Origin of the sequence: Vibrio sp. 10N.286.49.C3, from assembly GCF_041469545.1 — a bacterium.
Lineage (GTDB): Bacteria > Pseudomonadota > Gammaproteobacteria > Enterobacterales > Vibrionaceae > Vibrio > Vibrio tasmaniensis_A.
The window spans coordinates 1-43,804 of record NZ_JBFRKT010000011.1 but is presented as its reverse complement, the minus strand read 5'-3'; the positions used below and the strand labels follow the sequence as shown (position 1 = coordinate 43,804).

At 42.3% G+C, this 43,804-nt stretch carries 45 protein-coding genes and 1 tRNA gene; 17 read left to right on the top strand and 29 right to left on the bottom strand.

From position 1 onward, the window contains the following. Positions 1-69: 69 nt before the first annotated feature. Positions 70-594 (bottom strand): ribosome biogenesis factor YjgA, encoded by a 525-nt coding sequence (yjgA, locus tag AB4180_RS07060; RefSeq protein ID WP_017097545.1) that lies wholly within the window; start codon positions 592-594, stop codon positions 70-72. A 118-nt stretch (positions 595-712) separates the two neighbouring features. On the opposite strand from yjgA, the gene pmbA reads away from it, so the two are divergent. Then, the gene (gene pmbA / locus AB4180_RS07055; protein ID WP_017058910.1) at positions 713-2,056 is read left to right on the top strand and encodes a metalloprotease PmbA; all 1,344 of its coding nucleotides are present in this window, start codon (positions 713-715) and stop codon (positions 2,054-2,056) included. Between the two features lie 97 nt (positions 2,057-2,153). On the opposite strand, the gene mgtE is transcribed toward pmbA, so the two are convergent. The 12 genes from mgtE to AB4180_RS06995 all read right to left on the bottom strand — a co-directional run bounded on the left by mgtE (position 2,154) and on the right by AB4180_RS06995 (position 11,424). Beyond that, positions 2,154-3,509, bottom strand: a complete 1,356-nt coding sequence (gene mgtE, locus AB4180_RS07050) for a magnesium transporter (protein ID WP_012604872.1) — start codon at positions 3,507-3,509, stop codon at positions 2,154-2,156. Positions 3,510-3,657: 148 nt separating this feature from the next. Further along, entirely contained in the window at positions 3,658-3,933 is a 276-nt protein-coding gene (locus AB4180_RS07045; RefSeq protein WP_009847745.1) for an HPr family phosphocarrier protein, read from the bottom strand. Positions 3,934-3,935: 2 nt separating this feature from the next. Beyond that, positions 3,936-4,805 carry an RNase adapter RapZ gene (gene rapZ / locus AB4180_RS07040; protein ID WP_009847744.1) on the bottom strand — a complete coding sequence of 290 codons (870 nt, stop codon included), beginning with the start codon at positions 4,803-4,805 and terminating at the stop codon, positions 3,936-3,938. 4 nt (positions 4,806-4,809) lie between these two features. After that, on the bottom strand, positions 4,810-5,268 hold the full coding sequence (ptsN, locus tag AB4180_RS07035; protein ID WP_009847743.1) for a PTS IIA-like nitrogen regulatory protein PtsN: 459 nt from the start codon (positions 5,266-5,268) through the stop codon (positions 4,810-4,812). Between the two features lies 1 nt (position 5,269). Beyond that, a complete protein-coding gene (gene hpf, locus AB4180_RS07030) occupies positions 5,270-5,557 on the bottom strand; it encodes a ribosome hibernation promoting factor (protein ID WP_009847742.1) in 288 nt (95 codons plus the stop codon). A 60-nt stretch (positions 5,558-5,617) separates the two neighbouring features. Next, complete coding sequence (locus tag AB4180_RS07025; protein ID WP_102249065.1) at positions 5,618-7,078, bottom strand: RNA polymerase factor sigma-54; 1,461 nt, start codon at positions 7,076-7,078, stop codon at positions 5,618-5,620. Between the two features lie 54 nt (positions 7,079-7,132). Further along, the gene (gene lptB, locus AB4180_RS07020; RefSeq protein WP_009847740.1) at positions 7,133-7,858 is read right to left on the bottom strand and encodes an LPS export ABC transporter ATP-binding protein; all 726 of its coding nucleotides are present in this window, start codon (positions 7,856-7,858) and stop codon (positions 7,133-7,135) included. Between the two features lie 2 nt (positions 7,859-7,860). After that, the gene (gene lptA / locus AB4180_RS07015; RefSeq protein WP_009847739.1) at positions 7,861-8,355 is read right to left on the bottom strand and encodes a lipopolysaccharide transport periplasmic protein LptA; all 495 of its coding nucleotides are present in this window, start codon (positions 8,353-8,355) and stop codon (positions 7,861-7,863) included. After that, the gene (gene lptC / locus AB4180_RS07010; RefSeq protein WP_009847738.1) at positions 8,336-8,899 is read right to left on the bottom strand and encodes an LPS export ABC transporter periplasmic protein LptC; all 564 of its coding nucleotides are present in this window, start codon (positions 8,897-8,899) and stop codon (positions 8,336-8,338) included. The genes lptA and lptC overlap by 20 nt, the downstream gene beginning before the upstream one ends. Continuing rightward, positions 8,896-9,453 carry a 3-deoxy-manno-octulosonate-8-phosphatase KdsC gene (kdsC, locus tag AB4180_RS07005; RefSeq protein WP_009847737.1) on the bottom strand — a complete coding sequence of 186 codons (558 nt, stop codon included), beginning with the start codon at positions 9,451-9,453 and terminating at the stop codon, positions 8,896-8,898. Before kdsC ends, lptC begins: the two co-directional genes overlap by 4 nt. Next, the gene (gene kdsD, locus AB4180_RS07000; protein WP_009847736.1) at positions 9,453-10,424 is read right to left on the bottom strand and encodes an arabinose-5-phosphate isomerase KdsD; all 972 of its coding nucleotides are present in this window, start codon (positions 10,422-10,424) and stop codon (positions 9,453-9,455) included. Before kdsD ends, kdsC begins: the two co-directional genes overlap by 1 nt. 34 nt (positions 10,425-10,458) lie before the next feature. Then, on the bottom strand, positions 10,459-11,424 hold the full coding sequence (locus AB4180_RS06995; protein ID WP_009847735.1) for a calcium/sodium antiporter: 966 nt from the start codon (positions 11,422-11,424) through the stop codon (positions 10,459-10,461). Positions 11,425-11,687: 263 nt separating this feature from the next. Between AB4180_RS06995 and mlaF the strand changes: the two genes are divergently transcribed. The 8 genes from mlaF (at position 11,688) to AB4180_RS06955 (ending at position 17,165) form a co-directional block, all read left to right on the top strand. Then, complete coding sequence (gene mlaF / locus AB4180_RS06990) at positions 11,688-12,494, top strand: phospholipid ABC transporter ATP-binding protein MlaF (RefSeq protein ID WP_009847734.1); 807 nt, start codon at positions 11,688-11,690, stop codon at positions 12,492-12,494. Continuing rightward, on the top strand, positions 12,484-13,263 hold the full coding sequence (mlaE, locus tag AB4180_RS06985) for a lipid asymmetry maintenance ABC transporter permease subunit MlaE (protein ID WP_029223888.1): 780 nt from the start codon (positions 12,484-12,486) through the stop codon (positions 13,261-13,263). The genes mlaF and mlaE overlap by 11 nt, the downstream gene beginning before the upstream one ends. A 2-nt stretch (positions 13,264-13,265) precedes the next feature. Further along, positions 13,266-13,757, top strand: coding sequence for an outer membrane lipid asymmetry maintenance protein MlaD (mlaD, locus tag AB4180_RS06980; RefSeq protein WP_102249064.1), 492 nt, complete (start codon positions 13,266-13,268; stop codon positions 13,755-13,757). A gap of 4 nt (positions 13,758-13,761) precedes the next feature. Then, positions 13,762-14,439 carry a phospholipid-binding protein MlaC gene (locus tag AB4180_RS06975; protein WP_029223887.1) on the top strand — a complete coding sequence of 226 codons (678 nt, stop codon included), beginning with the start codon at positions 13,762-13,764 and terminating at the stop codon, positions 14,437-14,439. Further along, complete coding sequence (locus AB4180_RS06970) at positions 14,439-14,747, top strand: lipid asymmetry maintenance protein MlaB (RefSeq protein ID WP_004735315.1); 309 nt, start codon at positions 14,439-14,441, stop codon at positions 14,745-14,747. The genes AB4180_RS06975 and AB4180_RS06970 overlap by 1 nt, the downstream gene beginning before the upstream one ends. 13 nt (positions 14,748-14,760) lie before the next feature. Further along, the gene (ibaG, locus tag AB4180_RS06965) at positions 14,761-15,015 is read left to right on the top strand and encodes a BolA family iron metabolism protein IbaG (protein WP_004738686.1); all 255 of its coding nucleotides are present in this window, start codon (positions 14,761-14,763) and stop codon (positions 15,013-15,015) included. An 8-nt stretch (positions 15,016-15,023) separates the two neighbouring features. Then, positions 15,024-16,289, top strand: coding sequence for a UDP-N-acetylglucosamine 1-carboxyvinyltransferase (gene murA / locus AB4180_RS06960; RefSeq protein WP_029223886.1), 1,266 nt, complete (start codon positions 15,024-15,026; stop codon positions 16,287-16,289). 150 nt (positions 16,290-16,439) lie between these two features. After that, positions 16,440-17,165 (top strand): 1-acylglycerol-3-phosphate O-acyltransferase, encoded by a 726-nt coding sequence (locus tag AB4180_RS06955; protein ID WP_004735318.1) that lies wholly within the window; start codon positions 16,440-16,442, stop codon positions 17,163-17,165. 125 nt (positions 17,166-17,290) lie between these two features. Here the strand turns inward: AB4180_RS06955 and AB4180_RS06950 are convergent, their stop codons facing one another. The 5 genes from AB4180_RS06950 to arcA form a co-directional block, all read right to left on the bottom strand. Beyond that, the gene (locus tag AB4180_RS06950) at positions 17,291-17,680 is read right to left on the bottom strand and encodes a RidA family protein (protein ID WP_009847729.1); all 390 of its coding nucleotides are present in this window, start codon (positions 17,678-17,680) and stop codon (positions 17,291-17,293) included. Between the two features lie 135 nt (positions 17,681-17,815). After that, positions 17,816-18,277, bottom strand: coding sequence for an aspartate carbamoyltransferase regulatory subunit (gene pyrI, locus AB4180_RS06945; RefSeq protein WP_004735320.1), 462 nt, complete (start codon positions 18,275-18,277; stop codon positions 17,816-17,818). A 12-nt stretch (positions 18,278-18,289) separates the two neighbouring features. Beyond that, positions 18,290-19,219 carry an aspartate carbamoyltransferase gene (pyrB, locus tag AB4180_RS06940; RefSeq protein WP_009847728.1) on the bottom strand — a complete coding sequence of 310 codons (930 nt, stop codon included), beginning with the start codon at positions 19,217-19,219 and terminating at the stop codon, positions 18,290-18,292. A gap of 286 nt (positions 19,220-19,505) precedes the next feature. Continuing rightward, the gene (locus tag AB4180_RS06935; protein ID WP_017103687.1) at positions 19,506-20,510 is read right to left on the bottom strand and encodes an ornithine carbamoyltransferase; all 1,005 of its coding nucleotides are present in this window, start codon (positions 20,508-20,510) and stop codon (positions 19,506-19,508) included. Positions 20,511-20,665: 155 nt separating this feature from the next. Continuing rightward, entirely contained in the window at positions 20,666-21,886 is a 1,221-nt protein-coding gene (gene arcA, locus AB4180_RS06930) for an arginine deiminase (protein WP_009847726.1), read from the bottom strand. Between the two features lie 577 nt (positions 21,887-22,463). Here arcA and rraB point away from each other — a divergent pair. Both rraB and AB4180_RS06920 read left to right on the top strand, forming a co-directional pair. Then, positions 22,464-22,880: a ribonuclease E inhibitor RraB gene (gene rraB / locus AB4180_RS06925; RefSeq protein WP_004735324.1), complete on the top strand. Its 417-nt coding sequence runs from the start codon at positions 22,464-22,466 to the stop codon at positions 22,878-22,880. Between the two features lie 124 nt (positions 22,881-23,004). Then, positions 23,005-23,802, top strand: a complete 798-nt coding sequence (locus AB4180_RS06920; protein ID WP_102249063.1) for a glycosyl hydrolase 2 galactose-binding domain-containing protein — start codon at positions 23,005-23,007, stop codon at positions 23,800-23,802. 94 nt (positions 23,803-23,896) lie between these two features. On the opposite strand, the gene AB4180_RS06915 is transcribed toward AB4180_RS06920, so the two are convergent. The 5 genes from AB4180_RS06915 to pepA all read right to left on the bottom strand — a co-directional run bounded on the left by AB4180_RS06915 (position 23,897) and on the right by pepA (position 30,553). Beyond that, a complete protein-coding gene (locus AB4180_RS06915; RefSeq protein ID WP_102249062.1) occupies positions 23,897-24,802 on the bottom strand; it encodes a bifunctional helix-turn-helix transcriptional regulator/GNAT family N-acetyltransferase in 906 nt (301 codons plus the stop codon). A 79-nt stretch (positions 24,803-24,881) separates the two neighbouring features. Beyond that, entirely contained in the window at positions 24,882-25,286 is a 405-nt protein-coding gene (locus AB4180_RS06910) for a DUF2061 domain-containing protein (protein ID WP_017103683.1), read from the bottom strand. A 220-nt stretch (positions 25,287-25,506) separates the two neighbouring features. After that, positions 25,507-28,380, bottom strand: a complete 2,874-nt coding sequence (locus AB4180_RS06905) for a valine--tRNA ligase (protein WP_004735333.1) — start codon at positions 28,378-28,380, stop codon at positions 25,507-25,509. A gap of 103 nt (positions 28,381-28,483) precedes the next feature. Then, entirely contained in the window at positions 28,484-28,933 is a 450-nt protein-coding gene (locus AB4180_RS06900; protein WP_102249061.1) for a DNA polymerase III subunit chi, read from the bottom strand. Positions 28,934-29,032: 99 nt separating this feature from the next. After that, complete coding sequence (pepA, locus tag AB4180_RS06895; RefSeq protein ID WP_017097529.1) at positions 29,033-30,553, bottom strand: leucyl aminopeptidase; 1,521 nt, start codon at positions 30,551-30,553, stop codon at positions 29,033-29,035. Between the two features lie 191 nt (positions 30,554-30,744). Here pepA and lptF point away from each other — a divergent pair, with 191 nt between their 5' ends. After that, positions 30,745-31,845: an LPS export ABC transporter permease LptF gene (lptF, locus tag AB4180_RS06890; RefSeq protein ID WP_009847716.1), complete on the top strand. Its 1,101-nt coding sequence runs from the start codon at positions 30,745-30,747 to the stop codon at positions 31,843-31,845. Between the two features lie 3 nt (positions 31,846-31,848). After that, positions 31,849-32,919 carry an LPS export ABC transporter permease LptG gene (gene lptG / locus AB4180_RS06885; protein ID WP_017103680.1) on the top strand — a complete coding sequence of 357 codons (1,071 nt, stop codon included), beginning with the start codon at positions 31,849-31,851 and terminating at the stop codon, positions 32,917-32,919. A 61-nt stretch (positions 32,920-32,980) separates the two neighbouring features. Here the strand turns inward: lptG and AB4180_RS06880 are convergent, their stop codons facing one another. Next, positions 32,981-33,457 carry an RDD family protein gene (locus AB4180_RS06880; RefSeq protein ID WP_102249060.1) on the bottom strand — a complete coding sequence of 159 codons (477 nt, stop codon included), beginning with the start codon at positions 33,455-33,457 and terminating at the stop codon, positions 32,981-32,983. Positions 33,458-33,792: 335 nt separating this feature from the next. On the opposite strand from AB4180_RS06880, the gene AB4180_RS06875 reads away from it, so the two are divergent. Further along, positions 33,793-33,877, top strand: a tRNA-Leu gene (locus AB4180_RS06875). A 53-nt stretch (positions 33,878-33,930) separates the two neighbouring features. Here AB4180_RS06875 and AB4180_RS06870 read toward each other — a convergent pair. From AB4180_RS06870 to AB4180_RS06860, 3 genes are all read right to left on the bottom strand, one after another. Further along, on the bottom strand, positions 33,931-34,299 hold the full coding sequence (locus AB4180_RS06870; protein ID WP_102249059.1) for a hypothetical protein: 369 nt from the start codon (positions 34,297-34,299) through the stop codon (positions 33,931-33,933). Then, on the bottom strand, positions 34,292-35,134 hold the full coding sequence (locus tag AB4180_RS06865; RefSeq protein WP_102249058.1) for a plasmid recombination protein: 843 nt from the start codon (positions 35,132-35,134) through the stop codon (positions 34,292-34,294). The genes AB4180_RS06870 and AB4180_RS06865 overlap by 8 nt, the downstream gene beginning before the upstream one ends. A gap of 193 nt (positions 35,135-35,327) precedes the next feature. Further along, complete coding sequence (locus AB4180_RS06860; RefSeq protein WP_102249057.1) at positions 35,328-36,188, bottom strand: DNA adenine methylase; 861 nt, start codon at positions 36,186-36,188, stop codon at positions 35,328-35,330. A 175-nt stretch (positions 36,189-36,363) separates the two neighbouring features. Between AB4180_RS06860 and AB4180_RS06855 the strand changes: the two genes are divergently transcribed. Next, positions 36,364-37,914 carry a hypothetical protein gene (locus AB4180_RS06855; protein WP_102249056.1) on the top strand — a complete coding sequence of 517 codons (1,551 nt, stop codon included), beginning with the start codon at positions 36,364-36,366 and terminating at the stop codon, positions 37,912-37,914. Between the two features lie 12 nt (positions 37,915-37,926). Here the strand turns inward: AB4180_RS06855 and AB4180_RS06850 are convergent, their stop codons facing one another. Further along, positions 37,927-39,732 (bottom strand): replication endonuclease, encoded by a 1,806-nt coding sequence (locus AB4180_RS06850; RefSeq protein ID WP_102249055.1) that lies wholly within the window; start codon positions 39,730-39,732, stop codon positions 37,927-37,929. Between the two features lie 315 nt (positions 39,733-40,047). Continuing rightward, a complete protein-coding gene (locus AB4180_RS06845; protein ID WP_102249054.1) occupies positions 40,048-41,268 on the bottom strand; it encodes a site-specific integrase in 1,221 nt (406 codons plus the stop codon). A gap of 380 nt (positions 41,269-41,648) precedes the next feature. Between AB4180_RS06845 and AB4180_RS06840 the strand changes: the two genes are divergently transcribed. Next, entirely contained in the window at positions 41,649-42,056 is a 408-nt protein-coding gene (locus tag AB4180_RS06840; RefSeq protein WP_029223884.1) for a VOC family protein, read from the top strand. 81 nt (positions 42,057-42,137) lie between these two features. Beyond that, positions 42,138-43,391 (top strand): HD-GYP domain-containing protein, encoded by a 1,254-nt coding sequence (locus tag AB4180_RS06835; protein WP_102249053.1) that lies wholly within the window; start codon positions 42,138-42,140, stop codon positions 43,389-43,391. The last annotated feature ends 413 nt before the right edge of the window (positions 43,392-43,804 follow it).

Genomic DNA, 43,804 nt, shown 5'->3' with positions numbered 1-43,804 from the left:
GCTTATCCGAACGGCATTATAGCATGCGCTAGGTCTTTTATTATCTTTCTGATTAAAGGGCGGCGAAGATTAGTCGCCTAGCTTTAGCTCTTTTAAGATTTGGAATATTTCACGAGAAGACTTAGCCGGTTTATTTGCCGCTTTCTCTTTGTTAGCTTGACGAGCGAGCTGACGAAGACGTTGACGGTCAGCTTCCGGGTACATTTCCATAACGTCTGAAATGGCCGCATCGCCTTCTGCAACAACACGATCACGCAGTTGTTCTAGTTTGTGCAGTTCAACTGTTGCTTGAGAGTGTTTGTTGCGAATCTTATCTAAAGCCGCTTGAATTGGCTCTGGATCGACACTGCGCATTACTTTACCAATGTATTGAAGTTGACGGCGCTTCGCTTCATTTTTAAAGCGTTGTGCATCTTTAATCGCTTGTGCCAAATCTTCAGACAGCGGAAATTTGTCTAATACAGAAGGCTTTAATTCAACAAGCTCTTCTCCCAGCTTTTGCAGGGCGTCCATGTCCGTTTTCATTTCTGTCTTACTTACCCAGATGATTTCTTCTTCTGGTTCCCATGGGGCTTTTTGGTTTTTGCGAGCCATCTTTTCTGCCTATGTCACTATCTCAAACGAATATATTGCCTATTTTAGCAAGAATCTTGGGGAGAAAGCGAAATTCTTGTTATCCTACGTAATATTGACCTAAAAAATTAGAATAGATATGGATGTAAAACAGCAAGTCGCCCAACAACGAGTTGAGCTAGAAGCCGCAGTAGCTAAAGCGTTGGATATGGCATCAGTGAGTGCAGACGCCGCTGAGGTTGCTATTACTAAGTCAACGGGTTTAAGTGTTTCAACACGTATGTGTGAAGTGGAAAACGTTGAATTTAATAGTGATGGTGCTCTAGGTATTACTGTTTACCGCGGTCAGAAAAAAGGCAGCGCATCTACATCTGATCTGAGTGAGAAGGCAATTGCTCAAACAGTCGCGGCTGCGCTTGATATCGCTCAGTACACTTCTGAAGACCCGTTTGCTGGTCCTGCAGCAAAAGAATACATGGTAAAAGAAATTCCAGACTTGGATCTTTTCCACCCTGATGAACCAAACCCTGACTATGCCGCTGAGATTGCGATTGCAGCTGAGAAGCAAGCGCTAGCTTATAGCGATAAGATCAAGCAAAGTGATGGTGCAAGCTACGACAGCCATTATGGCGTTAAAGTTTATGGTAACAGCCATGGCTTACTAGCTAGCTACGCATCAAGCCGCCATAGCACGAGCTGCTGTGTGATTGGACAAGGCGCTAACGGTGAGATGGAGCGAGACTACAGCTATACCGTTGCACGTCACCGTGATGAGCTATGGACGCCTGAGCGCGTAGGTCAAGAAGCAGCAGAAAAGACAATTAGCCGTTTGGATGCGAAAAAGCTACCAACAGGCCAATACCCAATAATGTTTGCTAACGATGTCGCGACTGGCTTGATTGGCCACCTTGTGATGGCGATCAGTGGTGGTAACCTATACCGTAAGTCTTCGTTCTTATTGGATCACCTAGGTCAGAAAATTTTACCTGACTGGTTTAACATTTCTGAGCGCCCTCATATCTTACGTGGTTTGGCTTCAAGCCCATTCGATAGCGAAGGTGTGTTCACTCAAGATCGTGAAATCATCACTGATGGTGTGTTAGCAACTTACCTGCTAACTAGCTATGCCGCACGTAAAATGGATATGACACCAACAGGTCATGCTGGTGGTATTCATAACTGGTTTGTTAAATCAACGGGTCAAAACTTTGAGCAGATGCTAAAAGAGCTAGGCACCGGCTTCCTTGTGACTGAAGTAATGGGTCAAGGCGTTAATACCGTGACCGGTGATTATTCACGTGGCGCAGCAGGTTTCTGGGTTGAGAATGGAGAAATCCAATACCCAGTATCTGAAGTGACGATCGCGGGTAACCTAAAAGACATGTTCACTCAGATTGTTGCGGTTGGTAACGATGTTGAAACACGTTCACAAATTCAAACGGGTTCTATCTTGCTTGAGTCGATGAAAGTCGCGGGTGAGTAATTAAGTTAGCGCCAATATTATGAATTAAAAAAGGGAGCCGATGGCTCCCTTTTTGTTTTCTGTATTTCGCCAAAAATTCGCTAGCTACTCATGATAACTAGATCAGTATGGTTGCTAAGCCTAAGAACACCGATAGGCCAATAACATCGGTTACTGTGGTCAGAGCCATACCGCCCGCAAGTGCTGGATCGATATTCATCTTTTTCAGCATTACTGGGATGGTTACACCGGCGATACCAGCGACAATCAAGTTGGTCATCATTGCAGCTGAGATGATGCCTCCCAGTATCCAGTTACCTTTCCAAGCAACCACTATACCGCCAATGATAACAGCCCATAACACGCCGTTTAGGAAGCCGATGGCCGCCTCTTTGAGTAGTAGTTCGCGTTTGTTACTGTCACCGATATGACCGAGAGCTAAACCACGAATCACAAGCGCAACGGTTTGGTTACCAGCAACCCCGCCCATTGAAGGTACGATAGTCATTAGAACCGCAATTGCTGCCATTTGGTCGAGTGTTGCTTCAAACATATTGGATACAGATGCAGCAGCAAGTGCTGCGAGTACGTTAGCACCCAACCAGACACTACGACGACGAGCTGATTTTACGACTGGAGCGAAGGTATCTTCGTCATCGTCCATACCCGCCATGCTCATCATTGAGTGCTCGGCGTCTTCACGGATAACATCAACCACGTCATCGATAGTGATTCGACCAACAAGATGCTGGTTACTATCAACAACGGGTGCAGAAACCCAATTACGACGTTCGAACAGGCTGGCAATATCGGAAGCACTGGTTTCAACCGCGATCGCTTCGTCAGCATCTTCCATCACTTCGGAAACCGGAACATCGGGCTGAGTCGTTACTAGTGTGGTAAGCGATAGGTTACCGATCAGACGTTCTTCTTCATCAATAACATACAGAGCATCGGTTGCGTCGGGCAATTCGCCACGCATACGCATATAGCGCAATACAACGTCGACATCGACGTCGCCACGAATCGTGATTACGTCGGTATTCATGATCGCACCCGCTGAATCTTCTGGGTACGAAAGGGCGGTTTCTACTAATGCACGATCAACTGAGTCCATTTGAGAAAGGACTTCGCGAGAAACATCGTCGGGTAGGCTTCGAAGTACGTACGCGACGTCATCGGTTTCCATACCTTCTGTTGCTTCTGCCAAGGTTTCTGGTGCCATTTTCGACACAAGCGCATCTTTGACGTCTTCGTTTAGTTCATCAAGAATTTCACCGTAGTCTTCTGGATCGGTGAGTTGCCAGAGTACGTCACGACTTTTGCGAGGGGAGGCTTCTAAAAGGTGTGCAATATCTTCAGGTTCCATGTCCTGAAGTTGTCGACGTACGTGAACAAATCGGCCGTTTTCTAGGGCTTCGCTGACTTCTTGGAGGGTTTGGTGAGCTTGGTCGAATTCTAATTGCTCTGCCATATTTTCCTCCTATTTCATTATTCTAACAATGCTTGGAATAGTAACTTAATTCTGGGGCTTATTTAAATCATAAACTTAGCTAGAACTAAGATTTAATACTGGTTGGTTCGAAGTTTGAGTCTTCAGTGTTGTGAGTGACTCGTTTTCGCTACTCACCTTCATCAAACTTGTCTTCAATGAGGTGGCAAACAGCATCAAGTGCTTGTTGTGAATCGGTGCCTGTAGCTTGGATCGTGATGTGTTGCCCTTGCGCTGATTCCAGCATAAGCAACCCCATCACACTGTCTGCAGTTGCGATTTTATCTTCTTCGCTATGGATAGTGATAGTTGCATCAAAACTTTGGGCAAGCTCAACCAATTTTACGGCTGCTCTAGCGTGAAGACCCAAGCGATTTTGGATCAGTACAGTTCGAGTTAATTCCATGGTTAGCCCTGTTGGTGCTTCTCTAGGGAGGCATGTCTGATTTGAACTTGATGACCGAGTTGTTCGAAGTATTCACCAATTTTCTGAGTTAGATAAACTGAGCGGTGTTTGCCGCCAGTGCAACCAATCGCGACTGTTAGGTAACTGCGATTATTCTTCTCTAACATGGGTAACCACTGCTCAACAAAGCCTTGAATTTGTTGCTTGAGTTCAAGAACTTCAGCGTGTTTCTCTAGGAAAGAGTGAATTGGTGCATCAAGTCCTGTCAATGGTCGTAGTGCCGGTTCCCAGTGAGGGTTTGGCAGAAATCGAACATCAAACACATAATCGGCATCACTTGGTAGGCCGAACTTAAAGCCGAAAGACTGAAAAACGATAATGAGTTCTTGTTTTTCTTTGCCCTCAACTTTGAAACGAACCTGTTCACTCAATTCGTAGAGGTTACAGTCACTGCTATCAATCACAATGCTGGCTTGCTCTACAAGAGGAGCCAGAAGTGTTTTTTCTAAATCAATAGCTTGTTCAAGAGAGAGTTTTTCTTGGCCGATCGATAAAGGATGAATTCTGCGTGTTTCGCTATAGCGCTTGAGTAGCGTCTGTTTACTCGCATCTAGAAATAAGACGTTTAGGTCTATATCTGTGGCGGCTTCTAGCTGGTCTAGCGTTTCTGTAACTAACTGAGGCTCTTTTGGTAGGTTACGAATATCAATGCTAACAGCGACGTTTTGATTGATCTCGCGTACCGATTCGACGAAGTCGTTGAGCAGGTTTACTGGTAGGTTATCAACACAGTAATACCCCAAGTCTTCAAGAACTCGTAGCGCAACACTTTTCCCGGCTCCTGACTGGCCACTGACAACGATTAATCGCATGTTATTACTCGCAAGTTGGCACTTGAATCATGATGTCGTAAAGCTCTTGATCGCTTTGAGCATTACGCAACTGTTTAAGAGTCTGCTTGTCGTTAAGTCGCTCTGCCATACAAGAAAGGGTTTTCAGATGCTCTTTACATTGTTCACTAGGAACAAGTAGAGCAAACAGTAGATCAACTGGGCGGTTATCGATAGCATCAAATTCGATTGGGTCTTGGCATTGTATTAATACAGCAATCGCTTTATCACTGACATTCATGCGTGCATGGGGAATCGCAATACCGTTACCGATACCTGTACTGCCCATTTTTTCACGGCTCAGCATGCACTCAAACAGTTCTGTTGAATCTTGACCGCAGCTTTCTGCTGCGATTTGACTGATCAGCTCAAGGGCTCTTTTTTTGCTTGTGCATTGGACTGCACTTTTAGTGCAGTCCAATGAAAGTACTTCGCTTAATTGCATGTTAGTGACTACTTAGTTTTTCTTTGTGCTTGTTGAGTTGGCGAACAAGTTTATCAACCAATGAATCAATCGCGGCATACATGCTTTCATCTGTTGCTGTCGCATGAATTTCCCCTTGATTTATATGCAGGGTAGCTTCTGCGATTTGATTGATTTTCTCAACTTTTAAAACAACTTGAACACTATTGATATGATCAAAGAAGCGCTCAAGTTTGTCGAATTTGGTGTGAACATAGTCTTGCATTGAATCGGTAAGATCAACGTGATGGCCTTGAATATTGATTTGCATAGACTTTCCTTTTCAGTTGGTTGCCAGGTTACAACTAAATTAATAGTTAACTACTTTAGTTTATAGCAGGCGTTTACGCTGACTCGATGGGGCAATGCCCAGAGATTCACGGTATTTCGCTATGGTACGTCTAGCTACCTGAATTCCTTGGTCAGCCAGTAAAGCAGCAATCTTACTATCACTTAGAGGCTTTGCGGTATTTTCCGCTGCGACAAGCTTCTTAATGAGTGCGCGAATTGCTGTAGATGAACATTCACCGCCATTGTCAGTGCTGACATGGCTTGAGAAAAAGTACTTGAGTTCGAAGATGCCACGCGGTGTGTGCATGAATTTTTGAGTCGTCACACGAGAGATCGTGGATTCGTGCATATCAACAGCTAAAGCCACATCATTCAGTACCATCGGCTTCATGGCTTCTGCGCCATGTTCGAAGAAACCGCGTTGATGTTCAACAATACACCGAGCGACTTTTAGTAGTGTTTCATTTCGGCTCTCTAGACTTTTAATTAGCCATTTTGCTTCTTGCAAATTTGAGCGGATAAATTGGTTGTCAGCACTACTGCCTTTGCTACTAAGGGCCGCGTATTGTTGATTCACTTTTAGTTTTGGCACGCTATCTGGATTGATGGTGACCAACCATTTCCCAAGCTCTTTGAAGACGGATACGTCAGGAACCACATACTCGGTTTCGTCTGGCGTGATCTTACTGCCAGGGCGAGGGTCCAGCTGTTGGATTAATTGCAAAACTTCGCGTAGTTCCGCTTCTTTCAACTTGGTCTCTTTGATAACCAGTTTGTAATCGCGATTGCCGAGTTGGTCGATATGGCTAGTAAGTACTAACTTAGCTTCGTTAAGCCAAGGGGTATCTTGTGGGAAGGTCGCCAATTGCAGTAACAAGCAATCTTGCAGATTCACAGAACCGACACCTAGCGGATCAAACTGCTGAATTCGTTTACGAACGGCTTCAATTTCATCAAGCTCGATCTCTTCGTTGTCGAAGTTCTCAAGGATGTCTTCACAAGATACGGTAAGGTAACCGCGGTCATCGATAGCATCAATTAGCGCAAAAGCTATGCTGCGGTCAGTTTCAGTAAATGGTGTTAAATCGAGTTGCCAGAGCAGGTAATCGTATAGACTTTGTGTGGTTTCGCCTTGATAAACGGGCATATCGTCATCAATCGCAATGCCAGTGTTACCTGTGTTTGCGCTGTAAACGTCTTCCCAAGTTGTATCGATTTCTAGTTCGTTGCCGATCTCTGATTTTTCGATTAAATCGGAGCTGTCAGGTAAGTCTTGTTCAACTGTTTCAACTGTTTCTTTCTCGTCACTGCTAGGTTTTTCTTCCGATGTTGGCGTATCTTCATTGCCGTCTTCGACATCGAGTAGTGGGTTCGATTCAAGTGCTTCTTGAACCTCTTGTTGCAAATCCAAAGTAGACAATTGCAACAAACGAATCGCTTGTTGCAATTGAGGAGTCATTGCTAACTGTTGGCCTAGCTTAAGTTGTAATGAGGGTTTCATTCAGTGTTACTTACCTAGTTATTATTCTAAGAACTCTCGATACTCTCTATCTAATCATAGACGGAATTGTTCGCCTAGATAAACTTGTTTAACTTGTTCGTTATTGAGAACATCTTCAGGAGTTCCCTCAGCTATTAGATGCCCTTGACTTACGATGTAAGCTTTTTCACACACGTCTAATGTTTCACGAACGTTGTGGTCGGTAATCAAAACGCCTAAGCCGCGATCGCGTAAGTGAACGATGATTTTTTTGATATCGATAACCGATATAGGGTCAACACCGGCAAAAGGTTCGTCCAGGAGAATGAATTGAGGGTTTGCTGCTAGTGCACGAGCAATCTCAACACGTCGACGCTCACCACCCGACAAAGCCATACCATTACTCGCTCGAATATGTTGGATGTGAAACTCTTCGAGAAGATCTTCCAGCTTATCTTGACGTTGTGCGTTAGTCATCTCATCGCGCGTTTGCAAAACAGCCATGATGTTGTCTTCAACTGACAATTTACGAAAAATGGATGCTTCTTGAGGAAGGTAACCGATACCAAGACGAGAACGACTGTGCATTGGTAAGATACTGATGTCTCGGTCGTCAATGCTGATAGTACCTTCATCACGCGCAACCAGACCCACTATCATATAGAAAGAGGTGGTTTTACCTGCACCGTTTGGGCCAAGTAGCCCGACGATCTGACCTGACTCTACTTGCAAGCTTACGTCTGTTACAACTTTACGTTTTCCGTAGGTCTTCGCTAGGTTCTTTGCTGTAAGGACTGCCATGATTACTTATTCACTTCCGCTGGTTGTAAAACCGTTGATACACGCTCACTGCTATCACTATCGGCAACCAACTTTTGAGAGGTGATCTGATAGGTAATCTTAGAGCCACGAATGATACTGCCATCTTGAGATAGCATCGCGTTCTTAGTCATGATCAATCTATCGGCAATCAGCTGGTAATGTAAATCGTCAGCTTCACCATAGAGTGTTTTCCCATCGTCAGTAAGTTGAGAAAAGGTTGCGGGCTTTCCGAAACCTTGTATTTCTTCAATTTCACCGTTGACGGCATTACGTGTAACAATGACCTTATCGGCATTGATATTGATGCTACCTTGTTTAAGGTTCACATCGCCAAGAAAGGTAACTTGATTGCTTTTCATATCTAATTGCTGACTGTCTGAATCAATATAGACAGGCTGCTCGCTATCCGAAGATAGAGCATAGACATTAGACGCCGCAAGGGTCAAAGCCAATAAACTAAGGTGTGAGAGTTTCATATCTACCCTGAACAGAATTAAAGAGAGTCGCATTGTTGGTACCGAAGTTCCCTTTCATTGCTTGCCCCTCATTTTCAAAAAATGTACCGATCATATGGACCGGAGTGTCTGAATAAAAATCTCGGCTAGTCAGTTCAACAACCATTTTATCAGTGGTCATTGTATCGAAACTAGCATCTGGCAACAGGTTCTTCGCCACAACGTTGTCATAAAAAGTGATGACTTGATTTTCATCCATAATTGCGCGATCAGCGGTCACTCGCCATTCTATCGTATGCCCTTCACGGAATACTGAAAGAATAGGGGCTTGAAAGTGTGTATCGCCAACGACGGAGTAGTGCTCTAGATTGGTCGATTCAACTTGATAGCTACGAATACCGCTTTCGTCATAGCTAATATTATCAAGATTCTTGCCACTAAACGCGGGCAGTTCTAAATTTGGATCTACTTGTATCGTCGAAGTTTGCTCTTTGTCGTACAAGTAATAGGCTGACCAAGAGGTAATAAAGATGAGTATTAAGTAGATAATACGATTAAAACTCATATGCTTAAACCTTTGTGCACGTCGAGTTCGTTTCTTGCTTGTAAAATAAGGTCGCAGACTTCACGTACTGCACCGTAACCGCCGTTAATGGTTGTTACGTAGTTGGCTCTTTGTGCAAGTAATGGGTGACCGTCTGCCACACATACCTTTAAGCCGACCTTTGCCATTACAGGCCAGTCGATTAAATCGTCTCCGATATAACCTGTGTTTTCAGGATTAACTGAAAGCTTATCGCAAATATCTTGGTAGGCTTTAACTTTATCATCCTGACCTTGATAAATTAGCTTAATACCGAGAGCGGTCATTCGATTCTCAACAATTTGAGATTTACGGCCAGTGATGATTGCGATTTCAACGCCGGCGTTCATCAACGATTTAATGCCGTAACCGTCGCGCGTATGGAAAGTTTTTAGCTCTTCACCGTTGTTACCCATGTAGATGCGGCCATCAGAGAATACGCCATCTACATCACAAATCAGCAGTTTGATCTCTTTTGCAATCGCAAATACACGTGAATCCACTGTGCCGTAAAGGGTTTCAATTGCCTGTGACATTACATTACTCCTGCTTTCAGTAAGTCATGCATATTTAAAGCGCCTACTAATTTGCCATTATCACACAACATCAGGCCATTGATGCTCTTAGCTTGCATCAAATTTAAGCCCTCAACTGCGAGCATATTTGGTTCTGCTACCGTTGGGTTCAGTGTCATCACATCGCCGATCTGCGTGTTATGAATATCAATACGTTTATCTAAGATACGGCGTAAATCACCATCGGTAAAAATGCCCTTCATTTGGCCATCTTCACCGACGATTGCCGTCATGCCCAAGCCTTTTTGAGATATCTCTAACAGGGCATCTCGAACTAGTGCATCCGGAGCAACAGTTGGGAGTGCATCGCCGGTGTGCATGATGTCGTCTAGTTTCAACAGCAGTTGACGGCCTAAAGCACCACCAGGATGAGACAGTGCAAAATCTTGAGCGGTAAAACCTCTTGCCTGTAAAAGTGCAACGGCTAATGCATCACCCATAACCAAGGTAGCGGTAGTACTGGTTGTTGGTGCTAAACCAAGGGGACACGCTTCTTCGGGTACTGAAATCTGCAAATGAATATCAGATAAAGTCGCCATGTTTGATGCTGGCTTGCCAGTCATGCTGATAATCTTAATGTTTAAACGCTTTAATACTGGGAATAGGCTGAGGATTTCTCCTGATTCACCTGAGTTGGATATTGCTATCACAATATCGCCAGGTTCGATCATGCCTAAATCACCATGCGCCGCTTCACCTGGGTGTACAAAGAAAGCCGATGTACCAGTACTTGCCAGTGTAGCTGCTATTTTGTTACCAATGTGGCCTGATTTGCCCATGCCCATTACTACGACTTTGCCTTTGTTGTTCAGGATTAGGTCGCAAGCTTTGCTAAAATCATCATTAAAATATTGGTCTAATTGCGTGAGACCTGCAACTTCAGTTTCCAAAACTTGTTTTGCAACGCTGCAATAATCAAATGGCTGAGACATCAAATACTCCAAGTACGGGAAGTTAAATCAACAATTAAGCTGACATGTTCATTAGTAGGTAACTTTGATATGCCACAAACGTCACGATTAACACGCCGCCTTCGATACGATTCACGCTACGAGATTTTCCTAGTGCCATGATAACAAGAAGTAGTGATACGCCTAGCATTACCCAGAAGTCACGACCCATTGCAAACTCGCTCAAGATTGAAGGGTTTAGGATGCCTGGGATACCCATCACGGCAAGGATGTTGAATACGTTTGAGCCAATGATATTACCCACAGCCATATCATCTTCACCTTTCATAACACCAGCTAGTGATGCTGCAAGTTCAGGTAAACTTGTGCCAACGGCAATAATGGTTAAACCAATCACAAGGTCGCTCATACCAAAGAACTTCGCGATTACAACCGCGTTATCAACCAACATGTTGGCCGCTAGAGGTAGAATAATCAGGCCAACCACCACCCACATTGCGGCTTTGGGGTTGCTCACGCCTTCAGGAACTTCAGATTCTTGTTCGTCAAGAAAGGCATCACCGTTCTTTTTCTCACTACGGCTGATTTGCAGCATCGCAAATAAGAAAGCGGCAAAAAGAACAAACAACAACACACCTTCATAGAAACCTAAGTGATTATCCCAAAGCAGTGCGCCCGCTAATAGAGTGACACCTATCATTAAAGGTAGTTCACGACGAATCACACCAGAGCTAATCGATAATGGCTTGATAAGGGCTGTAATACCTAAAATCAGCGCGATGTTAGCGATGTTTGAGCCTAATACGTTACCTACCGCCGTATCTGTTTTACCATCAAGGGCTGCTGTCGCAGAAACCATCATTTCAGGGGCTGAAGATCCCATTGCTAAGATTGTCATACCGATAACTAGTGGTGAAATACCGAAGTTGCGAGCAAGAGCTGCGGCACCGTATACCAGCTTATCTGCACTCCACACCAAAAAACCTAGACCGATAATAAGAAACGCAATCGCTTCAAGCATGATGATTCCTAAAAATTAATAAAAAACGGAGAATTAACCGCTAATTTTGACTTGTTGCTAGATAAAAGGGAAGTCACTCGACAAATTAATTGCTAGTTAGTGGTAAAGAAATGTTGATGAGGAATGAATTTCTCAATGCTTTCAAATCCCTGCCTTTGTTTTCTGTTTTTAATAATTAATTGAACAGCGCTTTTAATTCTAAAGTAGACTCATTATTATTGCAGCCATAATTGGCGTTTTTAAAGCAAGGAAACAACAAAAGTATGTTGAACACTGAGCTTGTGAAAGTTAAGAATCTCAGCTTCTCACGCGGTGAGCGAATTATCTTTGATGACATCAGTTTAGAGGTTCCTCAAGGAAAAATAACCGCGATCATGGGGCCGTCAGGGATCGGTAAAACAACCTTATTACGTCTGATCGGTGGACAATTACCACCAGATGAAGGTGAAATTTGGTTTGATGGCGACAACATCCCTGCATTGCCACGTCGAAAGCTATATCAAGCACGCAAGAAAATGAGCATGCTTTTCCAATCGGGGGCACTTTTCACGGATCTGAATGTCTTTGATAATGTGGCGTTTCCTTTGCGAGAGCACACTGAACTTAACGAAAAATTCATTCGTACCATTGTATTGCTTAAGCTTGAGGCGGTAGGGTTGCGAGGCGCGGCGCAATTAATGCCGAGTGAGTTGTCTGGTGGTATGGCGAGACGAGCGGCGTTGGCCCGTGCGATCGCATTGGACCCAGAACTTATTATGTATGATGAGCCTTTTGTTGGCCAAGACCCAATCACCATGGGTGTTTTGGTTGAGTTGATTCGTAACCTCAATCAAGCCTTGGGTTTAACCTCGATTGTCGTTTCTCATGATGTCCCTGAGGTGATGAGCATTGCTGATTGGGTTTATTTGATGGCTGATGGGAAAATTATTGCTGCAGGTTCTCCTGATGAGTTGTACAACAACAGCGACCCAAGAGTGCAGCAATTTTTGCAAGGTGAATCGGATGGCCCTGTGCCATTTAGGTTTCCTGCAAATAGCTTAGAAAAGGATTTGTTTGAATATGATTGCTAAAACTATTGCGGGTGTCGGTAAGCGCGCACTTGCGATTTGTGAGTCATTTGGTCGAGCAAGCCTAATGCTATTTGGGGCTTTGTTTGGCATCCCGAAACTAAAAAACTTCCCTCTATTAGTTAAACAATTTTATAGCGTTGGCGTTCAGTCATTGGCTATCATTTTAGTTTCGGGTTTGTTTATTGGCATGGTACTCAGTCTGCAGGGCTATGTCGTATTAATCGACTATGGCGCAGAGGGTAACCTTGGGCAAATGGTCGCGCTCTCGTTGTTACGGGAACTGGGCCCTGTGGTGACAGCACTTCTGTTTGCTGGCCGTGCGGGTTCAGCATTAACGGCTGAGATCGGCTTAATGAGAGCAACGGAACAGATCTCTAGTCTTGAGATGATGGCGGTTGATCCTCTTAAACGCATTATTGCGCCACGTCTCTGGGCCGGCCTTATTTCTATGCCACTGCTCGCTATGATCTTTATGGCGGTCGGGATTTGGGGTGCTCAGTTAGTCGGTGTGGATTGGAAAGGTATTGACCACGGCAGTTTCTGGTCTGCGATGCAGTCTTCCGTTGAGCTTGGCCGTGATATTGGTAACAGCATGATCAAATGCATGGTCTTCGCTATCACCGTAACTTGGATCGCACTTTTTAATGGTTATGATGCAGTACCGACATCCGAAGGTATTAGTCAGGCAACCACACGCACAGTAGTACACTCTTCTCTAGCGGTATTAGGGCTAGATTTTGTTCTTACCGCATTGATGTTTGGGAATTAATCATGCAACAAACTCGAAAATTAGAATTATGGGTCGGCACCTTTGTTATTGCCGGAATTTGCGCAATCTTAATCATGATCTTTCAAGTCGCTGACGTAAAAGGTATAGGTTCAAACCATACTTATAACCTAAAAGCGACCTTTGACAATATTGGCAGCCTAAAGGTTCGCTCACCAGTAAAGGTGGGGGGCGTCGTTGTTGGTCGAGTTCAAAGTATTGAACTTGATACTGAGAGCTACCTTCCTGTGGTTGAACTGTCTATTGATGCGAAGTACTCACAATTTCCTGATACCTCTAGTGCTCAAATCTTAACGTCGGGCTTGATCGGTGAGCAGTACATCAGCTTAGTTCCAGGCTTCATCTTTGAAGATGAAGAGATGTTGATTGATGGTGATTCTATCGAAGACACCAAGTCGGCATTAGTATTAGAAGATTTGATTGGTCAAGTGCTGTATAGCGTCGGTGGCTCTGATAATAGCGAAGCTAAGGAGTAGGCTCATGTTAAAGACGAATAATTTATTGAAGACTAATTACTTATTGAAAATATGGTTTCTGGCAGCAGTCGCTTTACTGATGTCGACTCCAGCTTTTTCGGCAAAACCGATTGACCGAACTCAGCCTTATCAGATGATGACTCAAGTTGCGGAAGAGGCTTTCGCCCGTTTGAAGAACGAGCAAGAGAATATCCATCAAGACCCAGAGTTACTGAAGGTCATCGTGGAAGAAGAGTTGATGCCTTATGTGAATGCTCAATATGCGGCGCTGAAGTTGCTAGGGCCGAACTTGAAAGGTGCTGATAGAGGAGACGTGCGCGTATTTATTGATGCATTTCGTAAATATCTCGTTTCTTCTTATGCTCAAGTGTTAACTCAATATACAGATCAGACGATTAAATTTGGTCCAGAACCAACAATTAAAACAGATAGCCGTATTACCAGTATTAAGGTTGATATCATTGATACGCCTCGACCAAACATTAACCTTGAGTTTAAACTGCGCAAAGATAAGAAGTCAGGTGAGTGGAAGGCATTTGATATGGTTGCCGAAGGTATAAGCCTGTTATCAAGTAAGAAGTCTGAGTGGAACACTAAGATTCGTCAAGAAGGCATCTTACAAGTAGCTGACGAACTCGAGAAACTGGCTTCTCAACCGATTCGTTTTGAGAGTAATAAATAATGAGCCATTCTCAATGGCAAGCGCTAAGCTCTAAAGAATATCAACTTCTTGGTGATATAGATCGAGATAGTGTACCTGCAATCTGGCGTATATTGGAAAAGTGGCAAACGACGGAATCGAGCGTTGAAATTGACCTTAGCCATATAAATCGAGTCGATTCAGCAGGAATGGTGATGCTAATTCACTTATTAGAGCATGCAAAAAATCAAAACTGTCATATAATGCTCAGTTTCGTGCCAGAACAATTACGAACGTTGTTCCAATTGAGCAATATCCAGCCAATGATGGCAGAACACATAAAAAATTAGGCAGGAGCTATTTGTGGACAGCACAAAAGTACAAGAATTATTAGCAGAGGCTCTGAACCTTCAGGAAATTATCGTGAAGGGTGAAGGCAGTCATTACGAAGTTGTTGCGGTTGATCCATGTTTTGACGGCATGAATCGAGTTAAGAAGCAGCAACTAATCTACGGCCCACTAATGGAATACATTCAACGCAATGATATCCATGCTCTTTCTATTAAGGCTTTCACGCCGGAAGAGTGGGAACGTGATAAGAAACTGATGTCACTTTAAGGTTTATGATGGAAAAGTTTCGAGTTATTGGATCGGATAAGCCGCTAAGCGGTGAAGTGACGATCTCAGGCGCAAAAAATGCAGCCCTACCAATCCTATTTGCTTCAATTCTAGCTGAAGAGCCGGTTGAAGTGAGTAATGTTCCTCACCTACGTGACATCGATACTACGATGGAATTGCTTAAGCGTTTAGGCGCAAAAGTATCACGCAACGGTAGTGTTCATGTTGATGGCCGCGAAATTAATGAATTTTGTGCACCTTACGATTTAGTAAAAACAATGCGCGCTTCTATCTGGGCTTTAGGTCCTTTAGTCGCTCGTTTTGGTGAAGGCCAAGTGTCACTTCCGGGCGGTTGTGCAATTGGTGCTCGACCTGTTGATTTACATATCCATGGCCTAGAGCAACTAGGTGCGACCATTGTATTGGAAGATGGTTATGTGAAAGCAAGTGTTGATGGCCGTCTGAAAGGCGCGCACATCGTGATGGATAAAGTAAGTGTGGGTGCCACCATTACTATCATGTGTGCAGCAACATTGGCTGAAGGTACAACTGTATTAGATAACTCAGCGCGAGAGCCTGAGATTGTTGATACGGCTGATTTCCTAAACAAACTGGGTGCTAAGATTTCTGGCGCAGGTACAGACACGATCACTATCGAAGGCGTTGAGCGTCTTGGTGGTGGCCAACACTCTGTGGTTGCTGACCGTATTGAAACCGGTACGTTCTTGGTTGCTGCGGCAGTGTCTGGCGGTAAAGTCGTTTGTCGTAACACTAACGCTCATCTTCTTGAAGCTGCATTAGCGAAGCTTGAAGAAGCGGGTGCGAAGGTTGAAACAGGCGAAGACTGGATCAGCCTTGATATGACAGATCGTGAGCTCAAAGCGGTGAAAATCGTAACAGCACCTCACCCAGGTTTCCCAACCGACATGCAAGCGCAATTTACTCTGCTTAACATGATGGCGAAGGGCAGTGGTGTTATCACTGAGACTATCTTTGAAAACCGCTTTATGCACATCCCTGAATTACAGCGAATGGGCGCAAAAGCCGAGATCGAAGGCAACACGGCTATTTGTGGTGAAACCAAAAAATTGAGCGGCGCTCAAGTAATGGCAACGGACCTTCGCGCATCTGCGAGTCTTGTTATTGCTGGCTGTATTGCTCAAGGTGAAACCATTGTTGACCGTATTTATCACATCGATCGTGGCTACGATAAGATTGAAGATAAATTGTCAGCCTTAGGCGCAAACATTACACGGTTTAGCGAGTCGAACTAACTTAGGTTAGTGAGTTCATGAATCAGTAAGATGAAAACATAAAAGTCGGAACCTTGGTTTCGGCTTTTTTATAGTTGTATTTACCGCCAGTGAATCTGCTGCCTATTTTGTGCAAATAGATGAATCAACTTGGCGGTTGTGAGGAACAAAATGATAGCAATATTACGTATTTTCGCAGTGGCGATATTTGCGATTCTTATGTTTGTATTTGGGTGTGGTTACTGTTTACTCAGCCCACGCAACCCGAAACACGTATTTACCTTTGGTCGTTATTTCGGTCGCATGTCGAAAATCTTTGGTATGAAGTTAGAGCTTCGTATCCCGGAAGATGCTTACTCTCGTGGACAACATGTTTACGTTGCAAACCACCAAAACAGCTGGGATCTATTCACGATTTCATCAGCGGTAACACCTAAGGTTGTGACTGTTGGTAAGAAGAGCTTAGCGTGGATGCCTCTTTTTGGTCAGCTGTATTGGCTGACGGGTAATATCCTAATCGACCGAGCTAACCGCAGCAAAGCGGTAGGTACGATTGACCAAGTGGTTACTAGCCTTAAAGAGAGTGATGTTTCAGTATGGATGTTCCCTGAGGGGACTCGTTCTCGTGGTCGTGGTTTGTTACCATTCAAAACGGGTGCTTTCCATGCTGCGATTGGCGCTGGCTTACCTATTATCCCTATCGTGTGTAGCTCAACAGGTGGCGTGAAGCTGAACCGTTGGAACAATGGTCATGTGATTGTTGAAATGCTGCCACCAATCAGCACTGAAGATTACGATAAGTCTAATGTTCGTCAACTGGCTAACCTAGCTCGTGAGCAGATGGCTGCGAAGCTTGAAGAGTTAGACAAAGAAGTGGTTGAGCTTAATAAGAAGTAATCATCTAAGCGAAACGATGAACAATAAAAAAGGTTGCCAAGTGGGCAACCTTTTTTTGTATCTGATAAACGCTCAGCTTTATGCCAATTTGTTTACTAGAAACCGTTTATTCTAGATATTAAAACCTATTTGCGAACCGCAATAGCTTCGATCTCGATACCTACATCTTTTGGCAGACGCGCTACTTCAACACATGAACGTGCAGGGTAGTTTGCAACACCGTGCTCATCAAAGAATTTACCGTAAACTTCATTTACTGTACCGAAGTCGTTTAGGTCTTTAACGAATACCGTTAGTTTTACGATGTCTTTTACAGTCAGGCCAGAAGCTTCAACAACCGCTTGAACGTTGTCTAGAGATTGGCGAGCTTGCACTGCGATATCAGCAGATACTTCACCAGTTGCTGGGTTTACTGGGATTTGACCAGAAGTCAGAACCATATTGCCAAGGTCAACACCTTGTACGTATGGGCCGATTGCAGCTGGAGCAGATTCTGTGTGAAGTACTTTAGTCATTGGTTATTCCATCAGTTATTGGATAAAAAGCGATTTTTAGTGTGCCTTCAAACTTAGGATAGGTAAAGAGCAAAATACCCCGCACAGGCGAGGTATTGAATAGTTTTTGCGTTCGATCGGCGTTGCCGTATGACGTTATCTTTCTGTTACGATCTCACGAGAGAAGACTTTTTCGCAGTATTTACACTTCAATCGAATATCTTCTTTCTTTTCAAAGATCTTAAAGCTGCTTTCAACGGGTTCATTGTGAGTAATACAGTTGGTGTTTGGACACTCGAACACATCGTTGATTTGCTCAGGAAGTTCTAGTGGTAGCTTCTTAACTACTTCGTAATCTTCGATTTGGTTTACGGTCGCGTGAGGCGCGTAAAGTGCTAACTTGCTCGCCTGTTCTTCAGTGATAAACACATTCTCTATCTTGAGCAGGTCTTTACCGCCTAGAGCAGAGGATGGCAGGTTTAGGCCAATCGTTACTCGCTGATTAGAGTTATGCATGTCGAACAGTTTGAGTACCTTGATCCCGATGTTGGCTGGGATATGGTCGATAACCGTTCCGTTCTTGATTGCTTCAACTTTTAATTGAGTCTCTTTAGACATGATATCTCTCCTCTACAGCGTTTCGTTAAGAACAAGGGCTAACAATGCTTCACGTGCGTAAACACCGTTCTCAGCTTGCTGGAAGTAGTAAGCGTAAGGCGTTTTATCGACATCAATCGTAATTTCATCAACACGAGGAAGAGGGTGAAGAACCTTTAGGTTATCACGTGCATTTTCCAACATCGGAGCCGTCAGGATGTACGCTGATTTGATGTGCGCGTATTCCGATTCATCAAAACGTTCTTTTTGAACTCGAGTCATGTACAGAACATCCAACTCTGGAATCACATCTTCCATGTCTGTCAGCAGTTGGTACTTAATACCCGCTTCATCAAGCTCTTCACAAATGTAGTCAGGCATCGCCAGTGCTTCTGGAGCAACGAAGTAGAAACAGATGTTGTCGAACTTCGCTAGTGCTTGAGTTAGTGAGTGAACCGTACGGCCGTACTTAAGATCACCAACGAATGCAACGTTAAGGTTGTCGAGGCGGCCTTGAGTTTCGGCGATAGAGAACAGGTCTAATAGCGTTTGTGTTGGGTGTTGGTTTGCGCCGTCGCCCGCGTTAATCACAGGTACACCGTTAGAGAACTCAGAAGCCAGACGCGCTGCGCCTTCTTGGGGGTGGCGCATTACGTAAGCATCAACGTATGAAGAGATAACCTGTACTGAGTCTGCCAGCGTTTCGCCTTTCTTCGCCAGTGACGTGTTACCACCGCTATCGAAACCAATCACATCACCACCGATGCGCTGAATAGCCGTTTCAAAAGAGAGACGAGTTCGCGTTGAAGGTTCGAAGAAGCAGCTTGCAACAACTTTGTTCTTGATGAGTTCTGGGTTTGGTTCAGCTTTAAGTTGACCTGCCGTTTGAACAATTAATTCTAGCTCTTCACGAGAAAGCTCTGGAATTGAGATGATGTGCTTTTGATAGAGCGAATTCGCCATGATCTTCTTCCCCACAATAATGTATTGGCCATAAAAAAGCCCCCCATAATGGGAGGCTTTAAAAAAGTGCTGAAAAGCAGAATAGACGGCCTGGCAAGCATGCTAGCTTGCGAGCAATATTTGGTGTCTTCACAATTTTATTATGTGTTTTCACAATATCATTATGTTTTATCACAACATTGCTTGGCGTCATTTTCACTACTCTCAGACAAATTGCCGAGAATTATACGCTTTCAATTTGTGAGCGCAAGCGATTACATCAAGCTTTGTTTACTTTCATTATTCTCTATTGGCCAAGTGTCGCGACCATTACTGCTTTGATGGTGTGCATGCGATTCTCTGCTTCATCAAACACAATTGAGTAGTCGGACTCAAATACTTCGTCTGTTACTTCCAAACCGTTCATTCCATATTTGTCTGCGACTTGCTGGCCGATCACGGTTTCATTGTTGTGGAAAGCTGGCAGGCAATGCATGAACTTCACTTGAGGGTTACCTGTGAGCTTTATGACATCCATATTCACTTGGTAAGGTGTCATCACAGCCACGCGTTCGTCCCAAGCTTCAGGTGCTTCACCCATAGAAACCCAAACATCGGTGTAAAGGAAATCACAACCTTTTACGCCTTCGGCAACGTCTTCAGTCAGCGTTATTTGTGCACCTGTATTTTGCGCAATTGCTTGGCATTCTTCGACAAGCTGTTCTTCTGGCCAGAAAGCTTTAGGTGCAACAAGGCGAATATCCATACCCATCTTCGCGGCACCGACTAACAGAGAATTACCCATGTTGTTGCGTGCATCGCCTAGGTAAGCAAAACTGATTTGATGCAGATGTTTACCGCGACCATGCTCAAGCATAGTGAGGAAATCAGCCAAGATCTGAGTTGGATGGAACTCATCAGTAAGGCCATTCCACACTGGAACGCCAGCATAAGCGCCAAGATCTTCGACAATACTCTGGCCAAAACCACGATATTCAATACCATCGTACATACGACCTAATACACGCGCGGTATCTTTCATTGATTCTTTTTGACCAATCTGAGAACCAGAAGGGCCTAAATAAGAGACTTGAGCTCCTTGATCAAAAGCAGCTACCTCAAAGGCACATCGAGTTCGAGTTGATGCTTTTTCAAAGATCAAAGCGATGTTTTTACCGTTAAGCTTTTTTTGCTCTGTACCTGCATACTTAGCCTTTTTAAGGTAAGCAGACAGGTCGAGTAAAAACTGAATCTCTTTAGGAGTAAAGTCGAGAAGTTTTAGAAAGTTACGATTGCGAAGATTAAATGCCATCTCTCGCTCCTTGGGTATATAGAATCAATGAAGAACTTAGTTAAACATAAAAATGCTATATTTGTGAATAGTTATTTTATTGATTTGATAAAAAAGGCCAGTACAATGGTACTGGCCTAGATAAGTTATGTGTTCGCTTTACTGAACTACTTGAGTTAAATACCGTCTCTTTCTATAGGACAGCTCATGCAACGAGCGCCACCACGACCGCGACCCAGTTCATTGCCTGGAATTGTCAGAACTTCGATGCCTGCTTTGTCGTATTTCTCATTGGTGTAAACATTACGCTCATAACCGATAACCGTACCCGGTTTCACCGTCAGTACGTTGTTAGCGTCATTCCACTGTTCACGTTCAGCTTCGTAGTTATCACCACCAGTTGTGATGATCTTCAGTTGATCGAGATCCAGTGCGCCTTCAATCGCTGTTAGGTAGTTTTCAGCTTTCTCTACTCGCATTTCGCCATTTTCTTTTGGCGTTAAGCGCCAGGTGTCTAAATCTTTGCGAACGATCTCTGGATAGACAGAGAATGTGTCGATATCCATGTGCGTCATGACCGTATCAAGGTGCATACAAGAGCGGTGCTTCGGTAAATCAATCGCAATCACTTCTTTAGCTTGACCGGACTTGAATAAACTCGCAGCTAGGTTTTCGACACCTTGTGGCTTGGTACGCTCTGAAATACCGATAAGAACAGCGCCTTTACCGATTACCAGTACATCACCACCTTCAATATTGGCGTTGTCGTAATGAAGATCTTCATCACCGAAGTACTTAATGAAATCTTGCCCCGCGAATACAGGGTGCCAGCGATATATTGCTCGCAAGTGATTCGTTTCTCGTTGACGAGCAGGCATCATCATAGGGTTAAGAGAGACACCGCCATAAACCCAGCAAGAAGTATCGCGGGTAAATAGATGGTTAGGTAGCGGCTCAATAACGAAATCAAGTGGGCGGTGCATCTTCGGTAGCATTGAAGAAGATTTAATAGGAAGCTCAGAATAGGCTAAACCACCAAGTAGGATCGTCGCCAAGTGCTCATTGTCCATTTGAGCAAGGTACTCTCTTAAATCACGTGCGAATGTAGGGCCGTAACGGAAATCAGAGATTTGAGTATTAAGCAGCCACTCACGAGCTTGTGCTACAGCGAGTGTCTCAACCAGTAGGTCATGCAGTAATAACACTTCAACGTCTTGGTTACGAAGTGTTGTCGCAAAGGCATCGTGTTCTTCACCTGCTGCTTCTACTGCAAGTACATCATCAAAGAGTAGCTCATGACAGTTAGAAGGGGTGAGGTGGGTGAGTGCCCTTTCAGGCCTATTTAGGAGAACTCGTCTTAATTGACCGACTTCGGAGCCAACGTACAGCTTACTCATTTTGCATCCTTACTATTAATCCAGCGTCTATTTATGACAAGCTTGTTCGTAATATGCAAGTTTTGAAACTTGTGTAAAGGTTATGTTATTTTGATATTTTTGGTTTTAAATGCTGAGTTGTTTGGGGTTTTTGATATTAAAATCCAACCAAAAGACTGAGTTCTGGAACAAACTTTTTGCGGATCTATGCTCCAATTTCAGTAATTCGATAATCCACTTTGCTTGGTGAACGTGATTTTTCATTCAAAATTTATGCAGTTACTTACTTATAAGTGAGGTTTTATGCATCGATGAAGTGATCGGCAGTATGCATCTGATATGACTAACCACTCAATTTTGAAGGAGTAAGGCTAAAAGTAACAATAAAAATGAAATGCTAAAATACACGATGGTTAATAATATGTTGAAAATTTGTTTCTGTGATTTTGATTTCACTTTTTAATTGATATCCCTTCAGTTATCTAGCGATAAACTTACTCTTCTACACCTGATCTAGGTGGCTTTTCTAGGCGATCCGTGCCATATTTCGTGGCAATCAAATTTGATCTTTTCATAGTCAACACTCTGGAGCAGACACATGTCTCACGAAGATGAATATCTATCAGTAGCGGAATTAATTGAATTTCAAAAAGGCGAGACTCGCGACATCATTGAAGCATTAATCGAAGATGGTAGCGATCCTGAAGCTCTATACGATATCGAGCATCACCTTTTTGCTGAAGATTTCGCAGTACTTGAGAAAGCCGTTGTTGAAGCATTCAAAATGGGCTTTGAAGTGCTTGAAGCTGAAGAGACAGAAGACGAAGATGGCAACAAGCTACTTTGTTGTGATGCAACGATGCAGTGTACTCTGAACGCAGAAGCGATTGATGAGCAAGTTGAGAAGCTTGTAAATCTTGCAGAGAAGTTTGACATTATCTACGACGGTTGGGGCACTTACTACGAAGGTGAAGATGCTATCTACCCTGACGAAGATGATGAAGACGAAGAGTAATCTCTCCCAGTTTTAAAGAATGCCAGCCTTGAGCTGGCATTTTTTTGTCCTCAGAAAAATAAATGTCTTTATATGCATTCATTCATTATAATGCGGTCAAAATTGATCTAGCTCAAGGAATGACATGCGGCTACCTCTCGATGGTCTTTGGCAAATTTCGCCACTGACGGATCTCTCTATCCCACAAGATGACATTACCTTTCCTGCTCCATTAAGCTCAAAGCTCCCTAATAGCTTGAGTGAAGAGGAAATCGCAGAGCAAGAATGGCACCTGATGCATGACATCGAAGTGGATGACGCCATGTTGGCATGCCCATTTGTTGAGCTAGTCGTCGCAGGCGTTGACTACTTTGCAGAAGTGCGACTCAATGGCGTTGCCGTGTTTGACTGTGATGGCAGCGAAGCCGAATATCGCAAGGACATTCGTCCTTATATGCAGCCTGGTCGAAATCGTTTTGAGATCCTTTTCCTTGAAGAAGAGGAGAGCCTGTTGCTTGAAGAGGATATGGATGACTCTATCCCTTTACAGGTCGTCGCTAAATCAGATTCTCGTATCGGAATCTGGCAAGCTCCATATCTGCAGTTCGTTCGTAACGTCAAGCTTGAGCAAGTTGTCACCGAGCAAATCTGGCATCACGGTGGTGGCTGTGAGTTTAAAGTAGATGTTATCTATCAAACGCTAAAGCCGGGGTTAATATCGGCATCAATCAAATTTAATGGTATGACTCTCGTGATGCCGATTGATGTGCGAGCAGAACATACGGGTGTTGTGTTTCAGGTTGAGGCTCCAATGGTATTTAACCTTGAGAAGCCCAACCCTAAGCATTTATATCAATTAGAAGTGGAACTCGATGGGCAAAAAGAGAGTTCTTTCGTAGCCTTGAATCCAGCCTCTTGCGTGAGTAACTTTTTGCGTAACTAGCGGTTATTCAATTAGCCCGTTACGTAATGAATCAATTTGCTCACTCGCTTGTCATCTAATGAACTGCCGACGCTCACCCTATTTCAAAAACACATTATAGCGTTTTGGCCATGACAACCTCACAAGCGTCATGGCCTGTTTCTCTCCAAGCTGAATCAAGGTGTTCAAAGCCCAATTTTTCGTAAAGTTTAACGGCGGCATTAAGGCATTCGGTCGTTTCCAGATACATATGTTGATAACCCCGTTCCTTAGCTTTCTCCATCGACATATTAACCAACTTCTTCGCTAAGCCTTTGCCTCTGGTTTCTGGTAAGAAGTACATTTTTTGCAGTTCGCAGACTTCAGGCATACCTGCTAATGGTGCAAATCCACCACCACCAACAACCTTTCCATCAAGTTCAATCACCCAATACTGAGATCTTTCATTGTTATAAACACTGAACATGTCTTCTAAGGTGGGATCAGCCACACCATAACCTTTATCTTCAGTTAGCCCGTTTTCATAAGAGACTTGGCGAATCACATTGGCCACTACGGTGTTGTCTTGCTGTTGTAGGGGGCGAACCACCACATCGATTGAAGCGTGGCTTTGTTGCAGTGCTTTAAGGTAGTGCTCGATTCCCCCCGAAACTTGTTGAGTTTCCGCTTCCGTTAAACGCTCAAGTACCGAGTCATAAAATTGATTTTGTTGATTGTGAAGTTTGGCAAGAGTGTTTATCCCTTGCTCTGTTACTGATGCTACAACACTACGCTTATCGTTGGGGTGTGGTGAGGTTTGAATTAACGAGTTCTTCGCTAGATTGTTGACTGCTCTACTGGCGTTGGATTTATCAATATTGAGCTTATCCGCTAATTGGTTCACGGTTAATGGCTGCTGTTCTAGTTCAATCAGTGTATGAGCTTGAATCGGAGGTAGGGCAATAACACCACAATCTTTGTCGAGCATTCCAAGCTGTCGAACGAGTTGACGTGATAATTCTCTAAGTTGTGCTGAAGTCATGTTGCCTCTCAGTATAGTTGCGATGTACAACTATAATTTAATTGCGAATCGCAACTATGTCAACAGTAAACTGTTTAGGTTAAGCATGTTGGTGCAAACAAAACTGTGGTTGTGCTGCTTTGCTTTCTGCTTTTCGTAACCACACCTTCTCATGGAAATAGTAAGCCACAGTATTCAAAGCGGGTTCTAACGTTGCCATCACACCACCAACGAAGGCGTCGCCAGTCAATAAATAGACAACGGTAAAGGCAACACTAAAGTGGATAGTAGCGAAGCTTGCTGTTTTTAACTTTGTCATCCACTGACGAGCTTTAAGCGCTGGAACTTGAGCCCACGCCTTTTCATGAAAATAGAAGGCGACGGTATTCACAGATGGCTCAATCATAGCGATTAAGCTACCAATTAAGATGTCGCCAGTTAGTACGTAAGCGACACTAAATGCGATAGTAAAATGTAATGCAGCAAAGGTTAGTGTCTTTTTCATGATAATTACTCAGTCGTTGTGTTGTTTCGATAGAACTATTATTGAGAATTATTATCATTAAATCTAATGGGAAGTTAAGATTGTTTTGATAGGCAAAAGCTATCAATAAGCTGGAGTGAGGTTGATTGGACTGGAACTTAGGGCACAAAAAAAGGCTGACCATGAAGGCCAACCTTTTTGTCTAGAGCGGGAGGTTCGAAACCTCCTCGTTCATTCAGTTTTAAAGAGCAGCGATTGTCGCTTTTTGCTCTTCTAGCTTAACAAGAGTTTCTTGGTAGCCTTCAAGCTTTTCACGCTCTTTCGCGATAACCGCTTCTGGTGCTTTAGCAACAAAACCTTCGTTACCTAGCTTACCTTCGATACGCTTAATCTCACCGTGAGTCTTCGCTACTTCTTTATCTAGACGAGCAAGCTCAGCATCTTTGTCGATAAGACCCGCCATTGGGATCATCAGCTCAGATTTGCCAACAAGTTTAGTTGCACAAGCTGGAGTCGCTTCGCCGTCTGCTAGAACTTTAATATCGTCTAGCTTAGCTAGAGAAGTAAGAACGATCTTATTTGCTTCGATACGAGCTGCATCTTTCTCATCAGCGACTTTGATCATTACTTCTAAGCCTTGGCTTGGTGCAATGTCGTATTCCGCACGTAGGTTACGGATAGCTGTGATGAAAGTTTTAACCCATTCGATGTCGTCAACGATCTCAGCATTGAAGTTAGCTTCATTAAACTGAGGAAGCGCTTGAGTCATGATGGTCTCGCCTTCAACGCCGTCTACTAGCGGCTTAACGCTTTGCCAGATAGATTCAGTGATGTAAGGAAGAACAGGGTGAGCAAGACGCAGAGTCTTCTCTAGAACCGTGATAAGCGTGTAACGAGTCGCTTGTTGTTGAGCTTCAGTACCCTTCCAAAGAACAGGTTTAGTTAGCTCTAGGTACCAGTCACAGAATTGGTTCCAGATGAATTCGTAAAGCGTGTTTGCTGCCATGTCTAGACGGTAGTTGTCTAGATGAGCGTTAAATTCTTTCGCTGCAACTTCAAACTGAGATTCAATCCACTTGTCTGCTAGAGAGAATTCCATGTTTGCACGGTCTTCAACAGACAGTGACATGCCACAATCGTGCTCTTCTGTGTTCATCAGTACGTAACGGCTTGCGTTCCATAGCTTGTTACAGAAGTTACGGTAACCTTCAAGACGCTTCATGTCCCAGTTGATGTCACGGCCAGTTGAAGCCATAGCAGCAAGAGTGAAACGCAGTGCATCAGTACCGTATGGTTCGATACCATCTTCGAAAGTCTTACGTGTTGCTTTTTCGATCTTAGCAGCCAGTTTAGGTTGCATCATGTTGCCACAACGCTTTTCTACTAGCTCTTCAAGGCCGATGCCGTCAATCATATCGATAGGGTCAAGTACGTTACCTTTCGATTTAGACATCTTGTCGCCGTTTTCATCACGGATAAGGCCCGTCATGTAAACTGTTTTGAAAGGTACTTGAGCCTTGCCGTCTTCGTCTTTCACGAAGTGCATGGTCATCATGATCATACGAGCAACCCAGAAGAAGATAATATCAAAACCAGATACTAGTACTTCTGATGGGTGGAATGTTTTCATTGCTTCAGTATCTTCAGGCCAGCCTTGTGTGCCGAACGTCCAAAGTGCAGAAGAGAACCATGTATCAAGAACGTCGTTGTCTTGCTTAAGAACAATTACCGGTGAAAGGTTGTTCTTTTCACGAACTTCTTCTTCAGTGCGACCTACGTAAACTTTACCATCGTTGTCGTACCATGCTGGGATACGGTGGCCCCACCAAAGTTGACGAGAGATACACCAGTCTTGCACGTCACGCATCCACGCGAAGTACATGTTTTCGTACTGCTTAGGTACGAATTGGATCTCACCATCTTCAACGGCTTTAACAGCAGGAGCAGCAAGAGGCGCTGTACGTACGTACCATTGGTCCGTCAGCATTGGTTCGATAACCACGCCACCACGGTCACCGTAAGGAACGGTTAGATCGTGATCTTTGATTTCTTCAAGTAGGCCTAGCTCTTCAAATTCAGCAACCGTTGCACGACGAGCGGCAAAACGCTCCATACCTTGGTATTTTGCTGGAAGCTCTGTTGAGTACACATCGCTTTCTTCACCGTTCGTTGTGAAGATTTCTGCCGCGTCACGGATATCACCGTTGAACGTTAGGATGTTGATCATTGGTAGGCTATGGCGCTTGCCCACTTCGTAATCGTTAAAGTCATGAGCTGGCGTGATTTTCACACAACCCGTGCCTTTATCCATGTCAGCGTGCTCATCACCTACGATAGGGATAAGACGATTTACGATAGGAAGCAGGATTTCTTTGCCGATAAGATCTTTGTAGCGAGGATCTTCAGGGTTAACTGCAACGCCTGTATCACCAAGCATGGTTTCAGGACGTGTAGTTGCAACGACAATGTAGTCTTTGCCATCAGCGGTTTTAACACCATTCGCTAGTGGGTAGCGGAAGTGCCACATGAAACCTTTTTTGTCTTTGTTTTCAACTTCAAGATCAGAAATTGCAGTGTGCAGTTTAGGATCCCAGTTTACTAGACGTTTACCACGATAGATTAGGTCTTCTTCGTATAGGCGAACAAATACTTCTTGAGTCGCAGCTGATAGGCCGTCATCCATAGTGAATCGCTCACGATCCCAGTCTACAGATGCACCAAGACGACGAAGTTGTTGAGTGATCGTGCCACCTGATTCGCCTTTCCATTCCCAGATCTTGTCGATGAAAGCTTCACGGCCGTAGTCGTGTTTTGTTTTGCCTTCTTCAGCAGCGATCTTACGCTCAACAACCATTTGAGTTGCGATACCAGCGTGGTCAGTACCCACTTGCCAAAGCGTGTTTTTGCCTTTCATACGTTGAGCACGGATAAGTGTATCCATGATCGTATCTTGGAACGCGTGACCCATGTGTAGGCTACCAGTGACGTTCGGTGGCGGGATCATGATGCTGTAAGCTTCTTTTGATGTGTCACCGTGTGGCTTAAAGTAGCCTTTCTCTTCCCAAGTCTTATACAGAGCTTGTTCGATTGATGTTGGGTTGTATGTCTTTTCCATAGTGCTCTTATAACGGATACTGTGAATGGTTAATCGTGGTCAAACTTCATAAGTGAAGCTTCTTGAATCTAAATCCAAAGATAGCTTTAACTATGAGGTTTGACTATGGATGTTGAATCTCGATAGTTTGTAGCTGATATCCAGCCTGACGGTAAATTTTATACCTTTCTCGAGCGAGTTGCTTAGCTTTTTCTTCGCAAGGAACGAAGTCTATCACCTGAGCAAAGGCGTTCGCAAAGGTTGTATGATTATCGGCCAGATTTATTACCAATTGGCGGTTCCAATTAGGTTTGACTCCTTGATGGCCTATCTCAATATTCGTTGAATATTTTGGACCTTCGCCAGCCAAGTTGTGCGCGAGAAATTCAGTAGGCTCTACCTGCCAAAAAACTTCAGCGATACGCTCAGCATGAACTTTATCGTTACAGTTGAAATAAAGTTTAGCGCCTTGTTTTGCAAAATGCTGAGCAAGAAACAACACGTAGTGAGCAAAACCCTCTTCGCTGGCTTGTGGGCTGTCTGAAGACACAATGTAAAATGTGGCAGTCTGCATACTGAATACTCGAACTTGGAATCGTGGAAACCAATGTTACTTGGTCAACAGGAGCTAGCAAATAACGCTTATTAAAAAAGGGCCCGTAGGCCCTTTCTATTATTTTGAAGATTGCTCTTCAGTCTCATGGCCGCTGCGGTTCAATAAGAATTGGACAAGCATTGAGACAGGACGACCTGTCGAGCCTTTCGCTGCGCCTGACTTCCAAGCTGTGCCGGCACTGTCAATGTGTGCCCAGTGGTACTTTTTAGCAAATTTAGATAAGAAACATGCTGCTGTGATTGTACCAGCAGGTCGGCCACCGATATTTGCCATATCTGCAAATGGACTCGTTAGTTGCTCATGGTATTCATCGGCCATTGGCATGCGCCATGCTCTGTCACTTGCTTGCTCAGAAGCATTAACTAACTCGTGAGATAGTGGGTTGTGATTAGACAGTACAGCACTGATGTGGTGACCTAACGCCATCACACACGCGCCAGTGAGTGTTGCTACATCGACAACACAGTCTGGTTCAAAGCGTTCAACGTAAGTAAGCGCATCACATAGAACCAAGCGACCTTCAGCATCTGTGTTTAACACTTCAACTGTTTGGCCTGACATGGTCGTTAGGATATCACCTGGGCGGTAAGCATTGCTGCCTGGCATGTTTTCACAACCTGCTAGGATACCAACTACATTAATCGGTAGGTTCAGTTTAGCTAGTGCCTTCATTGTACCGAATACAGAAGCCGCACCACACATGTCGTACTTCATCTCATCCATACCTTCACCAGGCTTAAGCGAAATACCGCCTGAATCGAAAGTAAGACCTTTACCGACTAGAACAATCGGTTTTGCATCTGGGTCAGCAGCACCTTTATATTCCATGATAGACATCATAGATTCGTTCTTAGAACCACGGCCTACCGCTAAGTATGAAGTCATACCCAGCTTTTCCATCTCTTCTTCGCCAATGATCTTAGTTTTCACTGTCTCGTAATCATCGGCCAAGCGACGAGCTTGAGAAGCAAGGTAAGCAGGATTTGCGATGTTAGGTGGCATGTTGCCTAAATCTTTAGACGCTTTCACACCTGAAGCAATCGCAAGACCGTGAGAGATTGCTTTCTCACCAAGGCTCAATTCACGACGAGTTGGTACGTTGAATACCAGTTTACGTAGTGGACGACGAGTCTCTGGTTTATTACTCTTGAATTGATCAAAAGTGTAAAGGCCATCTTTAGTCGCTTCGACTGCTTGGCGAACTTTCCAGTAAGTATCACGACCTTTAACGTGCAGTTCAGTCAGGAAACATACTGCTTCCATAGAACCCGTTTCGTTTAGTGTGCTGATGGTTTTTTGGATAATTTCTTTATATTGACGCTCGCCTAGCTCACGTTCTTTACCGCAGCCTACAAGCAGAACACGTTCTGAAAGTACACCAGGTACTTGATGCAGTAGTAGCATCTGGCCAGGTTTACCCTCTAGATCACCGCGACGAAGCAGTGAACTAATATAGCCATCGCTAATCTTATCTAACTGCTCGGCTACTGGAGAAAGGCGGCGCGGTTCGAATACACCGACAACGATACATGCGCTGCGCTGTTTCTCTGGGCTGCCACTTTTTACACTGAACTCCATGCGTACTCCTACATCCTGAAGACAAATCGAACTAAATGTTGGATAATGGGTTCTTACTTGTTGGATCCTATAATGGAACTGACCTTAAAGAAGAACGTTAACACTTAGCTAAAAATTTAAAAAATAAAAGGTTCAACGGGAAATTATAGTGATTCAATCAAAAAAACAAGTTTTGTATAGGTAATTTGAGCGTGATTATTGTTAGATATTTGATCCGAGAGACAATCAAGAGCCAATTTGCGATATTTTTTGTTCTCTTTCTCGTGTTTCTCAGCCAAAAGTTCATCAGTGTTTTAGCCGACGCCTCTGATGGTGATATTCCAGCAAGCCTTGTATTATCGATCGTGGGTCTAAATATGCCAGCGATGGGGCTCTTGATGCTTCCACTTAGTATCTATATTGGCATTTTGCTGACTTTTGGCCGCCTTTATGCCGAAAGTGAGATTGTGGTGATGAATGCTACGGGTATTGGAAATAAATTCCTCATCCAATCAGCACTTTATCTGGCGTTGATTACCGCAACTGTCGCTGCTTTTAACTCCTTTTGGCTGTCTCCGTGGTCACAAGATAAAGTAGAACAAATGTATGAGGAAGTGGCTGCAGAGAACAGCGTCGATTTACTACCCAAAGGCAAATTTGCAAGGACTCCCGATGGTTCTTCAGTTGTGTTTATAGAGGGTATCGATGGTAATCAATTAGACAATGTGTTCGTTTCTCAAATGCGACCTCGTGACTCAGTGCTTCCTAGTGTGATGTTCTCTAAGTCGGGAGACGTAAAAGAATTGAGCGATGGCCGCCAAGTTATTGTGATGTACGATGGTACTCGTCATGAAGGAGTGCCTTCTCGCCTTGATTATAGAGTGACGCACTTTGAAGAGTATGAAGGCTTAATTGGTCAGCGTGAAGTAGAGAAGAAAGGTCGAGAGTGGGAAGCGATTCCAACTATTGATCTTATTGGAAATCAAGATAATCGTGCCAAGGCTGAATTGCAGTGGCGCATGTCACTGGTGTTGTGTATCCCATTGTTGACTATGCTCGTTGTACCGCTGTCAGCAGTTAATCCACGACAAGGTCGTTTTGCAAAAATAGGTCCGGCAATCCTGATTTATTTGACTTACTTCTTGGCAATCAGTGCAACCAAATCTTCAATTGAAGAAGGGGACATTCCTGCTGCAATAGGCATGTGGCCAATCAATGCATTATTATTGTTTGTCGCGATTGGTGCCAACTTTATGGATAGTGTGCCTGTTAGGCGTTTGAAAGAAAAATTCAAGAATAAGAGGTTGGCTTAAGCCGTGTTTAAGATTCTCGATTTATATATAGGCAGAACCATCATCGCGACCACGTCACTGGTATTGGTGACGTTTGTCGGTCTCTCTGGAATTATCAAGTACGTTGAGCAATTGCGGAAGGTAGGTCGTGGTACATACGATCTATTACAAGCGTTGTATTTCGTTTTATTGAGTATTCCTCGTGATATCGAAATGTTCTTCCCAATGGCGGCATTGCTTGGTGCATTGATTGGGCTTGGTATGCTTGCTGCGAGTTCTGAGCTTGTGGTTATGCAAGCCGCGGGTTTCTCTAAGTTAGATATTGGTTTATCGGTACTTAAGACTGCGATTCCGTTAATGGTGATAGTGACATTGCTTGGGCAGTGGGGAGCTCCGCAAGCGCAGAAGATGGCTCGTGACTTAAGAACCATCTCGGTTGCTGGTGGTAGTATTATTTCTACTCAAAGCGGTGTTTGGGCTCGAGATGCCAACGACTTTATTTTCATTGTTAAAATAGACGATGATAAGCTCTATGGTTTGAACATGTGGCGCTATGATGAGAACAAGGCTCTGAAAACGGCCATATACTCAAAAGAAGTCGATTACGTTGGAGACAACGTTTGGACAATGCGCGATGTTGAGGTCACCTCTTTTGAGAATGAAATTCAGGTCACTAAAGAGAATTTACCGACTTTTTCTTGGGAAACATCGTTAGCTCCAGACAAACTCGCGATAGTGACGGTGAAACCGGAGGAACTGTCGTTAAGTGGCTTGTATGATTATGTTTCTTATCTCAAAGCATCAGAGCAAGATGCTGCACGTTATGAGCTAGCTTTGTGGAGGAAGATTACTCAACCTATTTCGATAGCGGTCATGATGTTGATGGCGTTGTCGTTTATCTTTGGTCCTCTACGTAGCGTGACCATGGGTGCAAGGATTCTCTCTGGTGTGATTGCTGGTTTTACTTTCTATATATCCAGCGAGTTCTTTGGTCCAATCAGCTTGGTTTATCAAATACCACCAGCCTTTGGTGCGATAGCCCCTAGCGTGGTATTTTTCGGAATTGCCATCATGCTCTTGAGGCGGAAACTATAAATGATAAAGGAAGGCGTTAAGCCTTCCTTTTTTGATCTTGCTTTAAGTTCGCTTAATAGCATTATTGTGCCTTTGGCAACACAACGACTTCGGTCTTTGCCCAGATATCGTGAAAGCCACGTTTCTGAGGATCGAATGGAACACATAAATTGGCTAGTCCAAATCCTGAAGTACCTAAGCGTATTAGTGCTTGAGTTATTGTGATCGCAGAGCCATCTTTGTTTTGAACGCGCAGTTTCCAGGCCCTCATGCCTAGTGTTTGACCAGCTCTAGTCCAGAAGAAGACAAAGAAGTACACCCAAACGATGACTAAGTAAAAAGTATACGTCGGGCTCCAAATTGGATGGTTGGTTAAGAAGTCACTGACATCGGCATAACCGCTATGGTTAAAAATACCAAGAGCCATGAGCGCGTGCAGTAGAGCAACAATGATGCCGGCAGCCATCATTTCAATAGCGATTACAATGAGTGCGTCATAGAACAAGGCACCAAATCGGCGCATTACCCCAGCTGGTGGCAGAGTGTTTGTTGATGTCATGGTGTTATTACTTCTTTAAAAATTGAGGCGTCAGAATATAGTTTAAGGCTTGGCCTGAAAAGAGACATGACGCACAGCTTATGACTTAGTGGCGAAATTATCGGCAAACACACATGAATTCAAGTTTTTATACTTGCCACATCAGTTCGCATACGTATAATGCCAGACATCGAAAGGGCAATGCCCCAAGATAATGCCGGTATGGTGAAATTGGTATACACGACGGATTCAAAAAACATCGTATGTACTTATAATTTGTTCATTACAGATTGAAATCAAGAGCTTATCAGTGTTAGGCTCTATAAATATAGTTTTATACACTTTTATACAATTGTGGCTGCGTGTTGGAATTGGTAGACAAAGGGGATTCAAAATCCCCCGCCGAAAGGCGTGGCGGTTCGAGTCCGCCCGCAGCTACCACTATTTATAAAAAAGCCGCTTCCGAAAGGGAGCGGCTTTTTTACATGTGAAAATCAGAATGAAAAACCATTATCTTCTTCATCTTTTCGTTTCTGAAGCTCTAACAAAGCAGAAAGCTTGCTAGAGTCATGCGGAATCATATTTTTCTTTTCTGAAGGTGATCTTGGACTGTAGCCGTACATCGAGGTGGTTGTATATTTTCTGATCATGTCACACTTAAACATCTCAAACTCTTGTAAGAATTCCTCTTTTCGTACTAGGTCGCCATTCTGAATAAGTCGCTTGAATACTTCTTGTATTAGGTCGTAATATTCATTATGTAGAATTTCAAAGTAAGGATTATCTTGTTTGATTGAGCGTAGTTGTGATTTATACGTTAACTGTGCGTCGATCGTTTGGTTTTCTTCTGTAATGCTAGTCATAGTTATACCCTATATTATTATTGTTGTTTGACTTGGTAATTATTTGAGATCTATCAAGATCAAGGTTCAATCTGTTGGCTTTTTGATAGAACCTTTTAAGTTGCTTTTCTTTGTGAGCTAGCTTGCGATGTTTTGTTGATAGCTCGTTTATTGTTTCGCTAATCAACTTTGCTGTGCTTTGTTCTGTCATCCACTCTTTTCTGCTCAACCTGCGCTGTCTAGGACCACTTCTAGTTAGCCCAACCTCTTTGGCTACCTTTTGGTAGTATTCATCCTGAAACTGGCGCATAGCTTCTTTATAGGCTCGAATCTTTTGTTTGGCGGAAGTTGAATTACAGTTATCTCTGGCATAAATGCCTTGGTGTACATCCCCAATGTTCATCCTAGAGTTTGAGTCTAGTGCTGGAACGATATAGAAATGGCAGTGTGGGAAAGTTTCATCTCGATGAAATTCCAAGGACTTGTATTGAGAACCATATTTCTGTCTAAGAAAATGATGGTTAAGTGTCAGCCACTTTCTAAACTTAGGGCATTGAGGGTCTAGTTCAGCTACAGGTATAGGGTAGCTAACAACTCCTGCAAGAATTATCTGAGCATCCTTCCTGAGCTTTCTACCTATAGAGTCATTTGCGATGGAAGCTTGGTTTTCAGCAATCTCAACCGCTTCGCTTGGACGGCAGCCAAAAATATTTATTGGTGGTATTGGATTTGCAACATGCAGACAATCAAACTCCGAGCGTTCACACTCTGCTGCAATAGCTTTTGCTGATTGTTTTTTATTTGTTCGAGAGCTTTCCTTTCCATAACTCTCAATATGAATAAATTGGTAACCCATTTTTAGCCTCTTTATATTTTTATTATGCGGGCGATAAAAATGTGAAAACTAGTTTTTATATTTTTAGTGTCTAACTAGATTCTTAAGAACGTTAGTATCTTAAGCAGACGTTTATGAAGAATGAATAAACATAGTCTGTCACTATGTTTATTATAATAACGTTTTTCTTTTTCCTAGTTGTAATTATTAACAGTTAACTAGCTGCCTTGCCAAGGAATATGTTAGGTTTTTTTAGTTTTCCTGAATATATCATTATTTCAGATCCTACAGATTTCTTTTGAGCTGTATATTGAAGTGAATATATGCTTTGAGGATAATTTGAGTAGATTTCTCGTATTTCTGGTGCGTTGTCATAAGATACTAGCCAGTTTTTAAAGTTTGATTGCGTTAAAGCATCTTTAATTAAAACATGGTCGTTATGATTATAAAAATTCCTATATAACCCTTGTCCTTTTACGTAGTAAGGAGGGTCTAAATAGATTAGAGAGTTTTCTGGTATATTGCCATCCAACTCTTTTATTAGTGCGACGGCATCTAGATTATATAATGATATTTGTTCGGAAAATAATGATATTCTTTTTATACGATTTATTAAATCTTCTTTGTTGAATCTTACGTCGAGCTTCCATTTTCCTGACTGTGCTTTACCACCAATAACACCGGCTTTTAAAATTCCAGAGCGATTAGTTCTATTTAGAAAAAATGCAGAAAAGCCCAACTCTAAAGTTGATGTAGCATTATCATTAGCTCGGAGTATATCTCTTTGCCTAAACCACTCATCGATAGTGACATCAGTGTTTTCAATAAGATCTACCAAGTCATTTGTATGATTTAGCACAGAAAACCAGAAAGAATGTACGGCTGGATCTATATCATTGATATGGATGTGTTCAGTTGTACCACTAAACAACATGTCTAACGCAACAGCACCGCCTCCTGTATATGGCTCCACATAGTGTGAATTTTGGATGTCATTAGCTCTATAAGTCTCTTTGACATAATCAGCTAGTTTTCCTTTACCGCCAGGGTAACGAAGGGGGGTTAAGAAGCGCATGGTTAGTTAAAGTGTCTGCCTAGAGTCATAAACATTAATTTTAACACACTCTTACGAAGTGTTGAACTTGGAAAGCATACGTGACTTGTATAGTATAAGTGCAAAAGTTAATTTTCTTTTTTCATAGTAATCTATTGAAAAGGTTAGTACTCCATATTAGTCATGAGGTGAGCACTTGAGTGTTAGTTATAGAAAAGTTAGTCGTGCTGTTAGCTCCGTCGATTTAGACCTTACGAACCCTAGGTTAGCAGGAATAGTAAAGAGACAAGCGATTAGCACTCAAAAAGATGCAGCAATAGCGTTAACTAAAAGTGCTGAGGTTTATAGTTTATGCTTATCTATTATAAATAATGGCTATCACCCTGATGAAGTACTTATCGCGGTAGATGATGAAAGCGGAAAGAGTAACAGAGTTACTGTTATTGAAGGAAATAGACGTTTATCAGCGTGTAAGATTCTACTTAAACCTTCTATGCTTAAAGGCAGCCCTGATTACAATAAATTTCAGCGCTTAACAAAGCATGAAAACTATAAAGAATCGATAAAAACTATAAAACGATTATCAGTTGTTATCCTTCAAAGCAGAAGTGAAGCCGCTTCATATCTAGCATCTAAGCATACGTCTGATTCGATAAAACGTTGGAGTCCATATACACAAGGAGCATACCTGCGTGGCTTTTTGTCTGAATACAAAAATGTAGATAAAGTAAAAACAGTCCTTAAGAATTCAATGTCGAAAACCAAGATCAAAGAGAAGCTATTTCATTTTGAACTCACGGAAGAGATTCTAAACTTAGAGTGTTGGAATGAAAAAGAATTAGATTTTTTGATGAATGGAATTGATAAACTGAATGTCGGTGCAATAATTCGATTTATTTCTAGCTCGGAGTTTATTGAAGCGATATGTGATATTAAAATTTCAGACTATGGCCAGTTATCAATAGCATCTAAACCAACATCTAAATTGATGGTGGATAGAGAACTATTCAAACTAATTCTAGAGAAACTTGCTAGGGATACTTTGATTAATGGAAGGATAAATACTCGTCAAGAAAATAAAGAATCAATGAGAGATTACTTGAATGAGTTTTTAGAGGAATTTGAAAGGTTAAATAATACTGAATTAGAAGAGACTAATTTTACTTTTACTACATCTAAGGAGAGTGAGCCTGATTCAAAGGGAAACTCATCTGGAACAGACTCTGTTAGCGGAGATAAAGCTGAAGAACCAACATCTTTGGAAGGTGGTGAAGATGGTAGTGAAACTGCTAAGTTGCCTAGAAAGAAAGTAGAGAAACTACTTCCACAAAGTATGATGATCCCACACGCAAATACCAAATTATTGAATATTTGCACAGAGGCACAGAAGATTTCTTACAAGACTAACTTATATAGCTCTTCTCTTATGATTAGAGCTATATTAGAAATTACACTTAAAGTTGTAATTAAGCGAAGAAATCAATTTTCTGAATTGAAAAAACAGCATAAAGAAAGAGCCAATGATTTTGCAATGATATTGAACTTCGTTGAGAAAAATACAGCTAAAATATTTGAAGATGAAGATGTCAAAGTTGTTAGACATGCTGTATCTGATCTACAGAAGGGAAGCAAAGAGCTTCTTAACCTTACAAACCACGACGATACTCAAATTTTGACAGAAAAAGAAGTGGAGCATGTCCGCGCCAAAATGCTAGAAATTATAATGGCGTCATTTAAGCTCCTTTAAAGTGGTGGCTATTTATAGTGTATCTTTGAATGTGGTATACCTTTTAAACAGGTATACCCATAGTCCAGTGTTAACACCAATCACCTTCCTTTTTTTCTCTTCATACGTGTTCGTATACTCTTCATAAACAAGTGAAATTGGTGGGATGTCCTCGCCCTGATGACGCTCAGAAAATTCATTGTAGGACTTATAAAAAGTAGCCCAATCACCAGCAATAGCATGCTTCAATAAAGTCCTGAACTTATAGTCGTTTTCATATGCGCTAACAAACCCATCTGAGTTGTCATTAAGCTCGATGGATAACATTAGCTCCTTCTCTTTCTTTGAGTTTTCTGCCGATGGAAGGCTTAAGGCGTTTGAATCAATGTTCGTGAATGCAGCTTCAAGTTGACCATCGAAGCATGCTTTTTCTTTTTCATCTAAAGCATCGTATTGTTCTAATGATTTCTCAAATACATTATCACCATTCTCTGCATGATCTAATATTTGTTGGTAGTGAGCAGCTTCAAAAGGTGATTCAAAAATTGAGTATTCTTTCTTACCTTCTTTATTGAAGTTAATTTCAACGGAAGGAATTTGAGAGGATATTTTTCTAATAGAATTCCATACATTTGATAACCCTTTCATTCCAAATAATTGATAAGCTCGGATTCCAGTTGCGGCTCTCCAAGCTTCAATCCTTTCGATTCCATCAATCGCCACATCCGGCTTTTGTTCAATGTTTGCTGTAACTACTTCGTCCATTTCCCCACCAAGAGATTTAGTTAGGTACTTGAAGCAGTACGTGGCAGCGGAAGCTACACCTTCACTCCCTACAGTGTCCATTTTTCCAAATACGGTTTTTACTGCTGATTTTGAGTGAGAAAACTTTTTAGGAAGTAAGCCCTCTTTTTCATGAAACAAGAGTTCTTTTAATTCAGGTTGGAAAAAGCAAAGTAGATGCCAATGTGGACATCCATCTTTATGTGGCTCAGTAATTCGCATGCCAAAGAATTGGCCAGAATCCATGGATATACCTTTCTTACTAAGGGATTTTCGAAATGCGTTCCAGTAAGACTTTAGTTCTTTATGTGCAGCCAAAGCACTTTTGTTATTCCAACCAGTTCTCGATGGCTTTGAGGGGTTTGGATGATATCTAGCCGGAGCTGTTATTGTTATGAATGCCCATTCCATATCATGTTCATTTGCTATCGTTTCAAAACCTTTAATTTTCGCATAGAGTTCGGAAATCTTTTTATCTGTAGTTGATACAAAACTAGCTAAGCTGATTTTTTTTCCTTTTACCATAATGAATTTATTAGCAAGGATTTCAGCATTGTATTGCATTTGAAGTTTTCGAAACTTGACGAGAATGTTAGGAGCGTAGGCTGTTGACTTAGCGCCAATAGTTTTTTGGCTTTGAGCTGAATAGAGCATCTCAGACATAACTAATTTAGTAATTTTCCTTTTGCAATAGTCTGGACTCATTAGGCGTTTGTGAGCGTCAATTTTTAACTCTTCGATTCTATGGTTAAGCAACACAATCTTATGTTGGAGTTTCTCTCTTTTTTTTATGGCTCTAGTCGATGTTTTATTTAGCTTTTCTTTAACACCTTCGAGTTTTTGGGTTGTGTCATGATAAATATCATAGTTGTAGAAAAAAAATTGGGCGTGAGCTTTCTTCTGGAACAGTGAAAAAATTTCGTCTCCTGTAACGTGATGATATCCATTTTCTATATATAAGCTATTTGCTGAAACAGATAAGTTATACCCAACTTTTTTCACTTGTTTAAGTGTGGTATCGAAAAGGTGATTGATAGAGTAGGGTAAACAAAACATAGTGACTCTCTTTTTGTAGTTATTGTTTCAATACCATGCCATAGTTTTCTTTTTAAGATCAAATGTAAAACTTTGTATAAACAATGATTTATGTTTTTATTAGTATATTTCTATTAGAAAAATGCCTTTTATATTAGATGTTTCTATCGTTGTGCTTACTCAACAAAAAATTTAAGAAAATGAGCTTCAATAACTGTCTGACCTTACATGCAAGCATGTAAGGGGACAGTTATTGATAATTATCCAAGGGAGACTGCGCCTTCGCTTGTCTCTTTTTTGTGGCCGATCCTTCGGATCGAATGAAGCCAGATTTCATTAGATTGGTAAGTCGTCGTAATTATCATGTCCTTTAAAGACACCTGCTATCTCTTCTGAGCGCATGACAGACGTTAGCTTGCTATAATACCGCTGAATCATTTCTACGCTCGTTCCACAGTGAGTTGCTAGTAAATAGACATCAACCCCCTGTTTTAACTGATTTGTAATGTAAGTATGCCTTAAGCTGTAGAGTGTATAACCTAAATGTACCTTGTCGATTTCAGTGAACCTACATAGTTGGTCAAAGGTTTTTTCATATTGGGGTTTTATGCTTTGGTTGTTCGGTAAACGAAAGATGTAATTTTCTTTGTATGGGAATGATGAGAGGAGTACTTCATCTAGATTGTTTTTGTAGGTAAAGCCGTAGAATATACACAGTACTTTTTGAATTAGTTCGATTGTTCTAAGCCCTATGGGTATGGTGCGGCTTGATGTTTTTTTCTTGCTATGAACCTTTCCAGAGTTGATGGTTATTGTGTAAATATGCTGTGTTGTGTCAAAACCAATATCTTTGAACTTAATGTTTAAAGCTTCTTCACCAGCTCTAATTCCTGTGTTCAACAGAAAGGACATATAGCGTTCAAACATTTGTCTACTTTGCTTAGTAATATCCTTTCTAGAGGAATCGATAAAGAGTGGACACATGCCTTGTAGTTTGTCCAAATCTTTATCCGAGAAACTAGAGCGAGCTTCATCTTCGGTGACTTCTACCGATGGCATTGAAGGTATTTCATATTCTTTAATTAGCTTGTCGTCGACAGCAATGTCGAATAAATGCTTTAAAGCCGTTTTTCTAATTCGTAGTTGTGTCATTGATTTTGCAGAATCAGAAAAGTATTTTCTGATTGCAGCTCGATCTAGGTCTCTAATGCTTAGCTGCCCAAAAGTCGGTATGATTTCTTTGTCTAGTACTCTTATGTAGTCTTTATTGATTTTTTTTGGTTTGTTCTTGAGTACTTCAATCAATTGGGTCGCTAGGTGTGTAATATTCGATTTTTTCGATTTTATGAACATCGCAGGGCTTAGATTGTCTTCTTGTGCAAAGAAGTATGACCAAGCTTTTTGTGTAGCATCATCCTTACTGGGCGTTTTTAAGCTTTGTACAAACTCTGACGAGGTTCCTCCTTCAGAAACTCGCATTCGAATATACCAATTTTTGCTGCGTTTTTGTTTATAGATAGCAAGCCCTGAGCGGAGCCTTTGATACTCGTAAGACATAAAGTTTTATACTTTCTTTTATACTAATTAATATATGGTTTTAACTTACTGTAAAAGAAGGATAAAGCATAGGTATGATAAATTCAAAATCCGTTGCCTTCGGGCGTGGCGGTTCAAGTCCGCCTACCGGTACCATATTTAAATAACAAAGCCTCGACTCAAGTCGGGGCTTTGTTATATCTGGAGAATAGAAAGTGTTGCCTTCGTAGTAGCGACAGGAACGCCTGTCCAATCAGTCAGTTCTTATTGTGCCATTCCAAAATATTACCGTTTCCGTTCGTAATGCGATTCCTTAGTAAATTAATTATCTTAAATCAGAATGTTATCTGTCATTCTCACGTCTATTGTCTATGTTTAAAGGACTAATAGAGGAGAAACATATGCTGACAGTAACCCCTTACTTGTTTTTTGATGGTCGTTGTAGTGAAGCGTTAGATTTTTATCATAAATGCTTTGGTGGTGTTGTTTTATCGAAGCAACTCTTTAGTGATGCTCCTCAGGTAATAGAGGGGGCACAACCTAGTTGGGTTATGCACGCTGAGTTCGAAGCATTTGGTATGAAGCTCATGATGTCTGATGGCGTTAAAGCTAAAGAACTTGAAGGGAACAATCTGGCACTTTCCTTGGTTACCGAGGATACCGCGACTCAAGAGAAAATTTTTGAGAAGCTTAAACAAGGAGGGCGAATAATGACGCCACTCGCAGATACGTTTTGGGGCGCTAGATTTGGTAAAGTGGAAGATAAGTTCGGTATTCGTTGGATGGTGCATTGTGATTCTTTAAGTTGAACCTGTGAAATTGGATAGTGAAATTCCCGTGTGGTTTTATTAGAATTATAAATATAGATTATTAATCAATATTATATAAATATGGGCAGCATAAAGATTACTGTAGATCGCATCCAGCCCGGCCTACACATACGACTCCCCCTAAAATGGAACGAACACCCATTTTTATTCAACAGCTTCAAAATAAAAGATGACGCTCAAGTGAAAATAATTCGGCATCTTGGGATTAAGCATGTCTATATAAATCTAAGTCAAAGCGATACTGCACCTTTACCTTCTAATCACGAGATAGAGAAAGGGGCCGATTCAGATCTACAGATAAGCCTTGAAACTGAAAGGATGTGGAAAGATAAGCATGAACGTATCGAAACCCTAAGCTCTTACCGTCGTAGAGTCAGTCATTGTGAGAAAGAGTTCGAGCGCTCGCTTGCTCGAATGCGTTCAGTAATGACAAAAATTCGTAACCGACCTATAGATGCGGTAGGAGAGGTTAAAAGTCTAGTTGATGATATTGTTGAAATACTGGCAAGTGACGATAGCGTTACCTTACATCTTATGAATGCTAAAGCTGACTTTGAAGACATTTACTTTCATACATTAAATGTCTCTGTCGTTGCGTTAATGATAGGTAAAGCTAAAGGCTACAATACTCAACAATTGAAAGCGCTTTCTTTTGCTGCTTTGTTCCATGATGTAGGAAAGATCAAAATACCAGCTGCAATACTTAGAAAGCAGAGTACGCTGACAGCACCGGAAGAGAATTACCTAAAACTTCATACAAAATATGGTGCTGATATTGTCTCTGGAATGGATGACTTTCCTGAAAGTGCCAAAAAAGTAATCGTTCAACATCATGAAATGAATGATGGCTCTGGTTATCCTGAAGGCTTAAAAGAAGAAGAGATAGATGAACTAACCAAAATAGTTTCAGTGGCTAACGCATTCGATAATCTTTGTCATGGTAAAGCGCAATCTCAACAAATGATCCCATACTTGGCATTGTCTCACTTATATAAGAACTGCAAACATCTATATAGTCAGGATAATTTGAGTCTATTGGTTAAGTTCATGGGAGTCTATCCGCCGGGTACTGTCGTGCAGCTTTCCAATGAATCAATTGGAATCGTGATTTCGGTTAATGCCAAACATATGCTTTATCCGAACGTACTGATCTATGATCCTAGCGTTCCAAGAACCCAAGCCCCGATCATTGACCTATTTACTAAAGAGATAAAAATTGTCAATGCAGTTCATCCAAGCAAGTTACCGGAGCAAGTTAGAGAATATCTAAACCCTAGGGCTCGTTTATCTTACTTTTTTGATAATGGTGAGTAGTTATCCACAGGTTCTTGTGGGTAGTTTGTTCGAAACTTGGGTTGAAAGTTGTATAAATAAGCCCTTGGTTGAAATGTCTTCACTTAACCTCTTTTTTTAATAAAAAATGCATTTAATGCTTGCCAATAAAAGCTGCGTCTCTATAATGCCGCCTCACTGACACGGTAGACGCCATAAGGCTTCAGCGAAGAATGTTGGTAAGGCAACTAGCTTAAAGCGTTTAAACGCTCCTACTTTTAAAAAGTAGAAATTAATTCCCAATAAGTGTTTGACACTAAGAATTAGAACGCTAGAATGGCCGTCCACTTCGAGAGGCTCCTTGCTTAAAAGGAAGGCTCAACAAGTGAAGCTCTTTAATAATTTAAACCTATCAATCTGTGTGGGCACTCGTTGATGAATATCAAAACGTTATT

Excerpts from the sequence above, each read along its gene's own strand:
- yjgA (WP_017097545.1), bottom strand. The coding sequence starts at position 594 with ATGGCTCGCAAAAACCAAAAAGCCCCATGGGAACCAGAAGAAGAAATC.
- pmbA (WP_017058910.1), top strand. The coding sequence starts at position 713 with ATGGATGTAAAACAGCAAGTCGCCCAACAACGAGTTGAGCTAGAAGCC.
- mgtE (WP_012604872.1), bottom strand. The coding sequence starts at position 3,509 with ATGGCAGAGCAATTAGAATTCGACCAAGCTCACCAAACCCTCCAAGAA.
- AB4180_RS07045 (WP_009847745.1), bottom strand. The coding sequence starts at position 3,933 with ATGGAATTAACTCGAACTGTACTGATCCAAAATCGCTTGGGTCTTCAC.
- rapZ (WP_009847744.1), bottom strand. The coding sequence starts at position 4,805 with ATGCGATTAATCGTTGTCAGTGGCCAGTCAGGAGCCGGGAAAAGTGTT.
- ptsN (WP_009847743.1), bottom strand. The coding sequence starts at position 5,268 with ATGCAATTAAGCGAAGTACTTTCATTGGACTGCACTAAAAGTGCAGTC.
- hpf (WP_009847742.1), bottom strand. The coding sequence starts at position 5,557 with ATGCAAATCAATATTCAAGGCCATCACGTTGATCTTACCGATTCAATG.
- AB4180_RS07025 (WP_102249065.1), bottom strand. The coding sequence starts at position 7,078 with ATGAAACCCTCATTACAACTTAAGCTAGGCCAACAGTTAGCAATGACT.
- lptB (WP_009847740.1), bottom strand. The coding sequence starts at position 7,858 with ATGGCAGTCCTTACAGCAAAGAACCTAGCGAAGACCTACGGAAAACGT.
- lptA (WP_009847739.1), bottom strand. The coding sequence starts at position 8,355 with ATGAAACTCTCACACCTTAGTTTATTGGCTTTGACCCTTGCGGCGTCT.
- lptC (WP_009847738.1), bottom strand. The coding sequence starts at position 8,899 with ATGAGTTTTAATCGTATTATCTACTTAATACTCATCTTTATTACCTCT.
- kdsC (WP_009847737.1), bottom strand. The coding sequence starts at position 9,453 with ATGTCACAGGCAATTGAAACCCTTTACGGCACAGTGGATTCACGTGTA.
- kdsD (WP_009847736.1), bottom strand. The coding sequence starts at position 10,424 with ATGTCTCAGCCATTTGATTATTGCAGCGTTGCAAAACAAGTTTTGGAA.
- AB4180_RS06995 (WP_009847735.1), bottom strand. The coding sequence starts at position 11,424 with ATGCTTGAAGCGATTGCGTTTCTTATTATCGGTCTAGGTTTTTTGGTG.
- mlaF (WP_009847734.1), top strand. The coding sequence starts at position 11,688 with ATGTTGAACACTGAGCTTGTGAAAGTTAAGAATCTCAGCTTCTCACGC.
- mlaE (WP_029223888.1), top strand. The coding sequence starts at position 12,484 with ATGATTGCTAAAACTATTGCGGGTGTCGGTAAGCGCGCACTTGCGATT.
- mlaD (WP_102249064.1), top strand. The coding sequence starts at position 13,266 with ATGCAACAAACTCGAAAATTAGAATTATGGGTCGGCACCTTTGTTATT.
- AB4180_RS06975 (WP_029223887.1), top strand. The coding sequence starts at position 13,762 with ATGTTAAAGACGAATAATTTATTGAAGACTAATTACTTATTGAAAATA.
- AB4180_RS06970 (WP_004735315.1), top strand. The coding sequence starts at position 14,439 with ATGAGCCATTCTCAATGGCAAGCGCTAAGCTCTAAAGAATATCAACTT.
- murA (WP_029223886.1), top strand. The coding sequence starts at position 15,024 with ATGGAAAAGTTTCGAGTTATTGGATCGGATAAGCCGCTAAGCGGTGAA.
- AB4180_RS06955 (WP_004735318.1), top strand. The coding sequence starts at position 16,440 with ATGATAGCAATATTACGTATTTTCGCAGTGGCGATATTTGCGATTCTT.
- AB4180_RS06950 (WP_009847729.1), bottom strand. The coding sequence starts at position 17,680 with ATGACTAAAGTACTTCACACAGAATCTGCTCCAGCTGCAATCGGCCCA.
- pyrI (WP_004735320.1), bottom strand. The coding sequence starts at position 18,277 with ATGTCTAAAGAGACTCAATTAAAAGTTGAAGCAATCAAGAACGGAACG.
- pyrB (WP_009847728.1), bottom strand. The coding sequence starts at position 19,219 with ATGGCGAATTCGCTCTATCAAAAGCACATCATCTCAATTCCAGAGCTT.
- AB4180_RS06935 (WP_017103687.1), bottom strand. The coding sequence starts at position 20,510 with ATGGCATTTAATCTTCGCAATCGTAACTTTCTAAAACTTCTCGACTTT.
- arcA (WP_009847726.1), bottom strand. The coding sequence starts at position 21,886 with ATGAGTAAGCTGTACGTTGGCTCCGAAGTCGGTCAATTAAGACGAGTT.
- rraB (WP_004735324.1), top strand. The coding sequence starts at position 22,464 with ATGTCTCACGAAGATGAATATCTATCAGTAGCGGAATTAATTGAATTT.
- AB4180_RS06920 (WP_102249063.1), top strand. The coding sequence starts at position 23,005 with ATGCGGCTACCTCTCGATGGTCTTTGGCAAATTTCGCCACTGACGGAT.
- AB4180_RS06915 (WP_102249062.1), bottom strand. The coding sequence starts at position 24,802 with ATGACTTCAGCACAACTTAGAGAATTATCACGTCAACTCGTTCGACAG.
- AB4180_RS06910 (WP_017103683.1), bottom strand. The coding sequence starts at position 25,286 with ATGAAAAAGACACTAACCTTTGCTGCATTACATTTTACTATCGCATTT.
- AB4180_RS06905 (WP_004735333.1), bottom strand. The coding sequence starts at position 28,380 with ATGGAAAAGACATACAACCCAACATCAATCGAACAAGCTCTGTATAAG.
- AB4180_RS06900 (WP_102249061.1), bottom strand. The coding sequence starts at position 28,933 with ATGCAGACTGCCACATTTTACATTGTGTCTTCAGACAGCCCACAAGCC.
- pepA (WP_017097529.1), bottom strand. The coding sequence starts at position 30,553 with ATGGAGTTCAGTGTAAAAAGTGGCAGCCCAGAGAAACAGCGCAGCGCA.
- AB4180_RS06880 (WP_102249060.1), bottom strand. The coding sequence starts at position 33,457 with ATGACATCAACAAACACTCTGCCACCAGCTGGGGTAATGCGCCGATTT.
- AB4180_RS06870 (WP_102249059.1), bottom strand. The coding sequence starts at position 34,299 with ATGACTAGCATTACAGAAGAAAACCAAACGATCGACGCACAGTTAACG.
- AB4180_RS06865 (WP_102249058.1), bottom strand. The coding sequence starts at position 35,134 with ATGGGTTACCAATTTATTCATATTGAGAGTTATGGAAAGGAAAGCTCT.
- AB4180_RS06860 (WP_102249057.1), bottom strand. The coding sequence starts at position 36,188 with ATGCGCTTCTTAACCCCCCTTCGTTACCCTGGCGGTAAAGGAAAACTA.
- AB4180_RS06850 (WP_102249055.1), bottom strand. The coding sequence starts at position 39,732 with ATGTTTTGTTTACCCTACTCTATCAATCACCTTTTCGATACCACACTT.
- AB4180_RS06845 (WP_102249054.1), bottom strand. The coding sequence starts at position 41,268 with ATGTCTTACGAGTATCAAAGGCTCCGCTCAGGGCTTGCTATCTATAAA.
- AB4180_RS06840 (WP_029223884.1), top strand. The coding sequence starts at position 41,649 with ATGCTGACAGTAACCCCTTACTTGTTTTTTGATGGTCGTTGTAGTGAA.
- AB4180_RS06835 (WP_102249053.1), top strand. The coding sequence starts at position 42,138 with ATGGGCAGCATAAAGATTACTGTAGATCGCATCCAGCCCGGCCTACAC.